We start from the raw sequence: 56,030 nt of genomic DNA, 5'->3' as shown, positions 1-56,030 counted from the left end.
CGATCGAGGCGCTCAAGCGTCTGCACAAGCACTTCAAGCTGGTGGCCACCACCAACTCGCAGATCTGGGCCTTGAACCACATGGCCAAGACCCTCGACGAGCCGTTCGATGTGCGCGTGACCGTTGACGATGTGCGGTTCGAGAAGCCCGATCCGCAGTTTTTCGCCTACACCCGTGGGGTGCTGGCCACGCAGGGCATCGTCTTCGAAGAGATTCTCCACGTTGCGCAGAGCCAGTACCACGACATTGGCGTGGCCATGCGCCTGGGCTACCAGACCTGCTGGATCGAACGTCGCCACGCGCAAAAGGGCAGCGGCGGCACCCTGGAATCCGAGCACACCAAGCCGCACTACCATTTCACCTCGTTGGCGCAACTGGCCGACGCGGTCGAACAGGAACTGGGCTGACAACAGCGGCGCTTGCTCCGAGCGCCGCCTTCTGGTGGAAACCGGCTATGACTGCGAAGAGTTTATGGGCGGCCACCGCCCGACCGGCCCCGGCCCTGCAAGCATTGCAGGGCGAGCGGCAGTGCGACGTGGTGATCGTCGGTGCCGGCTACACCGGGCTGTCTGCGGCTCACCACATTGCCCTGAGCGGCCGCGAGCCGTTGATTCTGGAAGCCAATACCCTGGCCTGGGGCGCCAGTGGCCGTAACGGTGGCGTGGTGTCACCCAAGTTTCGCGTCGGCTTTCCTGCCCTGATGCAGCGCTTCGATCGCGACACCGCTCTGCACATGTACCGCACCGGTTATGCCGCCGTGGACAGCCTGGTGGAAATGATCGACAGCCTGGGCATCGAGGGCGCGCAGTTGCACATGGGTGGGCACATTGCCGCGGCCCACAACGAACTTGCCCTGACCGGACTGCGCAACACCGCTGACTGGATCAGGCGCGAAACCGGCGGCGAGTCGTCGCGCATGATCGACGCGGGCCAGGTGCGGGAAATGACCGGCTCGACCCTTTTTCATGGCGGGCTGCTGACGCCGAAGGCGGGCGGCATTCACCCGCTCAACTATGCCCGGGGCATGGCTCACAGCCTGAACGAGCGCGGCGTGAAGATGTTCATCAACAGCCCGGCGTTGCAGGTTCGCCAGGAAGGCGACCGGGTCATCGTGCAGACGCCCCAGGGGCGGGTCAGTGCCAGACAGGTGGTGTATGCCACCAACGGCTATTCCGACCAGAGCGCCGCGACCGATACTCTGCACCGACGGCTTATTCCCTTTCGCAGCGCAATCATTGCCACTGCACCACTGCCGGCCGACGTATTGGCCACGCTGATGCCCGGCGGCCAGGTCTGTGGCGACACCAAACGCATGCTGCGATGGTTCCGGGTGGTCGGCGACCGGTTGATCTTCGGCGGCCGCGGAGCGTTCGGCAAAGACGATTCGGACAGCGCCTTCGCCACCCTGCAACGCAGCATGGGCGTGGTGTTTCCGGTCCTGCGCGACCAGCCCGTGGCGTTTCGCTGGTCTGGGCTGGTGGCCATGACCCTCGATTACCTGCCCCATGCAGGTCAACTGGACGCGCGCAGCTTCTATGCCATCGGCTACAACGGCGGTGGCGTGGCGATGTCCACCTACATGGGCAAGCAACTGGCAGCCATGACCGCGGGCGAACCGGTGCAACTGGGCCTGCTGGCGGGCGACACGTTCAAGCCCATTCCCCTGCATGCCTTTCGCGCGCCGGGTGTACGCTTGGCCGCAGGTTGGCAACAACTGCTGGACGCCATCGGCCGCTGAGCCGCGAACTTCTTCATTGCCAAGACGAGACCTATGCCCCCGATCCTGCATTATTCACAGCCCGCCATCGAACGCCGTCTACCCGTCGCCGCCTTTGCGTTGCAGGACGACCCCCTGGCGGCCGGCCGTACCGTGCATTTCCATGACCCCCACACGGGCTACGCGGTGGGCGCCTCGACCAGCGTCGGCGCCAATTTGTCGATTGATGATTTTCCCTGGGTCGAACTGGGGATTGTGGAGGCCGGCGAGCTGACCCTGCAGGGCGACGGTTTCGACCTGCGCCTGAAGGCCGGCGATTGTTTCGTGGTGCCTCGTGGTGTGGCGGTGCGCTGGCAGCATCGCGGGCAGTTGCGCCGTCTGTTCATGGCTTTTCCCGGCTTGCCGCCGAGCCGGGACATGCCTCGCACGCCGCTGAAGATCGACTTCGCTCAACCACTGCCGCCCAGCGAGCCGCCGTCGGCAACGGTGCTGCTGACCCCGGCTCCAAAAGCCTGGAGCGCAACGCTGTTCAGCGCGGCCAATTTGCGCATCGGTCTGTGGCAGTGCGAGCCCTATGCACGCAAGCAGGTGCAGCCGGCCTATAGCGAGCTGATGTTCATTCTGGAAGGCGCAGTGACCTTGACGCCCGAGCAGGGCGACGCCTGCACGGTCAGCGCCGGCGAGGTCGTGGTGGTGCCGGCGGGGGCGACCAATGCCTGGTCCAGCGAGCAGACGGTGCGCAAGGTGTTTTGCATATTGAGTTGAGACGGCGTAACGGCCGGACGCGGCATGGGATGTAGGGTGGGCGGACGTGAACATCGGCCTGTAGCAGCGGCGCAAGCCGCGTCCGGGGTCACCGCGGTGCGTGAATCAAACCGCGCGCACCAAACTGCGCAACGGCACGGCGCTCTTGAGCACCGGGCTCTTGATGACGATGTAGCTGAAATACTTGTCGATACCGATGTTCTTGTCGAGGATCGACTCCATCAGCTCCTGGTAGTGCTGGATGCTGCTGCACAGGAACCGCACCAGGTAGTCATACCCGCCGCTGATCAAATGGCATTCGAGCACCTCGTCGATGTTGCGGATGCTCGATTCGAACTTCACGAAATCGGCGCGTTTGTGGTCTGACAGGGTCACCTCGGTGAACACCGTGACGGAGCTGGCGAACTTGGCCAGATTGACGTGCGCTTCATAGCCACTGATGTAGCCCGCCGACTCCAGGCGTTTGACCCGTTGCAGGCAGGGGCTGGGGGACAGGCCAACGGCTTCGGCGAGGCTGACGTTGGTCATGCGCCCGTCCTTCTGCAGCTGCACCAAAATATTGATGTCGATGCGATCCAGTTTCGTTGCAGCATCCATGGGGTGGACCTCGTCAAGTCAAAGCATGAACGTGGGCCTCAGGCGTGCAATGCCGTTTGATGGGCATGGGCGAGGTCCGCAAGGCTGGCGTATTCACAGCGCTTGCCGTCCAGAGCCTGGGGCGAAAGATTCCATGGCTGGCGGTGGTCGCGGTGCAGGGTACACACCGGAAAATCCACACGCAGGTTCCAGGGGTCATCCGTTTCGGTACTGCGCACCGGCAGCAACTGCGAGCGCTCCAGGCCCAGGCGCTGCAGCTCGGTGGCGAGGCTGCTGTGCCAGTCATCGTTGCAAGGTTCGATGACCGCATCGAATGCCACCGGCAAGCGTTGGGTCAGGGCGCCGACATCGATGCCGTGGGGTGGGGCGATCAGTATCAACCGGTAGAACTTGCTCAGGTACTGCAGGGCGCCGGGGGCGTCTTCGAAGATCGGCCAATGGGCCGACGAGCTACCGAAAGCCACACTTTCATCCCAGCCGGGAATCACATGCAATCGGTGCGCCATGCGCTGGTACAGCTGGCCGTGGAACGCACTGGCACTGGGGTTGCCGCCCGCCTGGCCGAGCTCCTGGGCGATGGCGCGGTAGGCCGTCAGCAGTTGCGCGTCACTGCCGGGAGTCTCGCTCTGCACCGACAAGGGTCGCAGGCCTTCGAGAATGCCCCGTTCACGGTCGACCAGGGTGGCATAGGAGAACCCCAGGGCCTTGTACTGTGTGACTTTCATGGATTGCTCCTGAGCGACGGTATGAAGGGCTTCCCTGCAGACTCCTACAGCTTTTCCACCGTAGGAGCGGTCCGTGGCCGCGAAGAGCACGCCGCAGTGTGCCAGGTGTACCGCGGCGCATTCTTCGCGGCCGCTGACCGCTCCTACGTTTGGCCCTGATCCCTGTAGAAGCGGTCCGTGGCCGCGAACAGCGCGCTGCAGTGTGCCAGGTGTACCGCGGCGCATTCTTCGCGGCCGATGACCGCTCCTACGTTTGGCCATGATCCCTGTAGGAGCGGTCCGTGGCCGCGAAGAGCGCGCCGCCCGCCCCGCTCCCACAGTCAGGCCCCGGCTTTTGCCAATGCCTTGTCGAGCATCTGCAAGGCTTCTGCCACCTGCTCGGCGCTGGTCACCAGCGGCGCGAGGAAGCGAACCACGTTGCGATACAGCCCACACTTGATCACCAGCAACCCCGCCTGCCGCGCTTGGTCGATGACCCGCTGGGCCAGATCGGCGTCGGCGCTGTGCCCGGCATCGTCCTTGACCATCTCGATGGCCAGCATGAAGCCCAGGCCTCGCACATCACCGATGCGCGGATAGCGTTGCTGCAGCCCCAGCAAGCCCTCGCGCAACTGCACCGCGCGCTGCTCGCCCTGCGCCAGCAGGTCTTCGTGCTCGAACAGGTCCAGCACCGCCAGCGCCGCCGCACAGGCCACGGCGTTGCCACCGTAGGTGCCGCCCAACCCACCGGGCGTCGGCGCATCCATGATCTCGGCTCGGCCCACCACCCCCGACAGTGGCATGCCACCGGCCAGAGACTTGGCCACCGTGACCAGATCCGGCTGGATACCCGCATGCTGGAAACCGAACATTTTCCCGGTGCGGCCGAATCCAGCCTGGATTTCATCGGCGATCAACACAATGCCATGCTGCGTGCACAGCGCGCGCAGCGCCTGGAGAAACTCGACCGGCGCGGCCAGGAAACCACCGTCGCCCTGCACCGGCTCGATCAGGATCGCCGCGACCCGATCCGGCGCCACGTCGCTGGCAAACAGCTCGTGCAACTGCGCCAGGGCGTCGTCGCTGCTGATGCCGCGATAGGCATTGGGGTAGCTGGCGTGATAGATCTCCGCCGGGAACGGGCCGAAATTCTGTTTGTAGGGCTGGCTCATGCCGGTCAAGGTCACCCCCAACAGGGTGCGTCCGTGGAACCCTCCGCGAAACGAAATCACCGCAGGCCGCTGGGTGTAGCCGCGGGCGATCTTGATCGCGTTTTCCACCGCTTCGGCGCCGGAGGTGAACAGCACGCTCTTGTAGTGCTCGTCCCCGCCGACCAGCACGTTCAGCCGCGCGGCCACGTCGATGTAGGTCTCGTAGGCCGCCACCTGAAAACTGACATGGGACACCTTGCCCACCTGGCTGCGCACCGCCTCGACCACAGCGGGGTGGTTGTGGCCGACATTGAGCACGCCGATGCCGCCGACGAAATCCAGATAGCGCTTGTTGTCCACATCCCACAGCTCGGCACCCTGGGCGCGCGCGGCCACTATCGGGTGCGCGGTGGCGATGCCACGGGGCACGTGTTGTTCGCGCAGGGCCAGCAGGCGTTGATTTTCGGTCAGTGCAGAATTCATCTCGATCTCCGTTAGCGCCGAGCGTGGCGGGTGATGTGATCAGGATAAGGAGTGGCGCAAATCACAAGCACCGAAGTTGTGGGTTTGGCTGGGGTGTTTGCGTTTTTTTTGCGGGTGGGGCGGTAGATTCGGTTGTTTGGGTGGTGGGGTGTCAGTGCTGGCCTCTTCGCGGGCAGAGGGCTCGCCGCCCGCCCCGCTCCCACAAGGGCCTGCACTGAGCTCCTCAAACCCCGGCGCGCGGCACCACGATGGTGTCTTCCGGATGCAGGCGCATCAGCATCGGCGAGCCGATCGGCGGCAGGCTCAGGTTGCCTTCGTGGTGGCTTGGCTGGCGCAGGCTGACGGTGGGCCCACCGTCCAGATCGACGAAGACCTTCAAGCTTTCGCCCTGAAAGACGATGTCGGCGACGCGCCCGCTCAGACGGTTCCATTCAGGGCCGGCGCTGGCGCTGTCCAGCAGCAGCTTTTCCGCTTGCAGCGCCAGGAATACATCGCCCGTAGCGGGCACCGGGCGCGTGGTGCGCAGGGCCGTGGAGCCCAGGGTCAAACCGTTGTTCGCGCTGCGTTGCAGCGGCACCAAGGTGCTTTCGCCGATGAAGCTGGCGACGAAGTCGTCCGAAGGGTGATCGTGCAGGCGGCGTGGCGTGTCGACCTGAACCAGTTGCCCGCCGCGCATGATGGCGATGCGGTCGCTCATGGTCAGCGCTTCACGCTGGTCGTGGGTGACGTAGATCATGGTCGCGCCCAGGCGCTTGTGCAGGGCGCGCAGTTCGATCTGCATGGTTTCGCGCAGCTGCTTGTCCAGCGCCGACAGCGGCTCGTCCATCAAGATCAGCTTGGGTTCGAAAACGATGGCCCGGGCCAGTGCCACGCGCTGGCGCTGGCCGCCGGAAAGCGCGGCAATCGAGCGCTCTTCGTAGCCACTCAGTTCCACCGTCGCCAAGGCCTGTTTGACCCGCTCCCGGCTCTTGCCCGCGCTTTCGCCACGGGCACGCAACGGGAAGGCCACGTTCTCGCCCACGGTCATGTGCGGGAACAGCGCGTAATTCTGAAAGACCACGCCGATTTCGCGCTTGTGCGGCGGCATCAGGGTGACGTTGCGCTCGCCGAACAGGATATTGCCGGAGCTCACCCGTATGAAGCCACCCAGAATGCTCAGCAGGGTGGTCTTGCCCGAACCCGAGGGCCCCAGCAGCGACATGAATTCGCCGGCTTCCACCTTGAGATTGACGTTGTCCAGCGCCTTGAGGCTGCCGTAGTGCTTGCTGACCTGGTTGACGCTGACCGATTCGAAACCTTCAGTGAAATTCATCTGTGGTGCTCCAGGAGATCAAGAATGTCGTTTCGGGAAGATGTCAGGGGTGGCCTCTTCGCGGGCAGAGACCCGCTCCCACAAGACGTGCACACAACCCTGTGGGAGCGGGTCTCTGCGCGCGAATGAGGCCCGCCATGACCCCGCGCCTTCAACCCAACCCACCGATGTGCCAGGCCTTCACTTCGAGAAATTCATCCAGGCCGTACTTGGATCCCTCGCGGCCGGTGCCCGATTGCTTCACGCCGCCGAAGGGCGCCACTTCCATGGAGATGATCCCGGTGTTCAAGCCGACCATGCCGAACTCCAGACGCTCGCCCACGCGCCAGGCGCGGCGCATGTCCTGGGTGAAGTAGTAGGCACCCAGGCCATAGGGCGTGGCATTGGCCAGCGCCAGCGCTTCGTCCTCGGTGTGGAAGCGAAACAGCGGCGCCACGGGGCCGAAGGTTTCCTCGCCGGCCAGCAGCATGTCGGCGTGGGCGTCCAGCAACACCGTGGGCTGCACGTACAGACCATCGTTTTGCGGCAACCCACCAATGGCGACAGTAGCGCCTTTCTCCACGGCATCGCTGATGTGGCGGGCCACCTTGTCCACTGCCGCAGCGTTGATCAACGGGCCGATGGTCACGCCCTCGGCCAGACCGTCGCCAACCTTCAGCTCGGCCACCGCCGCCTTCAGGCGTTCGGCGAAACGTTGGTAGATGCCGTCCTGCACCAGAATGCGGTTGGCACACACGCAGGTCTGCCCGGCGTTGCGGAATTTGCTCTGCATGACGCCGGCAATGGCCAGGTCCAGGTCGGCGTCATCGAACACGATGAACGGTGCGTTGCCGCCCAGCTCCAGGCTCAGGCGCTTGATGGTCGTCGCGCACTGGCTCATCAACAGCTGGCCGACGCGGGTGGAACCGGTGAACGACAGTTTGCGCACGGCCGGGTTGCTGGTCATCTCGCCGCCCACGCCTGCCGGCAGGCCGGTGAGCACGTTGAACACCCCGGCCGGAATGCCTGCGCGTTCGGCCAACACCGCCAGGGCCAGGGCCGACAGCGGGGTCATCTCCGACGGCTTGACCAGTACCGGACAACCGGCGGCCAGGGCCGGTGCGCACTTGCGGGTGATCATGGCGTTGGGGAAATTCCACGGGGTGATCGCCGCGACCACGCCGATCGGCTGCTTGAGTACCAGAATGCGGCGGTCGGCGGCGGGTGAAGGAATGGTGTCGCCATAGATGCGCCGCGCTTCCTCGGCGAACCATTTGACGAAGCTCGCGCCGTAGGCAATTTCACCGCGCGACTCGCCCAGGGGTTTGCCCTGTTCGGCGGTCATGATCAAGGCCAGGTCTTCCTGGTTGTCCAGGATCAGTTGGTACCACTTCTCCAGCAATTTGGCGCGCTCGGCCGCAGGCACTTCGCGCCAGGTGACGAAACAGGCCTCGGCGGCGGCAATGGCGCGCCGGGTTTCGGCCGCCTGCAAGGCCGGTACGTTGGCGATCACGCTGCCATCGGCAGGATTGGTCACGGCAAGGGTGGCGCCGTCATCGGCGCTGATCCACTGGCCATTGGCGTAGGCGCGCTCGACGAGCAGGGAAGGGTCACGCAGTGAATGCTTCAACATGATCAAGGTGCCTTTGCAGTCCGAACGATGGACCTAGTGTAGAAATGTCCACGCAGCGGGCGATGCCGAGATGGGGCACGCGGCGCGGCGTGGATGCTGAATTGCGGTGGAGTGGCGGCAGGCTGTGCTGGGGGGTGTTACCCCTGCTTGTTGCGTCCGGCCACCACCACCAGAATCAGCGACGCCAGAATCAATATCGAACTGATCGCCGCAATCGTCGGGTCGATTTCGTCGCGCAGTGCAGTGAACATGCGCTTGGTCAGGGTCTGGTTGTCACCCCCGGAAATGAACAGCGCTACCACCGTTTCATCCAGCGAAGTGATGAACGCGAACAGGGTTGCCGAGACCACGCTGGGCTTGATCTGCGGCAAGGTCACCGCCATGAACGCGCGAAAGCGGTTCATGCCCAGGCTGCGCGCGACCATCTCCTGCGACATGTCGAAATTGCGCAGCCCGGCGAGCAGGGCGATGATCACGTAGGGCAGGGCCAGCATGATGTGCGCCAGTACCAGGCCGGTCAGCGAGCTGATCAGTCCCACCCGCGCGTAGACGAAGAACACCCCCGCCGCGATCAGGATGATCGGCACCATCATGGGCAGCAGCAACACGATCTGCAGGGTGCGGATGACCTTCAGGCTCGAGTTGTTGATGGCGTAGGCCGCGGCCATGCCGATGGGCAGGCTCACTGCAGTGGTCACTACGGCGGTGATCAGGCTGACCCGCGCCGCCGACATCCATTCGGCGCTGTGGAAGAAGGCTTCATACCAGCGCAGCGACCACTCCTTGGGGGGGAACTGCAGGAAGCGCGCCTCGGAGAACGACATCGGCACCACGATCAGCACCGGGATGATCAGGTACAGCAGAATCGCCGCGACCAGCACGGTGAACAGCACATGCGACAGGCGTAGCTGGCGCAGGTAGGCAAGCGTATTCATCAGCGTGCTCCCAGGATGCGTTCGATGGGGATGAAGCGGTTGATGCCCCAGAAGATCAGGAACACCACGAACAGCAGCACCAGGCCCACCGCACTGGCGGCGCCCCAGGCGTGATAGAGCTCGACGTTGCGCTGTACCAGCATCGACACCAGGATGGTGCGACCGCCGCCCAGCAGTTCAGGGGTGATGAAGAAGCCCAGGCAGATCACGAAAACCAGGATGGAACCGGCCATCACACCCGGCGCCGCCATCGGCAGGAACACCCGGCGAAAGGTGTAGAAGGGTTTGGCGCCCAGGCTTTCGGAGGCCTGCATCAGGTCCTGGGGAATCTTCTTCATCACCGAATACAGCGGCAGCACCATGAACGGCAACATCACGTGCAGAGTGCCGATCACCGTGCCGGTGGTGTTGTGCATCATGTTCAGCGGTTGGTCGATGATGCCCATGTCCAGCAGCGTCTGGTTGACCACCCCGCGCCGCTGCAGCAACACCAGCCAGGCGTAGGAGCGCACCAGCACGCTGGTCCAGAACGGCAGGATCACGCAGATCAGAATCAGGTTGGCCCAGAAGCCCTGCAGGCGCGAGGCTGCGTAGGCTATCGGGAAGCCCATGACGATGGACAGCAGGGTCACGATCAGGCTGATCTTGAACGTCAGGTAGAACGTATCCCAGTAGATGCGTTCTTCGAAGATGCGCGCGTAGTTGGCCAGCGAAAAGCCGTCTTCGGTCTGTACCGACTGGAACGCCAGCCAGCACATCGGCAGGATCAACAGCACTACCACCATGAACAGCGCCGGGGCGAGCAGCAGCAACATCGAGGTGTTCTCTCGACGTTCCTCGCGCGCCAGGGCATCGGCATTGCTTGCAGGCGGCTCGCTGTGGGCGTCAGGCATGGATTTGGCGAGATAGGCGTTGGACATGGAACGATTCCTCACGGCCGAGCGCCGGTGAACCAGCGCAAGCAGCTTGTTGTTGGTCGGTCATGGCGACCCTCAAGGTTCAATGTACCGACTCAGCCAAGAACGAAACGGGCTTAAAAGGCCTGCGCCGGAGTGGTTTGTTTCGTATTGAGGGTGGGCGACAGCAGCAACTGCGTCGGCCCCTTCGCGGGCAGAGACCCGCTCCCACAAAGGCAGTGCTCAAGTGCCCCATTTCAGGAGCAGGCTTCAGACGTACTTCTGTGGGAGCGGGGCTCTGCCCGCGAAGAGGCCCGCCCTGGCACGCCTACTTTTTCTGCACAAAGGCCAGCCAGCGCTCTTCGGCCTTCACCCCCTCCTGCGACGCCCACCACTTGGCCGACAGCAGCGCCTGACGCGAGATGTTTTCAGGCGAAGACGGCAGCTTGGTCGCGCGTTCGGCAGGAATGGTGCCGGTCTTGAACGCCTCGGGGTTCAGCGGGCCGTAGTCGATGATCATCGGCAGCGCCGCCTGCAGCTTGGCGTCGATGGCCTCGTTGACGAACTTCATCGCTGCCGTCCGGTGCGACGTGCCCTTGAGCACGCACAGCGAGTTGGTCTCCAGCACGCCCTGGTTGTAGTCGAAGGCTACCGGCGCACCGTCGGCCTGCACCGCCGTGATGCGACCGTTCCAGGCCTGGATCATGTCCACCTCGCCGTCACTGATCAACTGCGCCGACTGCCCGCCGGAGGTCCACCAGGTGGCAATGTGCGGCTTGATTTCCTCGAGCTTCTTGAAGGCCCGCTCCACGTCCAGCGGGTACAGCTTGTCAGGCGCTACGCCGTCGGCCATCAAGGCAATCTCGAGGGTGGGGCGCGGCAGGTTGCGCAGTGAGCGCTGCCCCGGGAATTTCTTCGTGTCCCAGAAATCCGCCCAGGTCCTGGGCACGTTGTCGCCCTTGAAGGCATCGGTGCGATAGGCCAGCACGGTGGAGTAGCTGATGTAGCCGACGGTGTAGTCGTCCTTGAGCGCCGCCGGAAGCTGCGCAGCGTTCGGCACCAGGGCTGGGTCGAGCTTTTCGAACAGGCCTTCGGCCTCACCGCGCAGGCAATCGCCGGTGGGCAGGTCGACCACGTCCCAACTGACCTTGCCGCTTTCGACCTGGGTCTTGATGATCGGGTAGGCCTTGGGCGAGCTGTCCTGCTTGAGGGTCAGGCCGAGCTTCTTGGCCGCCGGTTCGAGGATGGCCTTGCTCTGTGCCTCCTGGTAGGCACCGCCCTGCGATACGAAGGTGATGTCTTCTGCCCAAGCCTGCCCGAAGGCGCCGACCAGCAGTGCAAGGCTTGCGAACTTGAATGCGCGCAGTGGCGTCGGTGTCATGTACGGGACTCCTGAAGGTTGGCAGGTTGGAGGCGAGCTGGTTGTTGTCGCTCGGTCGTTCTGCTGGACCGCTGCTGTCCAATCTACCGCCAGGGGCTGCGCGCAAGCGGCCACAAATCGGCGCCGTCGAAGCGTTTTATTGCGAAAACACCGAGTGGCGCAGCAGGAACTGTTTTGCCCACAGGAAGCTATCGAGATGAGTGAAGAGCGCGCTCCCCGCGCAGGGATTTTTTGCACTCTGCAGATCAGGCCGGGTCTGCTCTTAACCTGCCCCTACAGAAGGTCTTCGTCATGATCATCGTTCACCACCTGAACAATTCACGCTCGCAACGCATCATCTGGCTGCTGGAAGAGCTCGGCGTGCCTTACGAGATCAAGCGTTATGAACGCGACACCAAGACCAACCTCGCGCCAGCCGAACTCAAGGCCGTCCATCCGTTGGGCAAATCGCCGATGATTCAGGACGGCCCTCACACCATCATCGAGTCCGGCGCCATCGTCGATTACCTGATCCGTCGTCACGGCCAAGGCGCCCTGCAGCCTGACCCGGCCAGTGCCACCTACGACGAGTACGTGCAGTGGCTGCACTTCGCCGAAGGCTCGGCCATGCTGCCGTTGATGCTCAATCTGTACGTCGGCCGTCTGGGCGAAGCCGGCGCGCCGCTGCATCCGCGCATCGAATCCGAACTGGACAACTACCTGGGCTACCTGAATACCGCCCTCAGCCTGACGCCTTACCTGGTGGGTGAAGAACTGACCGGCGCCGACGTGCAGATGAGCTTCGTCGGCGAGTTGGCCAAAGCCCAGGGCAAGCTGGACGCCTACCCGCACCTGGCTGCCTGGGTCGAGCGCCTGCAAGCACGGCCGGCGTATCAAAAAGCACTGGAGCAGGGCGGCGAGTACAAGTTCGCCAAGTGAACACGCGACGCGCCTCAGGCCGGTAGCAGTTTCTTGCAACCGTCCTTGCGCGTCGGGTACTGCGCGCACTTGCGTGCCAGTAGCTTGACCTGTGCGTCGTCCTTGAGCCGTTGGTTGGCGGCCAGCTTCTCGGTGATGAAAAGCTCTTCGGAGCCCAGTGTCTTTTCCGCTTGGGCGATCAGTGCCAAGGCTGCGCGTGGATCGTCGTTGCGCAGATGGTGAGCGATCATCAAGTCGTACAGCTCAGGGCTGGCCAGTGACCAGTCTTTGATCGACTGCAACTCGATCAGCGCTTCGCGGCGTTTGCCCTGCGCCATGTCGACACTGAAGGCGGCTCGGCGGATGCCGGGCTGGTCGCGTACCGCAGACGTCAGCGCCCGGTCGCTGAACAGCTGCGCTTCGCGCAGTTTCTTTTGTTCAAGTGCCACGGTCGCCGCATAGGCGTCCTTGTAGGCTTGCAGCGACGGTGCGACCGCGCCAGAGGCCCGCAATCGCTGCCAGTCATCGGCATTGACCGGCGCACGTCGTTGCCCATCGTACTGGCGTTGCAGGTACTGGCGCAGTTCGGTATCGCGGTCCAGCGGCGACATGTGCGAGCGCTGGAAATACTGGCCTGCGGCAGTGATGCCGGTGGCCAGCCCTTGATTCAAGGTAACTTCCACCTCCTTGACCAAGCGATCGACCTGCAGGTTCTGCAACGACGCCTGCATGGCTTCCTTTCGCTGCGTGGCAAAGCTGCCGAGCAAGGACTTCTGCTTGCCCTGGAAATCGCTCAGGCGCTGCAGGCTGTGGCTGGCGGCGCGCGGAGCATAGCCGGCCTTGATCATCAAGTCGGCGCCCAGCAGATCGGCCTGGTCCTCTTGGCTGCGCCCCCAGGCCGTGCTCCAGATGTTTTCCGAGAAGCTGTTCACCAAGGCCGTATACAGCACCGTATTGCCCACGGTTTTCTGCATGCCCTGCGGGTCCTTGCTGATGAACTTCAAGCTGCCCGAGCTACGGTTCACCCCGGTGTCAGCGATCATGGTCGCGAGCACCACCGAGGTTGCCACGTTGCTCAGCACAGCATTCTGCTGCTGGAACGCTGCCCGTCGATCATGATGGTGCAGCAGTACGTGGCTCATTTCGTGCCCCAGCATCGCCGCGATCTCGTCCTCGCTCTGGACGTTGTCGAGCATGCCCAAGGGGACGAACAGATTGCCGTACGGGTCGGCCGATGGCCCGAAACCGTAGCTGTCGATGACCTTCACCTGCAGAGCGGGCAACTCGCCTGGCCAACCTTTGCCGAGCCTGCCGACGATGCCTTGCAGGTACGTCTGCAAAGGTGGAATGAGCACCACATTGTGCTGGCGAATTTCCCCGGCCGGGACCGCCATGCCGTCATAGCTCAGGCGCTGTGCGCTGACCCGTTGCGGGTCGAGCCTGTAATACTGGCGTACATCCGCCGTGTCCAGATAGCGTCCTTTGACCTGGGATTGGGTAGAAGGCCCTACCAGGTTCATGAATGCAGCATCTGCGCCCTTGAGCGTGCCGCAACCACCGAGCAGCAGGCAGGCCAAGGCGCAAAGGCTGGTGTGCAAGGCCCGGTCCCTCATGATCCGGGCACTCATGGTTTGCTGCAGCCAGAACCGAAGCCGATGGTCGAGGCGTTCCGGGTGTCGGCCTTCTGGCTGATGGGCAGGCTTTCGCAAGGCGTGGTAACGATCTTGCCTTCGCTCAAACGCAGGTCCATGGTGTCCAGCCAGACTTTGCGTCCGCCAAGCTCGACCTGTACCTGATCCAGATTCGGGTGGGTGGCCAACACCTGCAACGGCGGCTTGGGTGCATCCTTCACAGGCAACCTGCCCTGAGATTTGCCATGCTCGTCGAGCAATGTCAGCGGATCGGCTTCATAGGCGTCGACGGTGGTGGCCAACACACTCGGGCTGCACAGCGCTGCCAACAGCAAAAACGTGATTCGGGTCATCCTTGAGTTCCTTCTACAAGTGAAATACGAGCGCGCCTGCGCTGGGCGAAATAACGCACGAGCGATCGCCATCGCCGCTTGGCAAACAGGCTGATCGGCGCTGAAATGATTGAAATCGACAACACGGCAATGGCCAGGACATTGGCCGGGCTGATGTTGTTTTGCCACAGTCCCCAGCACAGCACGGCCAGTGCGGCCTGTACGATGGCCCAACTGAACAGGGGGGCGCGCCACGCTTTGGCGCGACGATGGCGGCGCCGTCGATACCAGGCACGCAGACCGACGATGACGATGACGAAACCCAGTTGCACCAGGTCCAGCCAACTGATCGACAGCCAGAAATAACTGTCCGGATCGCGTTGATACGCATCGTGGTAGGTCACCAGGTTGTCCAGCGCCATGGCGTGCAGGTACACCCCTGGCAGCAGGCCGTGCACCGGCGTTTGGGTAAGGTCGCCGGCCGAGGTGATCTGAGCACCCACCAGCACCAGCTTGTCGCTGAGCAACTGCCGCAAGAGCGCACGGTCCTCGGGCGAATTGGCTTCCAGGGCGCTGGCCTTGAGGGTGAGGGTATAGGCACAAGTGGCCTGGCCACTGTCGCCGAACTTCCAGAAGATCGCCTGCCATAACTGGGCATACCAGGCGTTGCCCGCTACCGAGCATTCCGCCACCGAGGTGGCCAGCGATTGCAGGGGTGGCAGTGTCCTTCCCCAGCGCAGCGCGATGGGTGCGCGTTGCGCTGCCTGGGCTGCATCGACAGGCAGCCCGGTACATTCGCGGTCGCGACAAAACTCGCGGTACAGACCCAGCGCTGGCGTTTCGATCAGCCCCTGCGACGTCTCGACGGCCAACGGGTATCGGTCGCCGACATCGCTCCACTTCACCAGTGCACGACGGCTCATCTGGTCCAGCGCCGCCAAAGCGTTGGCCTGACCGTCGACACCGCGGGTCTCGCCGGTGTTGGCCAACAGAAGCGAGATGCCCTGTTCTCGATAGCGCTCGAAGACATTGACCAGCAGTTGGCTGCCGTTGTCGGCATCATTGAGTGAGTGGTCGTGGCTGTACATCAAGTCCACGAAGACCGCCCGTGGCTTGTAGGCCAACAGACGCCTGAACAGCTGGCTTTGCTGCGCATAGGGCAGGGGCCAGAAGGTGGCGTTGCGCATGAGGTAGGCGTCGTCGATCAGCACGACGACCACCTGCTGCTGCCCAGTGTCCGGGTAGCTGCTGGCGGCGATGCGATTGATCCACTGCGAAGACGCAGCGTCACTGGAGCTGGAAAGCCCGAAGGGGTCCAGCAGTGCGATGCAGCCTATGAACAGGCCGAGCAGCACCTGCCCCAGCCAGAATCGAAAATAGTTAGCCTTCATCCGTGGCCTGATCAGCGAATCCCTGTGTGTCGGCTTTGTAAAGGAATTGGACAGATGATGTCAAGGCGATGGCAGGCTGAGCCGCGTAGCGACGAGTACGCCACCAAGAAGTTTCGCGAGGCCAACCCAGGACCTACCATGCATTCGTCGAGGCCCTGGCTGAAGCGGCCGACTTCGTCTAGACGGAGTTGAGGGCAGAGCAGTCAAGACACGGAAGCGGCAAACGGCTCGATCAGCGGTTGCTGGCGGTGCTCTGCCTGCCATAGATCCCAGTCAGCCTGAATGGCCAGCCAGGTACGTGCTTTGCCGATTCCAGCACGCTCCAGGCGAACGGCCAGGTCCGGGCTGATGGGGGCATGACCGTGCAAGATCCGTGAAAGGGTTTCCCGGGCATAGCCCAAGCGCCGGGCGAACTCCGCGATCTTGATGTCCAGGGCCGGAAGTACATCTTCCAGCAACGCTTCGCCGGGATGAGGAGGGTTGTGCATAGGCATGGCGCAGGCATCCTTAGTGATAGTCGAGGTAATCGAGCAGTTCGACGTTGCCGTCCTCGAAGCGAAAGATCAGCCGCCAGTTGCCGCTCACCGTTACCGACCAATACGTCACGAGATCACCCTTGAGTGGATGTAGCCTCCACCCAGGCATGTCGACATCGCCAGCATCAATGGCGCGCTCCAGAATCGGCAAGATGCGAGCAAGGCGTTTGGCATGATCAGCGCAGATACCCTTGGTTGATCCGGTTTCGAAGAAAGACTTCAGGCCCTTGTGTCGAAAGCTTTTTATCATGCTTATTCCGTGATGTAAACGATCACGCTTCCTGCGTATCGGCATCTCAGAGTAACGACATTGTGAGAGGTCTTCGAACACCCGGCTGTTTCCAAATGTGGTCTGGAGCCAAGCGCCCGGTACGAAAAAGCCCCGTCCATCACTGGCGGGGCCTGGGCCGATCGCGTTGCGATTTACTTCTTCTCGGGCGCCTTGATCTCGTCCGGTACGTCCGAGGACAGCGCCTGGTGGCGGTCCTCGGTCACGCGCTTCTCACGGGCCTTGTCGTGTTCTTCGGCGGCTTCGGCTTTTTCCTCGGCGGCTTGCGCAGGCTTGCCTTCGGCTTGCTTCTGGGCGGCGGCTTCGGTGTGCTCGTTGGCTTTCTGCACATGGTCTTCGGACGTCTTGTCACAGGCCGCCAGGCCCAGGGCGGAAATCATCAGCAGAGCGAGGGAAAGTTTCTTAGGCATGGAGGTGCAACCATTGTTCGGAGTGAACCCCTTTGAAACCGGCGCACGGCGATTGGTTCACCGCCAATCCCGTGCGCGACGCTCTGCCGCAGGCGCTCAGCTCACGTTCAAACGGTCGAGCAGGCTGTACCAGGCCACGCCTGCGCCGATGTAAAAGCGTTGCAGGCCATGCATGGGCAGCTTCTGCAGAGGGCTCACCGGGTAGGCAAATTCGGCACGGCTGTCGCACAGGCTGGCAGCCAGTTGTTGCCCCAGGCTGGTACACAGGGCGATGCCGCGGCCATTGCAACCCAGTGCCAGGGTCAGGCCCGGCGCGGGTTGGTGCACGTGGGGCATGAAGTCCCGGGTGATGGCGATGCGTCCGGCCCAGCGGTACTCGAAATCCAGCTTGCCCAGCTGCGGGAAGAGCAACGCCAGCGAGCGTTCCAGATGGGCAAAATCCTGAGGTGCGTCGGGGTCGCTGAAGGTGCCGCGGCCGCCCATCAGCAACCGTCCGTGGCTGTCCTTGCGAAAGTACAGCAGCAGCCGCTGCGCCGTGGACACGGTCTCCTGCCCGGGCAGAATGCTCTGTGCCGCCGCCCCCTGCAGCGGCCGGGTCGCAACGATGAAACTGTTCGCCGCCAGGACGCTCTGTGCCATGCCCGGCCACAGGCCATCGCTGTAGCCGTTGGTGGCGAGCACCACCTGGGTTGCGTTGATCTGGGCGCCATTTGCCGTCTGCACCTGCCAGCCTGACCCCACTGGCTGCAACCCGGTCACCGGGCTCTGCCCATGGACACTGGCGCCAGCCGCTTGCGCCGCAGTGACCAGCCCGCGGGCATAGGCCAGGGGCTGGATGGCGCCGGCGCGGCCATCCAGCCAACCGCCGGCGAACGCTTGGCTGCCCATGCGCGCAGCGACCTCGCAAGCATCCAGGCGCTGCACCGGCACCCCGCGTTTCTCCCACTGCGCGGCGCGAGCGTGCAGGCCAGCCACACCCTTGTGCGAATAGGACACCTGCATCCAGCCCTTGCGCACCGCTGCACACTCGATGCCGTGGCGCTTGATCAGGTCGAACACCAGGTCGGCCGAGCGCGACACGGTGTCGATCAATGGTTCTGCGACGGCTGCGCCGTACAGCCGCACCAATTCGTCCGGGTCATGCTTCAAAGTCGGGTTGACCTGCCCGCCGTTGCGCCCCGAAGCGCCCCAGCCCGGCTCCCGCGCCTCCAGCACGCACACGCTGACGCCACGCTCGGCCAGGTGCAGCGCAGTGGACAGGCCGGTGTACCCGGCGCCGACGATCACCACATCGTACGTACCCGACTCGCGCAATGGCGGGGTGACCCGCGCAGGCGGCGCGGTCGCCGCCCACAGTGAAGGCACATCGATCATGGCTGGCTCCGGGTGCTGGTGGTCGGGTGCAAGACCCGGCGCAGGAAATCCTGGGTGCGCGGGTGCTGCGGATTGCCCAGCACCTCGTCGGCCGGTCCGGTCTCCACCAGGTAACCGCCGTGCAGGAAGCACACGCGGTCGGCGACTTCGCGGGCAAAGCCCATTTCATGAGTGACGACGATCATGGTCATGCCTTCGTCGGCCAGCGTACGCATCACCTGCAGCACATCGCCCACCAGCTCCGGGTCCAGCGCCGACGTCGGTTCATCGAACAGCATGGCCTCAGGCTTCATCGCCAGTGCGCGGGCGATGGCCACGCGCTGCTGCTGGCCACCGGACAACTGCTCCGGGTAGGCATCGGCCTTTTCCGCCAGGCCGACCTTGTCGAGCAACGCCAGTGCCTCGCTGCGCACCTGCGCGGCCGGTTCGCCCTTGACGTACAACGGCCCCTCCATCACGTTCTCCAGCACCGTGCGATGGGGGAACAGATTGAAGCGCTGGAACACCATGCCCATGCGGCTGCGCAGGGTGTGCACCGTCTTGCTGCCGCGCTGCACGGTTTCACCGAAGGCCTGGATCGAGCCACCTTCATAGGTTTCCAGCGCATTGATGCAGCGCAGCAACGTCGATTTGCCCGAACCCGACGGGCCGATCAGGCACACCACTTCGCCTTTCTGCACCTCGAGATCGACCCCGTGCAACACGCGGTGGTCGCCATAGTTCTTCTGCAACTGGCTGATCTTGATCATGCCTTCTTCCTCCGGCTCAGACGCTGCTCCATGCGCCGCAACCCGTACACCAGCGGCAGGCTCATCAGCAGGTACAGCAAGGCCACCAAGGTGTAGACGGTCATGTTCTGGAAGGTCGACGAGGCAATCAACTGGCCCTGGCGGGTCATCTCGGCCACGGTGATGGTCGACACCAGCGAGGAGTCCTTGAGCATCATCACCAACGTATTGCCGTAGGGCGGCAGCGCGATACGAAACGCCTGCGGCAGAATCACCCGGCGCATCATCATGAACGAACGCATGCCCAGCGCTTCCGACGCTTCGCGCTGGCCCTGGTCGACGGCAATGATGCCGGTCCGAAAGTTTTCCGCCTGGTACGCCGAGTAGGCGATGCCCATGCCGATCACGCCGGCCTGGAAGGCGGTCAGATGAATGCCCATCTCCGGCAGCACGAAATAGATATAGAACAGCTGCACGATGATCGGCAGCCCGCGGATCACGTTGATCACCGTGCTTGCCGCCCACGACAGCGCGCGGATCGGCGACAGCTTGAGCAGCGCCAGCACCAGCCCGAGCACGCTGCTGAGCAGAAAAGACAGCACCGTGATCTGGATGGTCACCCACGCACCCTGAAGCAGAATCGGCAGGAAGTCCTGCGCGTTCTGCAAGAATTCAGCAAGCTTCATGGTCGCTCCTCAGCCTACACGCCCCACTTCTGCACGATGCCCTGCAGCGTGCCGTTGGCCTTGATGGTGTCGATGGCCTTGTTCAGGCGCTCCAGGGTTTCGCTGTCACCCTTGCGCACCACGAAGCACACATCGCCTACTTTGGCCGGCGTGTAATCCGCAGCCAGCTTCACCCCTTTGAAGGTGTTCTGACGAATCTGGTAGGCCACGATCGGCTGGTCGGCCACGGCGGCCTTGATGCGACCCAGGGACAGGTCACGGACCATCTCGGCAATCGAATCGTAGGTGCGTACTTCCTTGAAGATGCCCATTTTGTTGACCAGGTCGTAGAAAGCGGTGCCCGCCTGGGCGCCGATCACTTCACCCTTCAACGCATTGAGGTCGGGGTAGGCGGTGTTGTCGTCGGCACTGACGATCAGGCCTTCGCCGTAGGAATAGACCGGCGTGCTGAAGTCCACCACCTTGGCGCGCTCTTCGGTTTTGAGCATGCCCGCCGAAATGAAGTCCAGCTTGCCCGACGTCAGCGACGGGATCAGCGCCGCGAAATTGGTCTGTTCCATCTGCGTGCCGAAGCCGCCCGCCTCGCCGACTGCCTTGGCGATGTCGACCATCATCCCCTGAATGCTGTTGCTCTTGATGTCCAGAAAGGTGAAGGGCGAGCCCGTGGCGGTTGCACCAACCTTGTACATCGGTGCCTCGGCAGCGTGCACCAGAGAGGCACCGAGCGTCATGCAGATACCGAGCGCGAAACGGCGAAACAGAGGGGAAAGGCTGTTCATCGGGTCACTCCAGAAGGAATCGGAAGGTGGGTACCGCCATGCGGTCCTGAGGAAGGTCGCAAGCTCTGTGCCATTCCAGGTCTTTGCTATCAATTTACGCAGCTGAAAAATCGTTAAACGGAGGTTTCGTATCGATATACGATTTTCAGGTCCGTTATTTGCTGTTGATTAGCTGTCGTCCGGGTTCAATCGCTGGTCATTTCCTTGAGGCCCTCATGTCCGAAGATCGCAACAGCCTGTTCAACCAGTCCCTGGAAAAAGGCCTGGCCGTGCTGCGTACATTCAGCGCCAAGCGCCGCAGCATGAGCCTTGCAGAGATCGCCGAAGCCGCCCACATGACCAAAAGCTCGGCCCAACGCATGGTGTTCACCCTGGAAAGCCTGGGTTACCTTCGGAAACACTCGCGCACTCGGCATTACCAGTTGACCCCACATGTGCTGGAACTGGGCTTCAGCTATCTGGACGCTCACTCGCTGATCGAGGTGGGCAACCCGTTTCTCGCCGAACTCACTCGGCTGACCGGCGAGACCGCCTGCCTGACCGAGCCCACCGGTGTGGAAATGACCTACATCGCGCGCTTCGTCAGCGCCCGCTTCGTACCCGTGCACATGCCCATCGGCAGCCGCGTGCCGATGTACTGCACCGGCTCCGGCCGTGCCTACCTCAGCGCCCTGCCACCCACCGAGGCCCTGGCCCTGGTGCAAAGCAGCGCACGCGTCGCGCACACCCCGCACACCCACACCGACGTGGACGAGATCATGGCCTCGCTGCAAACCGTGCGCGAATGCGGCTACGCGGTGAACACCCAGGAACTGTTCCTCGGCGACATGACCATCGCCGCCCCCGTCATCGGCGGCAACGGCCGCCCCGTGGCCGCCGTCCACGTGGTCGCCCCCACCAGCCGCTGGACCCGCGCCGACGCCGAAAGCCAGCTGGTGCCGGCGTTGATGCAGTGTGTGCAGGTGTTGAGCAATTCGGCGCGGAGTTTGGGGTAGGAGAAAATTGAGGCTCCAGCCTAGTATTGTGATATCGCCAAATTGGCGATACTGAACCTTATACTCATTGGATCGGGATAGTCGCGGTTTAGCTGTCTCACTGGAGGAGTGGAAGCAATGGCATCGATGAAACGCCCCCGCCTGCGGGCTGTGCAGGCACATCCAGGCGCCATACTTGATCTGACGTTTACCAGCGGTCAGCAATTGCGCCTCAACATGCATGACGATTTGAAAAGGTACCCTGGCCTGCGCTCACTGACCAAAGGCAAAGCCTTTGAAGGCGCCGTGATGGGCGACGCAGGTTGGACGGTCGAATGGCCTGCGCTCGATATTCAGATTGGCGCCGACACGCTGTTTCTGGACGCGCTGGCGCAATCGGCGCTGGACGAAAATACGCGCCTCTTCATCCAGTGGCGATTGAAGCACCGTCTTACACTGGATCAGGCTGCCGAGGCTCTAGGCGTTAGCGCTCGCAGCATCAGCCGATACAGCAGTGGCCGAGAGGCAGTGCCGCGGACCTTGGCGCTAGCGTGCCTAGGGTGGGAAACGCTGGATCATCCGGATGCGGCTTGAAGGGTAGGTCTTCTTTCAGGACTTGGGATGTTCAGCTTGTTCTAACGCGATCTCATAGCGCGTACTCCTACCCCCACCTGGCAATCGTTGCAGCAGGCCCTTTTCCAATAGATCGGCGAGATGGCGTGTGGCGGTGGCCTTGCTGACCTTCGCTACCGCTTGATACTGCGCGGCGCTGATCCCTTCTTCGAATCCCTTGGCGCCACCATCGAGCAGGCGATTGATCACTTTCAGCTGCTCCTTCGATAACGGCAGCGCACGGTGCGCCTGCCAGAAGCGCGCCTTGTTCAGCACTCGATCGATGTTCTTGATCGCTGCGGTAATTGCTGCGAGCAACGTCTGAAGAAACCACACCAGCCACGGCGTGACGTCCATGTCGGCTTTCTGCGTTTGTTCCAGAACCGAGTAGTAACCCACCCGGTTGTCCAGAATGCTGGCTGACATCGCGTAGAAACGCACCGCTTGGTGGTCACCCTGGGCAAGCGCCAGGTCGGTGAGCGCGCGGGTCAAACGACCGTTGCCGTCGTCGAAGGGGTGCAGAGTCACGAACCACAGGTGAGCGAGACCCGCGCGCAACAGGGGATCCAGCGTGGTCGACGCCACGTTGAACCAGTCAACGAACGTTTCAAGCTGCTGTTCCAGCCCGTGCCGGGATGGGGCTTCGAAGTGCACCGTTGGCCGATCCAGCCGGCCCGACACCACCTGCATTGGCTCATTGCCACGCAACTCACCCACACGCACCGGCGTGTGCAGCTGACTCGAATCGTCCGCTGGAAACAGCAGCGAATGCCACTGCAGCAAGCGCTCTACGCTCAAAGGTTCAGCGTGATTGCACGTTGCATCGACCATCAATTGCGCCAGACCCTCGCTGCGCGAAGTTCTCTGCGCCTCTTTGGGCTCGTGTACACCCAAGCGACGAGCCAGGGAAGATCGAACCGAACCGGCATTGAGTGCCTCACCCTCGATTGCCGAGGACGTGATGATGTTCTGCAGCAGCGTATCGAGCATGCCCTGTCGGCTGCTCTCATCACCAATGGCGCCAAGCCTGCCCAATAGCCGCCCTTGCTCGCTTGTACATCGACGCAGCAGGTCAGCCAGCTTGTCGGCTTGCCAGGAGAATTGCGGCCATTGAGGTTGCTGCCAGATCCACTGGGGCATGAGCATTCCTCGCCTTGATGAGCCGATTGGGGATCTTATTCGGCTCATATTGTGAGCCGAATGTTGAGTGTATTCGGCTCACGCTGGATATCAAGGACTGTTTCAAGGTGCGTAGTTTGTGATGTATTGCTGTAGTCCATAAACGATCAGTACCTTGGCAATACAGCCTTCTGTAGGTTTATTGCTGAAGTGTTGGAGTTACACGACCGCGGCGAGCGCCTACTCATAGTAAAGATAGCGAATTCAACGCGCCATTTAGAAGGATTGTGCTATTGGCTTGAAAGCTGCGGCGGGCGCTCGATGGGCTCCAGAGCACAGCCAGTATTGGTCCAATGCAGGCTGTTGAAAAGGTCGTGCAGGTTTGAGACTGTCTAGTGTCTGACCGCGAGCGCGACTCTGCTTGAAACGTCCGTTAAAGATTATCATCCCCGCCCAACCTGCAGATCCGGACAGCGGTACAAATCAAGGTGGCATACTTCTGTACCTCCCTGAAGGAGCTGCATTGAAAGCCCCCCGGACCGGTTGGCACGTCAGTCACGGGACCACCCGTATAGTGACGTTTGCACGATGAGTGATGGGTGGCGCAGCAACGGCCCTCGTGAAACGTACCGCTTGGCAATGAGAGTCTATGCACGCCGAACATGTTGATTTATCCCATCCCGTTTTCCTGCCTGTCGCCGAGGAAACCTGTTTACGTCTGCTCGCCGAAGACGGTGCTTCCCAGCTTGAATCTCTGAGCGGTCCGGAGCTGGCTGCCGTGCTCGTCATTCAAAACCTGGCACAGGCCGCTGAAAAAGACTTGAACGCCGCTGGGGCCGAAAGAATATTGGCCAAGTTGATCGGATGGGCCGTGGCCTCTCGACGACCGAGCGGCCTGTTATCCGAAGCACAACGCTTGTTCGACCAAGGCAAGCTGTATTACGGCCTTGAAGCGATCAAACCCCTGAAACTGCGCTTGCTGGAAGACGAAGAGGTCGCCGCCCAGGATTACCTCTTGCCTGGGGGGGAGTGGGATAGCAGCTTCAGTATTCGACACTACCGAGCGAACAACCCCTACCGCGAGCATGTGATTACGCCGCGGCATCGGGAGCGCTGGTTGAGCGACGCGCAAGACAACCTGCTGCGCACCTTCCGCGCCAATCTGAATGAAGATTTGCATGTGCAAGGTTATGCCGGCGTCGGGAAAAGCCATTTGCTGGGCGCACTGCTGGAGTTTCTGCGCCCCGAAACCACCCTCGTACTGGCGCGCACGAAGAGCAAGCTTGAAGTCTTGCGCAAGCACATGGGCGGAGATCGCGACAGAAAAGCCGGTTCTACCTTCCAGGGCTTTGCGCACGCACTGCTGAAGCATTCCAGGTTCAACACGGCAACGGCCCCGGCCAGATTGCCGACGAAGCAGGCACTGGCTCTGGAACTCAACATCCTGGGCCTGCGTCAGTATGACGGGCCGACTACCTTGGGCCTGTGCCTCAAAGTACTGGAAAACTACAGCGCTTCCAGAGACTACAGCTTGAGCGCTGCACATCTTCCGCATTTCCAGCAGGCATTGACCAGTGAGGATGCCAAGGTGTTGCTCGAGTATGCCAGACGCCTATGGCGGTACTTGGACTCGACCCCGGCATGGGCAGGTCATGGGTATTTCGCCACGCTGTTGATGATCAAACGTGCCAGCTTGGCGGACTGCGTGGTACCGGCACGGTTTACCCATGTGCTCATCGATGAAAGTCAGGACATTCCCGCGTCGCTATTGCAGATCATCGAGCGTGGCAAACAAGTGTTGATCACCCTTGGCGACGAGTATCAGCAGATCAAGGGTGCAACTGTGCCGCGCCGTCATGGAGTGCGTCGCAGTGATATCAGCTATTCGTTACGTTCGGGGCGCAACGTGGAGAAGTTGGTCAACCCGCTTATCTCTCGGCACTCGGCCAAGAGCAAAGTGTATTTCGAGGGGGCTCGCAACGCGGACGTACGAGTGGAACATTATCACGAGGGTTTCTTGCCACCTGAAAGCTGTGCGGTGTTGACGGCTTCGCATTGGGACACCATGAAATGGGTCATGCAGCTTCACGACGCCAACTGTGGCTTCAGCTTCCCGAACAAAAAGGCTCAGGACGACCTTCAGCACTTCATGTCCACGGCCATCGCGCTCTACAAGCCTGAATATTACAGCCTTGACCATCATGGCAAAGGCGCACACCCGGATCTTAACGAATTGCTCGACTGGGCTCAGGTGCGCGAAGCCAATCGATACGACAATTCGTTCTCATGGGTAGAAGACGCGCTGGAGAAGGGTTTCAACGTTGCAGACATGACACGGCTGAACCGCTTGCAAGGCCAGCTCGGCAGCAGTTGTGTGCTGATGATGGCCCAGGACGCTGGCGGAATGGAGTTCGATCAGGTGCTACTGACCCCCGAGCTGCTTACCACGGGGGCGTTCAAGGATGCCTACGAATTCGATGAGCGAATTTGCGCAGTGTACGTCGCAATTTCCCGCGCTCGGCACCAGCTGTACATTCCTTACGATGTGGAGGAGTGGGTTGAATACCATAAGGGCCAGGCATTTCGGCAGCTTCACGGTTATTGATGATGCATTTTGAATGCTTGCAAGAAAGCGTCCGGTCTGGCGGTTGGAACGCAGGCACACAACCCGGCAGGTCACAGTAGCCTCGATCCCCATAAACCCGACCACCTGCTTCAAGTCCCCCTTCCCAAGGCCGATAGGAGAACCAATGCAAGCCACGCCCCGCGTGCGCTGTGCCCTCTTCTAGCGAGCCCAGTGATGAACCTTTTCAAACGCTTCAACAACGCCCGCGCAAACAGCCAGGGCGCCGTGAGCCTGAGTTGCACGGCCGGTGAGCTGGACCGTGCCCTGGCCGGTTTGCGCGCGGATCCCGTGCTGGTGACAGGTTTCGTCTCGCCCCACCTGGACATCGACAAGGTCGCGGCCAGCGTCCGTCAGCGCTTTCCCAATGGCACCATCAGCCTGTGCACCACCTCGGGTGAGCTGTGCAACAGCGCTGATGGCCTGTACTGCGCCGCGGGCGAGCATTGGGACCGTATCGTCCTGCAGTGCTTCGAGCGCAGCGTGATTGCCTCGGCGGAAGTGGTCATGGTGCCGCTGGAGTGCGAAGACATTCGCAAAGGCGGCAAACGCATGGAGATGCGCGAGCGCATCGAAAAGCTGGTCAACAACATCAGGCGCGTGCAGGTCAGCACGCCCATCGACCACCGCGACACCCTCGCCTATGTGGTGTTCGACGGGCTGTCGGCGTCCGAATCGTTCTTCATGGAGGCGCTCTACGAGTCCGGTCGTTTTCCATGCCTGTTCGTCGGCGGTTCCGCCGGCGGCAAATCGGACTTCCAGAAAACCCTGATCCACGATGGCAAACGCAGCTACCAGAACCACGCCCAGATCGTTTTCCTGAAGACGGCTCCGGATATCCGGTTCGGTGTGTTCAAAAGTCAGAACTTCGAACCGGTCGGGCTGACGTTCAGCGTGCTCACCGCCTCCGTCGAAGACCGCACCATCGACCAGGTGATCGACAGCAACGGCAACATCATGAGCATGGTGCAGGCCCTGTGCAACGCATTCAAATGCGACAGCCACTCCCTGGAAAAGAACCTGGCCGAGTACTCGTTCGCCATCCGTGTCGGCAGTGAATTGTTCGTGCGCTCCATTGCCCGCATCGACCACGCCCAGCAGATCATCCAACTGTTCTGCGACGTCGCACCGGGCGAAGAGCTGGTCATGGTCAAGCGTACGCCGTTGCGTCAGGCCACGGAAAAAGACTACCGACAGTTCCTGCAAGGCAAGGGCGGCCAGCCGGTCGCCGCCATTCTCAACGACTGCATCTTGCGCAGGCTCAACAACGCCAATGACCTGGGCAGCATGCGCGGGCTCTTTGGCGATGTGCCGGTGGTGGGCTTCTCGACCTTCGGCGAAATCCTCGGCCTGAACCTCAACCAGACCCTGACCGCGATCTTCTTCTTCCACGTCGCCAAAGGCGCCTCGTTCACCGACGAATACGTGGACCGCTTCATCGCTCACTACGGCGAATTCAAAGCGTTCTTCCTGCGCCGCCAACTGAAGAAAATGGTTGGCTTGAATCACGTAGTGGTCAAACAGATCGAAGCCTTCAAACGCAACGACTTCACCAGCGCGCTCGACACCCGCGGCCTGGACAACGGCATCCTTCCCGTCTTCAAAGGCCTCGCGGCCCTCGGTCAGGTGCTCTCTGACGCAGGCGAACAACAGGAGCAGATGGCCACCCAGATCAAGCATTACTCCGGCGAACTGCACCTTTCCATGGACGACCTGGCGGCCACCATCGACCGCCAGAACACCGTGTCCAGCCAGGCCGGCAGCACCGTCGAAGACCTTGCCCGGCAGGCGGACGAAGCGGTCGTGGGCGCACGTGCGCTGGCCAGTTCGAGCCTGCAGATTCAGTCCATCGTGCAGGTGATCCAGCAGATTGCCGGGCAGACCAATTTGCTTGCGCTGAACGCTGCTATCGAAGCAGCTCGCGCTGGCGAACTGGGCAGAGGGTTTGCAGTGGTGGCCGACGAGGTGCGCAAGTTGGCGGAGATCACACGCAAGAATGCGGCGGATATCGGCGTGGATGTGGACTTGCTGTCGAGCGAAATTCAGCGGGTGGCTCAGCAGATCGAAGACCAGTCCACAGGGGTAGGCGCGTTGAGGGAGATGCTGGATACCCTGGAGGCATCGAGCCAGGCCACGGAAGGCACGGCGAGGCGGACCAAGGGGATTGCGGATACGTTGACCGGGCTGACGCGGGGGTAGGGGAGCTTTGCGCAGGTTGGGGATCGGTCATGACGTCGAGTCTGCTCCGGTACTCAAAGCCTGAACCCCTCGACGATATGCTCGGCCAACGCATCGATCATCGGCGACCGGGTATCTGGGTTGCGCAGCAGCATGATGCTCGCCAATGGCAACAAGGGCATGCCCTCGGCTTCGCCGATGATCCGCAGCCCCGGCGTGATCAGGCTCTGCAACTGTGCGGTGACCGCCAGGCCAACGCCGACCGCGGCCATTATCGCCGCGAGGCTGGGGCTGGAGTAGGCGATCCGGTACGGCTTCTGCGCGGCGTCCAGGGCATTGCACGCCCATATCCGGCAAAAACAGTCGGTATTGAACATCGCCAGTGGCACGGGCGTTTGTTCATGGAGAAAAAAGCCCTCGGCTTCGGCCCACACGAAGCGTTCCTGACGCAGCAGCTGGCCGACTTCGCGCCCGGGCTCACGGGTAACGATCGTCAGATCCAAATCCTTGCGTTGCATCAATTGCCGGGAGCTCTCGCAATGGACCTCCACCTGCACCAGCGGAAACGCCTGGGCGAAGCCGGACAAGATCCCCGGCAGAAAGCGCATGGCGTAGTCGTCCGGAGTGCCGATGCGCACGGTGCCGACCATGTGCGGCTCGCGCAGGGTGGTGAACACTTCGCTGTGCAATTTGAGAATGCGGCGCGCGTAACCCAGCAGAATCTGCCCTTCAGCCGTCAGCTTCACCTGCCGGCCATCACGTTCGAACAATTGCCGACACAGCACGTCCTCCTCGAGCCGCTTCATCTGCATGCTCACTGCCGATTGAGTGCGGTTAACCCGCTCGCCGGCCTTGGTGAAACCGCCTTCATCGGCGATGGCCACGAAAGTACGCAGGACTTCCGAGTCGATGCTCTGGTAATGGGACATTGATCAATCTCTGAGATGCACAGCATTCAAAACATTCGTTGGATTGATGTTAAGCCTGAACCGAGAATCAAGCCATCAACCCGGAGGATGAGCAGATGAAAGGTCAAACAATGAATGCCTGTGTTTCGAACGATGGCTGCACCCAGCATAAGTCGTTGGGGCCTCTAGCCAATCTCTGGAAGCGCATCACGCGCTGGTATGAACTAGCTCGGCAACGGCATCAATTGGAGCAGATGAGTGACGCCGGGCTCAAGGACCTGGGCCTGAGCCGGGCGGATATCTATAAAGAGATCGAGCGCCCGTTCTGGGACGATCCGTTCTGCAAGTGATGCAATACCCATCGGTCGTGGGTTGCTCAAACGCAGTTTTTGCTTCAATGTAATGACCAATGTCATTACAGGAGAACGTCCCATGGCTTCCATCAACATACGTATCGACGATGACCTGAAAGCGCGCGCTTACCACGAGCTGGAAAAACTCGGCGTCACCCCATCTGAGCTAATGCGCCAAACCCTGCAGTACGTGGCGGAGCGAGGTCAGCTGCCCTTCAAATCCGTCTTGGTGACCGAGGATGATGAAGCTTTGCTCGAAAAGGTGCGGGAACGGCTGGCGAATCCTCAGCGAGTCAAGGTTTCGCTAAATGACCTATAGTCTCGAGTTCGACGCTCGGGCGCTAAAGGAATGGCACAAGTTGGGATAATCCGCTCGGCCATCGCCAGAGCAAGACAAACGACGCCGTCATCCGTCTTATGGACATGCGAGAGCATTCTCCACCGCGCAGGTGTGCCGGTCGGCTTCTTTGACGTCGACGGCATCCGCTTGCGGGCCTGCCCAACGAGGACCGTCTGAAATCATGATTCGTAAAATAATTGCAGTGTTCACCGCCTGGCTTCTTGGCGCGGCGATGGCCGCTCATGCGCAGCCGGTCACGCTGGACGGTACCGAGCAATGGACCATGCAAAGCGAAGGCGGGCTGGAATACCGCATCATGATCAGCCTTCCCAAGGGTGATGTGCCCTACACCGGCGGTTATCCAGTGATCTATCTGTTGGACGGCAATGCCTATTTCCCGGCGTTTCATGCCGCCAAGCGCGCCCAGGCCAAACTACGCGGAGCCATCCTGGTAGCCATCGGTTATCCGAGTGACACGCCCCTGGACTTCGCCAGGCGCGCGTTCGACCTGACCCCACCTGCGCCCGCCGATCGCAACACACCTCCACAGGGCGGCCAGGATCTGTTTCTCGATTTCATCCAGACGCGCCTGATGCCCAAGGTGTCCGAGCATTTCAAAGTCGACGAAGACCAGCGCAGCCTGGTCGGGCACTCGTTCGGCGGCATGCTGGGCGTGTACGCGATGTTCACTCGGCCCACTCTGTTTCAACACGTTGTCGCGGTCAGCCCCAGCCTGTGGTGGCGCGACCAGTTTCTGCTGGCGCCTGAACGCGCCTTCACCGAACGCGTCCGCGCCGGGCAACTCGACATGACGCAGACCAGCCTGAGTATCGTGATGGCCGAGCGCGATTCGGTTCAGGGCATCCAGGATGCCAGGGCGTTGTATTCACGCCTGCAGCAGTTGTCCGGTACCGGGCTGCGCACCGGCTTTGTGGTCGAACCTGGCGAGGACCACACCTCCATACCCTTTCGCATCCCCAATCAGGTACTGGGTGAATTGATTGGAGCAAGGCGCTATTGAGCAGGCAGGAAAGCGCAGGCAACAACGCCTTCGCAAGCGCAAATGATTCTCTTTGTGATATTTTCCTGCCCTGCCACTCCGCCTTTCAAGGTTCCTTCATGTCCGGCCCAGATCTCAAGGCGCTGTACCTCGCCCACCGCAGCGAAATTCAGGATTACCTGGACCGTCGTTTGCGTTGCAAAGAGACCGCCGCCGATCTGACTCAGGACACGTTCATTCGCCTCTCCGAACAGATGGGCCGAACGCCGATTGCGAATTTCCGCGCTTATCTGTTCTCCAGCGCCCGCAATCTGTTCATCGATCACACCCGGCGCCAGGAACATCGCAAGGGCGAAACCCTTGATCCGCAGACAACCTCAAGCTTCGAGCCGTCCACGCCAACGCTTGAACAAGCGGCAATTGCTCATCAACAACTCAATACGTTGAACGTCGTGATCCAGAACATGCCCGCGCCTTGTCGCGAGGTGTTCCTGATGGTGCGCGTGGAAGGCCTGACCTATGTGGAAATAGGCCAGCGCCTGGGTATTCCTGCCAAAACCGCATATAGCCGCATGGTGCGCGCCCTGGATCTGCTCAAGATCGGTATGTCCGAATGAGCGCCGAACCACCACCAGCGTCCCCTGTGGCGCACGTTGACGACATAAGCCATCAAGCCAGCGCCTGGTTTGCGTTGATGCACGGCGGGTCGCCCACTGCAGCGGAACAGGCGGAGTTGGCCGCGTGGCTGGATGCCGACCCCCGACATGCCGAGGCCTATGCCCAGCTCGAGCACCTGTGGGCCGCGTCCGCGCAGTTGCATTCGCTCAACGCGGCACCGGCCGCTGGGCAACTGTCTCGACGGCGTTTCGTCGGCATGGGCATCGCCGCCAGTGCCGTGGCCGTCAGTGCATGCGCCTCCATGCTGTGGCTCAACGATATGGGCCTGCCGTTCGCCGATGTCCGCAGCGCCGTGGGCGAGCGGCGGACGGTCAGCTTGCCCGATGGGTCCACCGTCGACCTTGCCGGCCACACCGCACTGAATGTGGATTTTTCACCGACCCGGCGGGCCGTAGAACTGCTTCACGGCGAGGCTTACTTCACTGTGCTGCCCGCAACCGCCGGTGAGTTCACGGTCAACAGCCGATCCGGACAGGTGATAGCCGCCGAGGGCGAGTTCTGCTTGTCATGCGATGACGCATCGACACTGCTGACGGTAAGCCGCAAGACGGTCCGTGTGGTAACGGCCAACCAGCAGATCGATCTGGCAGAGGGCCTTTCGCTGCGTTTCAGCAGTGATCGGACCGGCCCCATCCAGCACGCCGAACTGGCCCAAGTTCTCGCCTGGCGCAGTGGGCGATTGGTGTTCTTCGACAAGCCCTTGTTTACGGTCATCGATGAGTTGCAACGCTGGCGAGAAGGCCGAATCTTCATCATGGACAAGCAACTTGCCAGCCGCCGGGTCAGTTTGATCCTCAATCTGAACAAGCCCGAGCAGATGCTCGACGCCATCACCAAAGCCCTGGCGGTCCGTGTGGATCGTTACACGGACCTGATCACTCTGATCTATCCCGCCTGATCCCACAGAAAAATCTTTTACGCACTCTCAGGGAATTGCGTGCGCTCATGCGTCTTAGCCTGACTGATTGGTATTCGCATTTTCGCGCACTTCCTGGGGTACGACCGCAATGGCAAGGCAACTCAACCATGAATCCAGCATCGACAGCCGCTGGCAGCGCAACGCGCTGGGCACCGCATTGGCGTGCACACTGCTCGTCGGCGCACTTCAGGCTCATGGCGCGCAGGTCCATTCGGCGGCGACGTCCGTAGAGCGGCTGTCACTCAATATTTCCGCGCAACCCCTGCGTCAGGCCTTGCTGCAGTTCAGCCAGCAGTCCGGCCAGAACGTGCTGTTGGACGGCAACCTGGACAGTGCCCTGCGCAGCACTGCCGTAGAGGGCCGCTACTCGTCGGAAGAGGCACTGGCGAAGTTGTTGCAGGGCAGTGGCTACACCTTCGCCCGAACCGATGCCATGACCGTTTACCTGGTCCCGGTGCAGAACACGCAGGCCAGCAGCGAAATCCTCCTGGCGCCCACGCAGATCCAGTATCAAACCTCCGGCGACGTCAGCCCAACCCGCGGTTACCGCGCAAACCCGGTGTCCAGCACCACTCGCCTGGGCCTGAGCGACAAGGAAACCCCGCAAGCGATCACCGTGATTACGCGCGAGCAGATGGACGATTTCCAGCTCAACAGCGTGAAGGACGCGCTGCGCAACGCACCGTCGGTGACCGTGGAACAGTTCGAAACCGATCGCACCGCCTTCACCTCACGTGGTTTCAAGATCGAAAACTTCGAGTTCGACGGCATGAGCCTGCCGTTCTCCGGCGGCGTATTGGTCGGCGATCAGGACATGACCGAGTTCGAGCAGGTCGACGTGCTGCACGGCGCCAACGGCTTGATGAGCGGCACCGGCGATCCGTCTGCCACGGTCAACCTGGTGCGCAAACGCCCCACGGACACGTTCCAGGCGCGGGTCGACAGTAGCGTGGGCTCGTGGGACAACCGTCGCTTGAGCTTTGACGTGTCAGGCCCACTCAGCCAAAGCGGAAACGTTCGCGGACGCTTCATCACCTCCCATGACAAAGGCAACTCCTACCTCGATCAGTACGGCCATGAGGTCAACGTCGCAGCAGGCCTGCTGGCTTTCGACCTGTCCGATGCCGACACCCTCACGGTAGGCTTCACCCAGCAGAACAGCTACTCCAATGGCAGCACCTGGGGCGCCTTGCCCATCGCCGACTACCAGGGCAACCGCATTCACTACAGCAGCCGCAGCTCCAGCGTCGGCCAGCCCTGGACTTACTGGGACGTGCATACCCAGCGCGCCTTCGCCGAGCTGACCCACGCGTTCGACAATGGCTGGACCAGCACCCTGACCCTGGCCGGAATGAAGCAGGATTCCGACACCAAGATGTTCTACGCCATCCCCGCCACAGCGGACCAGGTGTACGGCTACATCAACCGTACCACCAGCAAGGAAGAGCAAGTCACCGCCGAGGCGAAACTGTCCGGACCCTTCGCGCTGTTCGGCAGGGAACATGAACTGACCCTGGGCGCCAACTACGGCCGCACCCACCACGACGAGGTCGGGCATTACAAAGATGCATCCGGCAACCAAATGGTGAGCCTGGCCGACGCGCTGTCCGGCAATGTCGTGCAACCGCCGCTGAACTACACCGACGACCTCAATACCCAGCTCTTCACCGACCGACAAAAGAGCCTGTTCGCCGGCGCGCGCTTCAGCGTCATCGATGACCTGCACTGGATTGCCGGCGCGCGCATGCTCAGCGCCGACGGCGATGGCGCCGGATACGGATCGCCCCACGACACCCGGGTGCACGGCAAAGTGACCCCGTACACCGGCCTGGTCTACGACCTCACCCCACAGTGGAGCCTGTACACCAGCTGGACGAAAATCTTCAAACCGCAATACCTGCGCAGCACCAGCGGCGGCTTGATCCTGCCACTCGAAGGCAAAAGCCTGGAAGTGGGTGTCAAAGGCCTCGTGCTCGACGAGCGACTCACCCTCACCGCTGCCGCGTTCAAAACCGATCAGCAAAACGTCGCCGAGCTCACCGGCGAAATCGTCGGTGGCCAGTACCTGTACCGCGGCACTAACGTCAAAAGCCATGGCTTCGAACTGGGCGCGTCGGGCGAAGCGCTACCCGGCCTGGACATAGCGGGCGGCTACACCTTCGTGCAGATCGAAGACGACAACGGCGACGACACCCGCAAGTACATCCCCACCCACACCCTGCGCGGCAGCCTGACCTATCGCCTGCCCGAGATGCCCAGCGTCAAGGTAGGCACCCGTTTCCAATGGCAGAGTGCAACCGAGGTCGACACCAACAGCAACGTGCGCCAAGAGGCTTACGCGCTGGTGGACTTGATGGCCAGCTACGACATCGACGACAACTGGAGCACCTCGCTGAACCTCAACAACGTCACCGATCGCAAGTACTTGCTGTCGCTGTATCAGTCGTCCGGGTCGACCAACTACGGCGCGCCGCGCAATTTGACGGCTTCGGTGACGTGGAAGTATTGAGCGGGCTTGTTCCGGCCAGATGGGCACAGGTTAGCGTAAGGCGATAGTGAGTCGTCGATCATGAATGCTTGAAAAATATGCGGAGCTCAGTGCGGTCGGTCGAAAGTGAGGTAGCTTTCCTCAAGCACCAAACAAGATACTAGGGTGCTTAAGAAATTCTCGTCCACCGACTGAGTGAGCTTTCATGAATCGCCGCAATTTCATCCTGGGCGCCGGCTCTGCCATGCTGATGTTGAAACTGGCCGCCGCTCAGGCCAATGATCCACCGGCCAACAGCGAAACAGTCGAGCTGTGGAGCGGCGTACCGCCAGGCGGAGGCGGACCGTCGGGAGATAACACGCTTACATCCCATGGCTCTCTGAGCAATGTCACCCGCCCATACCTGCAGATCTTCAAACCCGCCACACCCAATGGAAAAGCCGTGATCGTCGCTGCCGGTGGGGGCTACAAACGAATCGAACTCGGCATCGAGGGATGGCCCTTGGCGCAGTGGCTGAACGAGCGCGGGTATACCGCCTATGTGCTGGCCTACCGCTTGCCGAGTGAAGGCTGGAACGACGGCAACATCGTCGCGCTGCAAGATGCACAACGCGCGCTGCGCATCGTTCGCAGCCGAGAAAAGCATGTGACCCTGCTGGGCTTTTCAGCGGGCGGGCATCTGATGGGCATGACCGCGACGCTGGGCGACTCTCAGACGTATGCCGCGCAGGACAGCATCGATTCGATACCCGCCGTCGCTGAGGGGGCGGCGTTGATCTATCCACCCATTACGTTGGAGCGGCCTTATACGTATACCTCGACTCACAAGGTATTGGTGGGGGCAGATGCGTCGGCGGCAGAAGAGGCTAAGTGGTCTGTGCAGAACCGGGTGACTGGCAGCACACCCCCTGAATTCTTGGTGCAGGCGGAGGATGACTCGGTGGTTGATCCCCACAACACGCTGATCATGGCTGCGGCTTGTGAGCAGCGTGGGGTGGCTGTGGAGATGCATCGGTATGCGACAGGCGGGCATGGGTTTGGGTTGGGGAGGGGCGATGCGCCGACCAAGGAATGGCCTGGGCGGTATGAGGAGTGGTTGGGGAGGTTGGGGGTGGGGTGAGGTGATGGAAGCAAGTTTTGCGCGGGTTAAAGCGACGCGCTACGCTCGAGTCTTCGTGGTTCAGCACGTAATCAATCGAGCCGCTTCAAATTCTGATACACAAATGCGTATGACGATAGTTGCGATAAGTCAGCCCTCTAAGTAAGTTCGTTTCTCTCGCACCAAGGACGGTGTGATCAGGCAGGTAAACTCAATGACTGGCGCTAGAGTTCACCTATCTCAAATCGTGAGTACCACATTCGTTCTAAGTGAGGGAGAGCCGATCAATGCGTCACAGCGCTACTGCACTACGCACTAGACCGGGCTGTCTTAGGCTTGTTATCGCGTTTTCAATGCTTCAGATGCTACTTATGAGTATCCGTTCCTGCAGTTAAGTCTATCAACGACTGGGCAAAACATAAATAACTAGGCGGAGCGAACCCTGCAGACGACGCCAGCCGCTTTTGTTCCATCAGATCGTATCTCTTCGAAAGGAATTCATGCCATGGACTTGCATAAAGAATTTGTTAACAGTCGTTTTTTCCACAACGCTCGCATTGACCGTCGTGCTGCCGATGCCTTGGTAGGTATTGCAGCGGGCTTGACTGCCGATGGTATGGTTGACACATGCGAGGCGGTATTCCTCAAACAATGGCTCGAAACACACGTAGCTCATCTGAATGACCCGGTCATCAACCTGCTTTATTCGCGTCTCTCCTGCATGCTCAAGGACAATGTGCTGGATGAAGATGAGTCATTCGAGTTGCTAAATCTGCTGCATGGCTTTGCCGGATTGCCCATCTCGCAGCCCACCGCGGGCCAACCTGCGGCCGTTGCACCTAACGATCTGCCATTTGATGCACCAGCGCCGAATATGGTGTGGGAGGGCCGTGTATTTGTGTTTACAGGTGTCATGGCTTTCGGACCGCGTAAGAACTGTCAGGCTTTGGTGGAGGAGCGCGGTGGAGTGATCGGTTGCGGGGTCAGTAAGAAAGTCCATTACTTGGTAGTGGGAAGCATTGGTAATGAGCAGTGGCGGCACAGTACGTACGGTACAAAGATCATGAAAGCAGTGGAGCTACGCAATGCCGGTGCATCTATTGCCATTGTAGGAGAGGACCATTGGCAGCGGCTGCTGTTAGGTTGAGGGTCGCTGCTTAGCAAGCAGTTCAGGCAGAAGGTAAGGGCGTAGACAAATCAGCCCGGATGCTGACCTAGAAAAATACATACAAGAAAGGCGTCCGCATTGCTGCGTCATTACGGGTACCGCCGCAGTCACTGAGTCTCTTGCAGCTGCCTCACTCTAATGCTTCGAGATCGAGGCTCTTTGGATACCTCCGACGAGATGCCCAACTGTGGAAAGCCCACGTAGTCAAAAAGCCGCATACAACGCCTAACATGGCGGACAACGAAGAGCTTGGGAGGTCAAAAAGGAAAGCGGGACGAGGGCCATAGACCGCTATCAAAAAACCAGCGGCGGCTACAAATAACGGCGAAAAAACCCAAGCGCTCAGTTTCGCAACAATTTTATTTTTTGACTTCCGTCTAGGCTTGGGCCGGGTGAACTGCCCTAGGTTTGTAAATCCTTTGGGAAGGCCAATCAGCGTACCAAGCAGCCGAGGTTTCCGTTCGGTACTAGTGTGCAAAATTTCCACTACCGCACCGTCGTTCGCGTCTAGAAAGTCGAACGTAAGCGGCGCTTGTTTTGATAGCTGGGGGGCCAAGTCGGCCAACCTGAAATTAGTGACCTCACGAGTCTTCTTTAAAACTGCTACTGATAGTATTTCTCCTTCTCCACCGATCTCCAGCCGCAGCGGATCACTGGCAACCAAATTGTCTGCAGTGATGGGGTTTTCGCCATCGTTCCAAATTACGACCACAGTTTTGGTCAGCCTAGGAATGCTGATGCCGTTGTACTGAACGACTATCGCAGGCGGAAGCGTATCTGAAGCGCTGCCCAGCAGATGTTCGCCTACATATACGTAGGCCAACTTAGTGCGCCGACGGGTCCAGACATACGACAAAAACGCAAAAAAGAAGCTTGCGATGGCAATCAAGCCGTTGAGCCAGTTCAGTCCTAACACACGCAGCGCATCGTCAATCCACGGCACAGACGGTCCCTCGTAAGCTGCTACGGCCCAAATTTGCATGCTTGTTACGTGCGTTGTTACGTGCGAGACAAAAACAAAGGGCCTGCATCGCTGCAAGCCCTTGTTTTGTATGGTGCCGGCACCAGGAATCGAACCCGGGACCTACTGATTACAAGTCAGTTGCTCTACCATCTGAGCTATACCGGCAAGTGAGGGCGCTGATTATAGCTATTCGATCGGCCGAGTAAACCCCCCTGCGGCATAATTTCTTCGCCTTTAGCTCTTAACCCGCCAGTGCTTATGCACATTTGGCGTGCCAACCCCAGCAACCGCTCGGCGTTTAGGTCGGTTTGATGACATCGTTCGCAAGCTACTGTTTTCGCAGGCGAAACGGACATGAACGAAAAATGACTGATCTTCAGCCTGGCGTTCAAACGCAGACTCAATGCACTGCGCAACATTTCTACCCACAGAGTTATCCACAGGTTGCGCACGCTTCAGAGGCGTTCGGCGATGATCATCAGATTGCGTGGGGTCAGGGTTTCCGGGCAGAAGGTGCCGACCTGTGCGCTGTACTGGCGCTCTTGCAGGTACAGGGCGCGGTCGAGCACCAGCCACAGTTCCAAGGGCTTGCGAAACAGGCCGCGTAGCAGTTCCAGGTTGCGGACTTGGGCAAGTCGTTGCCAGCCGCGCGCTTCAAGCTTATCGAAATTCACGGCATGCCCAATAGTTACGCTCTGCAGCGCTGCAAGGTCGTGGCAGTAATCGGCAAAGGGTTTGTCCAGCCAGGCGGCGGGCAGGGAGGGGCAGGGCAGGTAGTGGTCGATGCGGCGTTGTTCGCGCTGCAGCAGGTCGAAAGCCAGGCGGCGGGCCATGGAGTGGTCACGCTGGCGGCGCACGCGGGCGCCGGCGGTGACGGTGGCTTCGAGGGGCAGGCCGAGGTCTTCGAGGGTCAGGGAGAGCGCCGAGGGTTCGGCGCATAGTTGGCGATAGGCGCCGTGGGTGCGGTTGTAGCAGCAGGGTGCGAAGGCCAGGTGTTGGCAGCCTGCCTGGGTGGCGCAGTGCATGAGTCGCACGTGCAGGTCGCCGCAGGCATGCAGGGCGACGGGTGTGCTTGAGGCTGGCAGGCGCAGATCGTCGGCCATGACGTCTTGCAGGTGGTGCTGTGCGGGCAAGGCGTGATGGGTGCTGAACTGGGCGCCGCTGGCCACCAGTGCCGGGTCGTGTTCCAGGCAGGTGAGTTGCTGGCCGTTGCGCAGCAGTCGGCGGCCGAGGTGGCCTTTGCCGGCGCACCAGTCCAGCCAGTGGCTGGTGGAGTTGGCGAAGGGCAGGGCAGCGGCGAAGGCTTCGATCTGTTGCCATTTGCGGCCGGGTACATCGACGTTGAGGCGGTGGCGCGCAGTGGGCAAAAAATTGGTCGGCAGCGGACCTACCGCGGCCAGCGCATGCGCCTGCTGGGCTAAAGCGGGAAAGGGCGCCGGGGCGTCCAGTTCCAGCAGCGAGTTATGCACAGCCTCGGCCTCGGCCAGGGTGCGGGTGCGCAGCCAGGTGGCGAGCTCGGGATGTTTCGCTTCCCAAGGTAAGGTCAATTGGGTGAAGGGCTTGGGCCGCCACAGGTCGACGTGGGCAGCCAGAAAGGCGTCCAGCGCGTGAAAGCGCTCACGCAGCTGGTCGCCTTGCAGTGTCAGCGGCCCTGGCACGCGTCCACGCGCAGCCAGCGCTCGAGAAGTTTGAAGCCCTGCACCAGCACGAACGACATGGCCAGGTAGAACATGCCGGCGGCGAAGAAGATTTCCACCGGCAGGTAGGTACGGGCGATGATCGTGCGGGCCATGCCGGTGAGTTCCAGCAGGGTGACGGTGCTGGCCAGCGAGCTGGCCTTGAGCATCAGGATCACTTCGTTGCTGTAGGCCGGCAGGCCGATGCGTGCGGCGCGTGGCAGCATGATGTGCAGCAGGGCTTTGCTGCGGGACATGCCGAGGGCGCGGGCGGCTTCGATTTCGCCCTTGGGTATGGCTTGCAGCGCCCCGCGCAGGATTTCTGCGATATAGGCGGCGGTGTGCAGGGTCATGGTCCCGGCGGCGCACCAGAACGGCCTGCGCAGGTACGGCCACAGGCTGCTCTCGCGCACCGCGTCGAACTGCGCCAGCCCGTAGTACACCAGAAACAGCTGCACCAGCAGCGGAGTGCCGCGAAAGAAGAAAATGTAGGCGTAGGGCAGGCCGCTGATGTACCACTTTTTCGAGGTGCGGGCGATACCCAGCGGGATGGCCAGGATGAGCCCGGCGAGTACCGCGATGGCCACCAGCTCGAGGGTCAGGGTGGCGCCTTGCATCAGGCGCGGCAGCCACTTGATGATCACTTCCCAGTTCATTGCGAGGCCCTCGCGAAGCCGCGCGAGGCGCGTTTCTCCATGAAATGCAGGGCAACCATGGCGACCACGGTGAGGCTCAGGTACATCAGGGCGGCAACCATATAGAAGGTGAACGGTTGTTTGCTGACGGTGACGGCGTTCTGCGCGTTGCGCATGATCTCTTCCAGGCTGATGACGGACACCAGGGCGGTGTCCTTCATCAGAATCAGAAACAGATTACCCAGCCCCGGCAGGGCGATGCGCCACATCTGCGGCAGCACCAGGCGAATGAAGATGCGCGACGTGCTCAGGCCCAGGGCCAGGCCGGCTTCGCGGTGGCCCTTGGGGATGGCCAGGATGGCGCCGCGGAACACTTCAGTGGCGTAGGCGCCGAAGCACAGGCCCAAGGCGATGACGCCGGCGGCGAAGGGGCTGAGTTCCAGGCTGCCGACACCCAGCGCCAGGCCGATGCTGCGCAGGCCGTTGACGGTGCCGAAGTAGATCAGCAACACCCACAGCAGTTCGGGGATGCCGCGTACCAGCGTCGAGTAGAAACCGCCGAGCCATTGCAGGGGGCGGTTGCCGGAGGTTTTCGCCAGGGCACCGGCGAGGCCCAGCAGCAGCCCCAGGCACAGAGCGCTGAGGGCCAGTTTGACGGTCATCAGCGCGCCTGCGGCAAGCGCAGGGCCGAAGCCATAGAGATCGATGTTCATGGGCAGGCTTGTTCAGGGGCGGGCATCGGCCGTGTAGGCCAACGCCCGCCGGGCTGTCAGAGGATGCTGAAAGGGAAGTACTTGTCGTTGATCTTCTTGTAGGTACCGTCGGCAATGATTTCCTGCAGCGCGGCATTCAGCTTGTCGCGCAGGGCATCGCCCTTGCGCACGGCAATGCCGATCTTGTCGCTTTGCTCGACCGCGTCACCCTTGAACTCGAAATTTTTGCCGGCGTCGCTCTTGAGCCAATCGTAGCTGGCGTACTTGTCGGCCAGGATGGCGTCGAGGCGGCCGCTGCTCAGGTCGAGAAAGGCGTTTTCAGAGGTGTCGTACAGCTTGAGGTCGACATCCATGCCGTACTTGTCTTCCAGCCAGGTGCCGGACAGGGTCGCGCGCTGGGCGCCGATGACTTTGCCCTTGAGGCTGTCGCCGTCGGTCTTGAAGTCATCGCCCTTCTTGGCAATGAACTGCAGCTTGTTGCTGTAGTAGGGGTTGGTGAAGTCGACCACTTCCGAGCGCTCGGGGGTGATCGACATCGACGACACCAGGAAGTCGAACTTCTGCGACTGCAGTGCGGGAATGATGCCGTCCCAGTCGGAGGTGACGATTTCGCATTCCACTTCCATCTTGGCGCACAGGGCCTTGCCGATGTCGACGTCGAAGCCCACGACCTGGCCGCTGGTGTCCTTATTGTTGAACGGTGGGTAGGCCGCTTCCACGCCCATTTTCAGTTTTTCGGCAGCCATGGCGGCGCCGTTGACCAGCAGTGTGGCGGCAACCGCCAGGAAGATTTTCTTCATGCTCATATTGTTATTGCTCCGTTAGCGGTTGCTGGACATGAACTGCCTGCAGCGCGCCGACAAGGGGTTGTCGAATACTTGCTCGGGCGTACCCTGCTCTTCCACCAGACCTTGATGCAGAAACACCACCTCGCTGGAGACCTGCCGGGCAAAGCCCATCTCGTGTGTCACCAGCAGCATGGTACGGCCTTCTTCGGCCAGGTTGCGAATAACCGCGAGCACCTCCTGGACCATTTCCGGATCCAGCGCCGAGGTCGGTTCGTCGAACAGAATAACCTTGGGCTGCATGGCCAGGGTGCGGGCAATCGCTGCACGTTGTTGCTGGCCGCCGGAAAGCTCGTTCGGATAGGCGTGGCGCTTGTCGGCGATACCCACCTTGGCCAGCAGCGCCTCAGCCACTTCGATCGCTTCGGCGCGGCTTTGCCCCAGCACGCGGCGCGGTGCCTCGATGATGTTGTCGAGCACGCTCATGTGCGGCCACAGGTTGAAATTCTGGAAGACGAAACCGATCTGGCTGCGCAGCCGGTTGATCTGGCGGCTGTCGGCGGCGATCAGCTCGCCGTTGCGGGCGGCCTTGAGCTTGAGCGCTTCACCGGCCACCAGGATCTCTCCCTGATGGGGGTTTTCCAGCAGGTTGATGCAGCGCAGCAGGGTCGACTTGCCGGAGCCGGACGAACCGAGGATGGAAATCACCGCGCCGTCGTTGGCGACCAGCGATATGCCCTTGAGCACGTCCAGTGCACCGTAGCGCTTGTGCAGGTTACGGATTTCCAGAGCGGGCGTGGCCTGAGCCATGTGCGGTCCTCATATAGGCGGGTGCGGCCTGCCGTCACCGAAGTGAACAGCCAAGCGCAAAGCTAGCATAGCGCGGATGGCGAGGCTGGACTTGCAGCTTGTGTCCGATCTGCCTGGCGCGATGTGCGAAGGCACCGCAGCAGGAACGTCGGACGGGCAGGGCGCGATAAAAAAGGCGCGATGTTGCCAGTTTTGCCCAGTGGAGGAAAGCGCGAATGCGGCTTGAATGTGGCAGCGCGATAAGAGGCAGGTCGCACGAAGTTGCACCTGAGCCATACAGAGCCCATGCAAAAGTTGCGCCTTTAGGTTGCACTGTTTTTGTGCGGAGGTGTTACCGGCGTCGTTTTTTGGTGCGGCATATCGCCCCACGCTGAGTAGTTCGGTAATCCGTCTCAGCCCGCAAAGCAAACCTCAACAGATTCAATCTGTTGGCACGAATGGCCAAGAGGTCCGTTTCAGGGCGGCAGGATATACCTTGGTACAATTTGGCGCAATTTTTGCGTAAAAGATAAGGAACGGGGTGTAGCGGACTTTGCACAAGGCTCGCGATCACCGCCGGACAGAACGCTATTCTTCGCAAAGGTAGTTTTATGAGTACGCAGAATTCCACAGGTCTCGCTCAGGGACTCAAGCCGCGTCATGTAACTATGTTGTCGATCGCCGGTGTCATTGGTGCCGGCCTGTTCGTAGGTTCCGGGCACGCCATCGCCGCTGCCGGCCCTGCCGTGCTGCTGGCCTATGCTGCTGCCGGCAGCCTGGTGGTGCTGGTCATGCGCATGCTCGGTGAAATGGCCGTTGCCTCGCCGGACACTGGGTCGTTTTCCACCTACGCCGACCGTGCCATCGGTCACTGGGCCGGTTTTTCCATCGGCTGGTTGTACTGGTGGTTTTGGGTGCTGGTGATTCCGCTGGAAGCCAACGCCGCCGCCTCGATCCTGCATGCCTGGATTCCCGGCGTGTCGCATTGGGTGTTCGCATTGTTGATCACCCTGGTGCTGACGGTGACCAACCTGTTCAGCGTGAAGAACTACGGCGAATTCGAATTCTGGTTCGCGCTGATCAAGGTGCTGGCAATCATTGCCTTTATCGTCGTTGGCCTGGGCGCCGTGTTCGGCTTCATGCCCAACAGCCAGGTCAGCGGTGTCAGCCACCTTACCGACACCATGGGCTTCATGCCCAACGGGTTGGGTGCCGTCGTCGCCGCCATGCTCACCACCATGTTCTCGTTCATGGGTACCGAGATCGTCACCATCGCCGCCGCCGAATCGAAGAACCCCGGTCAGCAGATCTCCAGGGCCACCAACTCGGTGATCTGGCGGATCTTCCTGTTCTATCTGGTTTCGATTTTCCTGGTGGTGGCCCTGGTGCCGTGGAACGACCCGCGTCTGGCCGAGCTGGGCTCGTATCAGACCGTTCTCGAGCTGATCGGCATTCCCAACGCGAAGCTGATCGTCGACATCGTGGTATTGGTTGCCGTGACCAGCTGCCTGAACTCGGCGCTGTACACCGCGTCGCGCATGCTGTTCTCCCTCAGCAAGCGCGGCGACGCGCCTGCTGCCGCGCAGAAAACCTCGAAGTCCGGTACCCCGTCGGTGGCCGTGCTGATGTCCACCGCGGCCGCGTTCGTGGCCGTGATCGCCAACTACGTCGCCCCAGCGGCGGTGTTCGACTTCCTGCTGGCTACCTCTGGCGCCATCGCGCTGCTGGTGTACCTGGTGATCGCCGTGTCGCAACTGCGCATGCGCCGCAAGCGCGAGTTGGCCGGTGAGAAGATCGACTTCAAGATGTGGCTGTTTCCCGGCCTCACCTACCTGGTCATCCTGTTCATCGTCGCGGTGCTCACCACCATGGCCCTGCGCGAAGACCACCGCGTGGAAATCCTCGCCACCGGTGGCCTGGCCATCGCCGTGGTCGTCGCTGGGCTGATCGTCTCCAGCCGCCGCAAGGCGGGTAACTCANTTGTTGTTTCTGCGACTGCCGCGCCAGGAGCAACCCAGCCCGGTGCACTGCATCAGGAGGGTCGGTTGTCCGGCTGCTTCGCTTTGGCGGTCTGTATCTGGGCGGCTGCAACAGGTTTGAAAAAATCCTGCTTCCACTGAGGCCACTGCGCAACCGTCTGGCGGCACGCAGAGAGATGGTCGAGAAACGCCTGTTTTTTACTGGTCATGTCATTTGTTCTCCAAGTAGCTGGACAGCAGGCTCGCCGCGGTCGATTCCCGGTCTACATAAGACCAGGGGTGCATCTGGGTTCGCAGTTTCGCGTCGCCCTCTTTCCATTCCACGACTTCGCCATCTTCATTCTTGCGAGCGACAGGGTAGCCGCTACCGAGGTTGGTGGAAAACAAATTGAAGAAGCTGCGAGGACCAACCCCTATGAATGGTTCGAAAACGACATTGGTGTGGTTTTTCGTCAGTGAGATCGAATCCGAGTGGAATTCCAACGCCTTGCTTTTCGGATAGGGCTCTACATACACGACTCGTTTGATACCTGCCGCCACGATATGTTTGGCGCAGTTGTGGCAGGGGAACGTCGTACAGTAGAGATCGCTCCCCGCGCAGGAAGTGCCTGAACGGGCACTGGAAAGCAGTGCTTCCATCTCGGCATGCACCACGCGACCGTATTCAGTGATGTCCTTGATTCTGCTTTTCTTGATCAAGGGCGCCAGTTCCTCCTGGTACTGCGCAGGAATCACCGCAAGGATTTCGTCGACGATGAGCTTTTTGTGCGAGGCATTGGAGTCCAGACCGCGCATGTAGTCGCGTCCATCCGGCGTGTCGACGATGCCATGGCTTTCCGGGTCTTTTTCAGGCCAATAGAGCCCGCCGTGTGCCTTGGGCACGTCATTGGCGCCGGTGGCGACGATGCAGCGGTCTTTGGTCAGCACGGCGCCGACCTGGCGCGAGAGATCGGCCGAACGCAGCGATGCGGAAAATGCCATGAACATGGCGTACTCATCGAACGTGGGCGTGATGTAGGGACGCCCGAACAATAGATCGAGGATTCGCCAGGTCTGCTTCTTGAGCGCGTCCGAGTTGCCGTCGTAGTCGATGAAGAAGTCCGAAAGGTGATAGGTGTTGCGCGTGTGCTGCCCATGCTCGTCGCGTTCGTCCGCGTCGCGCTCGATCAGTCGGGAAGCCTGCTGTTCGGTCATCGAGCGATCTTTGACGAGGTACTCGTGACGCCGCGCCGAGTCCGCATGGACACCGACCAGGAAAAAACCATCGGAGTAGATTTTGCGCAGGCGTTCGACCTCGGCAGGACTTTTCAGCGAGTTGATGATGAACGCCCGGCGGCGCATGGGGGCGGACTCGCTGCGCAGCTTGTTGATCTGGGCCGCCGCGCCAAGGGCCAGGATGGCATTGTCCTGGCTGTCCTTGCGCAGCCGGTTGCCTTCTTCCATGTAGCTGCTGATGCGCTCATATTCACTGGTGGTCTGGGCCGGACAGCCAATGCTGGCGATGACATCCGTCGAGATTTTGATGCAGCTGGTTTCATAGCCGAAGATCTTGAGCCTGTCACCGATCAGCTTCGAGACTTCAGGCAGATCAGTGCCGATGGTGCCGACCAGGCCGATGATGAGTTCGGAGTCTGAATAGGTGTCGTCGATGAAGTAGGACGTATCTGATGGGGGAACCTCGGAGAGTTCCGCAACCATCTGCGCTGCACCCAGGGATGGGATGGATGAGCTGCCGTACTGGCTGTCGAGTAGAGGACCGACCATTTCCTGCAGTTTCGCCGCTGCATGCGGCTTGCCCTGGAAGTGGAGGGTTCCGGTAGAGGGGTACCAATTGAGAATGCCCTTGCCCAGGGTCTTGAACTGACATTGATTGTCGTTGATCACCCGCCATTCGCCTGCAGGCAAAATGCTTTCGAGCTGTGATTTGAGCTCTTCGAATGTGCCATCGAAACGCATAGTGACTCCTTGTTCTCACTGCCGATCAATCCGTTGATCGAGGGGGCTCCCGGTGTCTTTCGAGAGGTAAGGCCATACGGGAATCAAGATAGCCCAGAGTCGAGGAAGGTACAGGCGTTACCCGCGTTGATAAGTAACAGCGTATGTAGGCGTAAGCCGCACCCAGGCCGATCGAGTGTCTGCACCGCAGATTGATCTGCAAAAAGATGTGCGTGCCTCGCCCCCAAATCCCGCCCAATAAAAAACCCCTGAATCTTTCGATTCAGGGGTTTCTCGGTATTAGTGGTGCCCAGAGACGGAATCGAACCGCCGACACGGGGATTTTCAATCCCCTGCTCTACCGACTGAGCTATCTGGGCAACGGGGCGCATTAAACTGGTTTTTCGACGGGTCGTCAAGCGTGATGTCGAAAAAAATTTTAATCATTACCGTCGCTTACGATTTTGCTGGGTTATTCGGCGGGTGGTACGTAGCCGTCGGCCTTGGCGTATTCCTCGCCGGACAGGTACTTGTCCATTTCGCCCTGGAGGAATTTGCGGTCTTCGGCGTTCATCATGTTCAGGCGGCGCTCGTTGATCAGCAGCGTCTGGTGTTTCTGCCAGTCGCCCCAGGCTTGCTGGGAGACGTGGTTGTAGATGTCTTCGCCCTTGGCGCCGGGGTAGGGGGGGCGTTCCAGGCCAGGCAGTTCTTCTTTGTACTTGCGGCACAGTACGGTGCGGGTCATTACAGATCTCCTGCGTTCAAGGCGTCGGCTGCGTGTTGCAGCAGCTTCTTCACCGGGGCTGCGAGGCCCAGGCGCGGCGGTGTGGCGAGGTTATACCAGAGCCAGTCGGCCTCGGCCACGTGGTGGGCGGTCTGTTCGACCTGCACCAGCCAGGGGTCGATGGCCAGCTGGAAGTGGCTGAAAGTGTGGGTCAGGGCTGGCAATTGACGGCGTGCGAGCATGTGCAGTGCGTGCTGGTCGGCAAGGTGATCGAGGTCGCTCAGATCATCGAGCTGCGGAAGGCTCCACAGGCCGCCCCACAGGCCCGTTGAGGGCCTGCGGTAGAGCAGGATGGCGCCGTCGCGGTTGGCGAGCAGGGGCATCAGCGTTGCGCGTTGCGGGACGGTCTTGCGCGGCTTGGGCACCGGGTAACGGATTTCCAGGCCGAGCATGTGCGCTTCACAGCTCTTTTCCAGCGGGCACAGCAGGCAGCTGGGCTTGCTGCGGGTGCACAGCGTGGCGCCCAGGTCCATCATTGCCTGGGTGTAGTGGTTCACCCGGGTCTGCGGAGTCAGGCGTTCGGCGGTGGCCCACAGCGCCTTGGCCACCTTCGGCTCGCCTGGATAGCCTTCCTGCGCGGTGTAGCGGGCGAGCACGCGCTTGACGTTGCCGTCGAGGATCGGCGCACGCAGGCCCATGCTGATGCTGGCAATCGCGCCGGCCGTGGACAGGCCGATACCGGGCAGCTCGACCAGTTTCTCGACGTCGCGGGGAAACTCGCCGCCGTGCTCGGTCATCACGATTTTCGCGGTTTTCTGCAGGTTGCGCGCGCGGGTGTAATAGCCCAGCCCGGTCCACAGGTGCAGCACTTCGTCTTCCGGCGCCTCGGCCAGCGCCTGCACCGTGGGCAGCGCGGCCATGAAGCGGTCGAAGTAGTTCAGCACCGTGCTGACCTGGGTTTGCTGCAGCATGATTTCCGACACCCATACCCGGTACGGGTTGATGCCCTGCTGCCAGGGCAGATCATGCCGACCATTGCGGTCGTACCATTCCAGCACGGCGCTGGAAAACTGCTCGGGGCTCATCGGTTGAACAGACCTCGCAATGCGTCTTTGAGTTTTGGATCGACCTTGTCGCCCAGTTTTTCTTCGAGCTTCTCGTCGATCTTGTCGCGGATACGGTCGCCGGCCAGCTTGGCGGCGACCTGGCCCAAGCCGTCACGGTCGATGCGGCAGGCCTTGGCGCCCATCTCCAGCGGGCCGCGGCAGCGCAGCGGCAGCTCGACGCCGACGAAGCGCTCGCCCACCTGGCAGGCCGGGTCGGCGCTGGTGCCTTGTTCGCCGTCGACCACCACACCGATGCGGTAGTCCATGCCCAGCACGCGCAGATCGACGTCGCCGTTGCCCTTCACGGTCAGGCCGGGGATGCGTACGAGCAGGTCCTGGTTGCTGGCCACACCGTTACGGAACACCAGGCTGCCCTTGAGCTCCTTGAACGGCGTGTCCTTGCCGCGCGGTTCGCCGTTGAGCGTTTTGCGGTTGAGCACCGAGATGCCGCGGCAGATCTGCTGCTCGAGGTTGGCGTTGACCAGCACGCCGTCGTTGAGGACGAAGCTGGCGGTACCGTTGAGCGATTCGACCAGGGCCTTCTGGCTGTTGCCTGAACCGCTGAGGTTGCTGTTGAGGTTCAGCAGGCCGCGCAGCGGTGGGTTGGCGTTCTGCGTCTTGATGAAGTTTTCCACCGGCACCTTGTCGATGCGTGTCTGCAATGCCAGCAGCGGCATGTCCGGGCGCACGTCGAGCGTGCCCTGGGTGTTGAAGCTGCCGTTGTAGAGGCCGCCGGCCAGGGTCTGCAGGGTCAGCATACCGCCCTGGCCCTGTGCCTTGAGGGTGGCGTTGTGCACAGGCAGGCCCTTCAGGGTCAGTTGGCCAATGGTCAGGTCGGCCTGCACGTCCAAAGCGCGCAGACGTTCCACGGGCAGCAGGCGGTCATCGCTCCAGGCGCCGCGGGTTGGGGGCTCCGGCAGCGGTGATTCGCCCGAGGCGACTGCGGCCGCTTCGCTGTTCTGCACTTCGGCCTGGCGCGCCGCGCTGGCATTGGCGGCCTTCTCGGTCTTGGCCGGCAGGTAGCGATCGGCGTTGAAGGTGTCGCCCTTGAGCTGCAGGCGCAGGGCCTGGCGGGCAAAATCGTCCACGGCGATGCGGCCGGTGAAGGTGCTGTCGTCCAGTTTCAGCGTCAGGTCTTCCAGACCAAGGCTGTCGCGGGTGCCCTGCAGGCGGCTGACCAGCTCGAACTTGCCGAGGCTGCCCGGTGCCATCGCCGGCAGCGGTTGGCCGATGCCGTCGAAGAACGCGCGCAGGTCGAACTCGGCAATCGACAGGCCGCCGGTGAGCTGAGGGTCGCTGTCCAGATTGCGCACGCGCAGTTCGCCCAGCGCGCGCAGCTGATTGGCGGCCAGCTTGAGGCCGGTCCATTCGGCGACGTTGGCGGACTGGTCGAGCAGCAACTGCCCCTGCGCGCTGAAGGTCACGGTCTTGCCCTGCAGCGGGTCGCCCGAGGCTTCACCGCTCAGGCGCATGTCTTCGAGCTGGTAGCGCTTGAGCACGCGGTCGAAGCGAAGCTCGCCGGCAAGCTCGGTGCGGGCCCGCACGACCGGCTGGTTGGTGCCCAGGAAAGCGGTGAGTTTCAGCGGAATGTCCGCGCCTTCATGGACGGCGCCGGTGCTCAACTGGATGCTTTCGGCGGTGTACATGCGGCCTGTGCGTACGTCATTGTACTGCACGCGGGCGTTGTTCACGGTCAGGCTGTCGATGTCGAGCTTGAGCGGGCGCGAGGGCGCCTGCGGTTTGCCCGGCTCGGTGACTGCCGGTGCATTCGGGTCGGTGGCGTCGGCCGTGGTGACGGGCAGCGGCTTGCCGATGTCTTCCCAGTTGCCGTGGCCGTTGGCATCACGTTCCAGGGACAGGTTCAGGCCTTCGACCCGTACGTCGCTCATCTGCACTTCCTTGCGCAGCAGCGGCAGCACGCGCACGGACAGCCCGAGCATCTGCAGATCGGCGAAGGGTGCCTTGGGGTTGGCAAGGGTGGCCACGCTGGCGTCGTGCAGTTCCAGGCCCAGCCATGGGAACAGGCTCCAGCCGATATCCCCGTTGAGGGTCAGCTCGACGTGAGCCTTGTCCCGTGCCAGTTGGCGAATCTCGTCCTTGTAGTCGTTGGGGTCGAACAGGTGGGTGAGGGCGAAGCCCAGGGCCACCAGAATCAACAACAGACCGAGAATGCACAGGCCGAGGATTTTGCCGAACGCTTTCATGGGCGAGTCCTTTAGTCCGAATTTTGGAAGTTAGCGGGAGAGTATAACGTTGTGCGACTGGCGATGTGGGCGGTCCGTCGGTGCCATTTCACTGGGCGTCGACGGTCGCTTCGTGAAGGTCGCCCAAGCGCTTTGGGCCGTGGGTTTCACCGCTCCATCAGGCGACTGCCGAGCCATTCAGGGGGATTTTGCCAACCACCTGGCAGTTCATCGCGATAAAGGGATAGCAGTTTGCTTCCATTGGTTACATCTAGTGGTAATCTCCGCCCCTTCAACTGTCCGCTGCGACTTTATGTCGCGATTTGCCAAGTGCTGCCGATAAAACAATCGATCGCCAACGCGCGTGAAGAATGTGGGCGCATTTGTGTGCAGACAGCTGAACTACAAAAATCAACGGGGGTTACAAAATGAGCAGTAGTCTTTCGGGCGGCGGCGTGGGTGCCCAGCCAGGATTCCTGTCCAAGGAGCGGATCATCGCCAAGCCTGGCTTCAACCGCTGGCTGGTTCCACCAGCAGCGTTGGCCATTCACTTGTGCATCGGCATGGCGTACGGTTTTTCGGTGTTCTGGCTGCCATTGTCCAAGGCGATCGGTATTACCGCGCCAGTGGCGTGCGCGCCCGACATGAGCTTCTTCAGCCAAGTGTTTTCATCGTCCTGTGATTGGTCGGTGTCGATGCTGAGCTGGATCTACACACTGTTCTTCATCTTCCTGGGCTGCTCGGCAGCCATCTGGGGTGGCTGGCTGGAACACGCCGGGCCGCGCAAGGCCGGTGTGGTTTCGGCACTGTGCTGGTGCGGTGGTCTGGTCATTTCCGCGTTGGGTATCTACACCCACCAGATCTGGCTGATGTGGCTGGGCTCGGGCGTGATCGGTGGTATCGGCCTGGGGCTGGGCTACATTTCCCCGGTATCGACCCTGATCAAATGGTTCCCGGACAAGCGCGGCATGGCTACCGGCATGGCGATCATGGGCTTCGGTGGCGGCGCCATGGTGGGCGCACCGCTGGCAGCGGTACTGATGGGCCATTTCGCCTCGCCTACCAGCGTCGGCGTGTGGCAGAGCTTCCTGGTGATGGCGGCGATCTACTTCGTCTTCATGATCGGCGGCGCATTGTCCTACCGGGTGCCGCCTACCGGTTGGAAGCCTGAAGGCTACGTCGCTCCGGCGAAGAAGGCCAAGGGCATGATCACCAACCGCCACGTACACGTGAACGTGGCCTGGAAGACGCCTCAGTTCGCCCTGGTGTGGCTGGTACTGTGCCTCAACGTTTCCGCAGGTATCGGCATCCTCGGCATGGCTTCGCCGCTGCTGCAGGAAGTGTTCGGCGGCAAGCTGCTGGGCGTGGACCTGGCGTTCAACCAGCTGGACTCGGCGCAACTGGCGCAGATCGCTGCCATCGCGGCGGGCTTCACCGGCTTGCTCAGCCTGTTCAACATCGGTGGACGCTTCTTCTGGGCTTCGTTCTCCGACTACATCGGCCGCAAGGTGACCTACTTCGTGTTCTTCGCCCTGGGCGTGGCACTGTACGCCTCGGTACCGACCCTGGGTCATTCGGGCAGCATCGCGCTGTTCGTGGCAGCCTTCTGCATCGTGCTGTCGATGTACGGCGGCGGCTTCGCCACGGTTCCGGCCTACCTGGCCGACCTGTTCGGCACGCAGATGGTCGGCGCCATCCACGGTCGCCTGTTGACCGCCTGGGCCGTGGCCGGTGTGCTGGGTCCGGTGCTGGTGACCAACCTGCGTGACTACCAACTGGCGCAGGGTGTTCCGCGCGCGGCCGTGTACGACACCACGTTGTACATCCTCTCCGGTTTGCTGGTGCTGGGTTTCATCTGCAACGCGCTGGTGCGTCCGGTGGCCGACAAGTACTTCATGACCGATGCCGAGCTCAAGGCCGAGCAGGCGCTGGGCCATGACAAAGGTGCAGACGGCACGACCGTGCTGGAGTGGAAGGCCAATCCGGCTTCCAAGCCGCTGGCCATCGCTGCCTGGCTGGCCGTGGGCATTCCGTTGGCGTGGGGTGTGTGGGTGACCCTGCAGAAGACGGCGGTGCTGTTTCATTGATGTAGATGCTTGAATCGGCGGTGGCCCGTTCGCGGCCACTGACCGCTCCTACGACATCTCGTAGGAGCGGTCAGTGGCCGCGAAAAGGCCACCGCAGATCATCCTTTCCCCCCTCTTCTGTTCCCGTTTCCCGCCTGCGTGCCTATAATGATCACCTTTTTCGCCCAACGATTTTGCGGAGCTGGTGATGGCCGAACGTATCGCGTTCGTCGAGCGCAACACTCTGGAAACCCAGATCAAAGCCTCGATCAACCTGGATGGCACCGGAAAGGCCCGATTCGATATCGGCGTTCCTTTTCTTGAGCACATGCTTGACCAGATCGCCCGGCACGGGCTGATCGACCTGGACATCGAGTGCAAGGGCGACCTGCACATCGACGACCACCACACCGTGGAGGACGTCGGCATCACCTTGGGCCAGGCATTCGCCAAGGCCATCGGCGACAAGAAAGGCATCTTTCGCTACGGCCACGCCTACGTCCCGCTGGACGAAGCGCTGTCGCGCGTGGTCATCGACTTCTCCGGCCGCCCCGGCCTGCAGATGCACGTACCCTACACCCGCGCCACCGTTGGCGGCTTCGATGTCGACCTGTTCCAGGAGTTCTTCCAGGGCTTCGTCAACCACGCCAATGTCTCCCTGCACATCGACAACCTGCGTGGGCACAACACCCATCACCAGATCGAAACCGTGTTCAAGGCCTTCGGCCGCGCGCTGCGCATGGCCGTCGCGGTCGACGAACGCATGGCTGGGCAGATGCCGTCGACCAAGGGCGTGCTCTGATGCAGACCGTCGCGGTAATCGACTACGGCATGGGCAACCTGCACTCGGTGGCCAAGGCTCTGGAGCATGTCGGTGCCGGCAAGGTGCTGATCACCAGTGACGCCAATGTCATTCGTGAAGCCGACCGCGTGGTCTTTCCCGGTGTCGGCGCCATTCGCGACTGCATGGCTGAAATCCGTCGCCTGGGCTTCGATGCGCTGGTGCGCGAAGTCAGTCAGGACCGTCCTTTCCTGGGTATCTGCGTTGGCATGCAGGCCTTGATGGAGCACAGCGAAGAAAACGCCGGCGTCGACTGCATCGGCGTGTTTCCCGGCAAGGTGCGCTTTTTCGGCAAGGACCTGCATGAAGGTGGCGAGCACCTGAAGGTCCCGCACATGGGCTGGAACGAAGTGCAGCAGGCGGTGGATCACCCGCTGTGGCACGACATTCCCGACCTGGCGCGTTTCTACTTCGTGCACAGCTATTACATCGAGGCCGGCAAGCCGGGCCAGGTGGTGGGGCGCGGCCATTACGGTCGCGACTTCGCCGCGGCACTGGCCGAGGGGTCACGCTTCGCCGTGCAATTCCACCCCGAGAAGAGCCATACCCATGGCCTGCAGCTGCTGCAGAATTTCGCAGCCTGGGATGGACGCTGGTAATGGGCAAGGCCAGCAAGCCGCCCATTCTTACCCTGACGCCGGAGCAGGAGAGCGAAGCGGCCGAGAAGATCAAGCGGTTCATGCGTGACCGCTTCGATCTCGACCTGGGTTCGTTCGAGGCCCTCGAGGTGCTCGAGCTGTTCACCCGCGAAATGGCTCCACACTATTACAACAGGGCGATTTTCGATGTGCAGGCGCACCTCAGCGAGAGGTTCGAAAGCATCGAGAGCGACCTGTGGGCGCTCGAGAAGAACTGACTTCCGAGCATCGCCGTTCACCGACTTCGAAGGTTTTTGCAGATGCTGATTATCCCCGCTATCGATCTTAAAGACGGTGCCTGCGTGCGCCTGCGCCAGGGCCGCATGGAAGATTCCACGGTGTTCTCGGACGATCCGGTGAGCATGGCCGCCAAGTGGGTCGATGGCGGCTGCCGTCGCCTGCACCTGGTCGACCTCAACGGCGCCTTCGAAGGCCAGCCGGTGAATGGCGATGTGGTCACTGCCATTGCCAAGCGCTACCCGCACCTGCCGATCCAGATCGGCGGTGGCATCCGCTCGCTGGAAACCATAGAGCACTACGTCAAGGCCGGCGTGAGCTACGTGATCATCGGCACCAAGGCGGTCAAGCAGCCCGAGTTCGTCGCCGAGGCCTGCCGTGCATTCCCCGGCAAGGTCATCGTCGGCCTGGACGCCAAGGATGGCTTCGTCGCCACCGACGGCTGGGCCGAAGTGAGCACGGTGCAGGTCATCGACCTGGCCAAGCGGTTCGAGGCCGATGGCGTGTCGGCGATCGTCTACACCGACATCGCCAAGGACGGCATGATGCAGGGCTGCAACGTGCCCTTCACCGCTGCTCTGGCGGCCGCGACCAAGATCCCGGTGATCGCCTCCGGCGGTATCCACAACCTGGGCGACATCCGTGCCCTGCTGGATGCCAAGGCGCCGGGCATCATCGGCGCCATCACTGGCCGCGCCATCTACGAAGGCACCCTGGACGTCGCCGAGGCCCAGGCATTCTGCGATTCGTACAACGCGTAACGGCTGGACGCGGCCCCCTGTAGCAGCGGCGCAAGCCGCGTCCGCCAGCAGCTCGCTCCCCATCCAATCGGAGATTCCCCATGGCCCTGGCCAAACGCATCATCCCCTGCCTGGACGTGGACAACGGCCGAGTGGTCAAGGGTGTCAAGTTCGAGAACATCCGCGACGCCGGCGACCCGGTCGAGATCGCCCGGCGCTACGACGAGCAGGGCGCCGACGAGATCACCTTCCTGGACATCACCGCCAGTGTCGATGGCCGTGACACCACCCTGCACACCGTCGAGCGCATGGCCAGCCAGGTGTTCATTCCGCTGACCGTGGGCGGCGGCGTACGCACGGTGGCGGATATCCGCAACCTGCTCAATGCCGGTGCGGACAAGGTTTCGATCAACACGGCTGCGGTGTTCAACCCGGAGTTCGTCGGTGAGGCGGCTTCGCGCTTCGGCTCGCAGTGCATCGTGGTGGCCATCGATGCGAAGAAGGTCTCGGGGCCCGGCGAAGAGCCGCGCTGGGAGATCTTCACCCACGGTGGTCGCAAGCCTACCGGCCTGGACGCCGTGCAATGGGCGCAGAAGATGGAAGGCCTGGGCGCGGGTGAGATCCTGCTGACCAGCATGGACCAGGACGGCATGAAGAACGGCTTCGACCTGGGCGTGACCCGCGCCATCAGCGACGCGTTGGGCATTCCGGTAATCGCCTCCGGCGGGGTGGGCAACCTGCAGCACCTGGCCGATGGCGTGATCCAGGGCGGCGCGAGCGCGGTGCTGGCCGCCAGTATCTTCCACTTCGGCGAGTACACCGTGCCTGAAGCCAAGGCGTTCATGGCCAAGCAAGGCATCGTGGTCCGCTGACCCTGCAGCAGCGGCGCAAGCCGCGTCAGGCGTCACCGCGTTGCGCCAGGTTCACCGCGCTGTCCGCCGACGCGGCTTGCGC

At 61.6% G+C, this 56,030-nt stretch carries 53 protein-coding genes, 2 tRNA genes and 2 pseudogenes (1 of these 57 running past the window's edge); 24 read left to right on the top strand and 33 right to left on the bottom strand.

Annotation, left to right across the window (positions count from 1 at the left end):
* The 3 genes in view from IFT75_RS20935 to IFT75_RS20925 are tightly spaced (at most 47 nt apart) and all read left to right on the top strand, a layout consistent with a single transcriptional unit that may run on beyond the window.
* Window positions 1-407, top strand: the 3' portion of a protein-coding gene (locus IFT75_RS20935; protein WP_192056600.1) for an HAD-IA family hydrolase. 298 nt of this gene lie to the left of the window's left edge; only the last 407 of its 705 coding nucleotides appear in the window; its start codon lies off the left edge, out of view; its stop codon occupies window positions 405-407.
* 47 nt (window positions 408-454) lie between these two features.
* A complete protein-coding gene (locus tag IFT75_RS20930; RefSeq protein WP_192056599.1) occupies window positions 455-1,738 on the top strand; it encodes an NAD(P)/FAD-dependent oxidoreductase in 1,284 nt (427 codons plus the stop codon).
* Between the two features lie 33 nt (window positions 1,739-1,771).
* Window positions 1,772-2,482 carry a cupin domain-containing protein gene (locus tag IFT75_RS20925; protein ID WP_192056598.1) on the top strand — a complete coding sequence of 237 codons (711 nt, stop codon included), beginning with the start codon at window positions 1,772-1,774 and terminating at the stop codon, window positions 2,480-2,482.
* Window positions 2,483-2,587: 105 nt separating this feature from the next.
* On the opposite strand, the gene IFT75_RS20920 is transcribed toward IFT75_RS20925, so the two are convergent.
* The 8 genes from IFT75_RS20920 to IFT75_RS20885 form a co-directional block, all read right to left on the bottom strand.
* Window positions 2,588-3,079 (bottom strand): Lrp/AsnC family transcriptional regulator, encoded by a 492-nt coding sequence (locus IFT75_RS20920; RefSeq protein WP_043191751.1) that lies wholly within the window; start codon window positions 3,077-3,079, stop codon window positions 2,588-2,590.
* 38 nt (window positions 3,080-3,117) lie between these two features.
* The gene (locus IFT75_RS20915) at window positions 3,118-3,804 is read right to left on the bottom strand and encodes a hypothetical protein (RefSeq protein WP_185794848.1); all 687 of its coding nucleotides are present in this window, start codon (window positions 3,802-3,804) and stop codon (window positions 3,118-3,120) included.
* Between the two features lie 320 nt (window positions 3,805-4,124).
* Window positions 4,125-5,417, bottom strand: coding sequence for a 4-aminobutyrate--2-oxoglutarate transaminase (gene gabT, locus IFT75_RS20910; protein WP_192056597.1), 1,293 nt, complete (start codon window positions 5,415-5,417; stop codon window positions 4,125-4,127).
* A 223-nt stretch (window positions 5,418-5,640) separates the two neighbouring features.
* Window positions 5,641-6,729 carry an ABC transporter ATP-binding protein gene (locus IFT75_RS20905; protein ID WP_192056596.1) on the bottom strand — a complete coding sequence of 363 codons (1,089 nt, stop codon included), beginning with the start codon at window positions 6,727-6,729 and terminating at the stop codon, window positions 5,641-5,643.
* A gap of 151 nt (window positions 6,730-6,880) precedes the next feature.
* Window positions 6,881-8,341, bottom strand: a complete 1,461-nt coding sequence (locus IFT75_RS20900) for an NAD-dependent succinate-semialdehyde dehydrogenase (protein WP_192056595.1) — start codon at window positions 8,339-8,341, stop codon at window positions 6,881-6,883.
* A 137-nt stretch (window positions 8,342-8,478) separates the two neighbouring features.
* Complete coding sequence (locus tag IFT75_RS20895) at window positions 8,479-9,276, bottom strand: ABC transporter permease (protein WP_122480602.1); 798 nt, start codon at window positions 9,274-9,276, stop codon at window positions 8,479-8,481.
* On the bottom strand, window positions 9,276-10,196 hold the full coding sequence (locus IFT75_RS20890; RefSeq protein ID WP_122801315.1) for an ABC transporter permease: 921 nt from the start codon (window positions 10,194-10,196) through the stop codon (window positions 9,276-9,278). Before IFT75_RS20890 ends, IFT75_RS20895 begins: the two co-directional genes overlap by 1 nt.
* 304 nt (window positions 10,197-10,500) lie before the next feature.
* Window positions 10,501-11,553: an ABC transporter substrate-binding protein gene (locus tag IFT75_RS20885; protein WP_192056594.1), complete on the bottom strand. Its 1,053-nt coding sequence runs from the start codon at window positions 11,551-11,553 to the stop codon at window positions 10,501-10,503.
* Window positions 11,554-11,844: 291 nt separating this feature from the next.
* Between IFT75_RS20885 and IFT75_RS20880 the strand changes: the two genes are divergently transcribed.
* Window positions 11,845-12,471 carry a glutathione S-transferase family protein gene (locus IFT75_RS20880; protein WP_192056593.1) on the top strand — a complete coding sequence of 209 codons (627 nt, stop codon included), beginning with the start codon at window positions 11,845-11,847 and terminating at the stop codon, window positions 12,469-12,471.
* Window positions 12,472-12,485: 14 nt separating this feature from the next.
* On the opposite strand, the gene IFT75_RS20875 is transcribed toward IFT75_RS20880, so the two are convergent.
* From IFT75_RS20875 to IFT75_RS20830, 10 genes are all read right to left on the bottom strand, one after another.
* Entirely contained in the window at window positions 12,486-14,063 is a 1,578-nt protein-coding gene (locus tag IFT75_RS20875) for a M48 family metallopeptidase (RefSeq protein WP_192056604.1), read from the bottom strand.
* 11 nt (window positions 14,064-14,074) lie between these two features.
* A complete protein-coding gene (locus IFT75_RS20870; protein WP_122801319.1) occupies window positions 14,075-14,434 on the bottom strand; it encodes a hypothetical protein in 360 nt (119 codons plus the stop codon).
* Window positions 14,431-15,804, bottom strand: a complete 1,374-nt coding sequence (locus tag IFT75_RS20865; protein WP_192056592.1) for a CHASE2 domain-containing protein — start codon at window positions 15,802-15,804, stop codon at window positions 14,431-14,433. The genes IFT75_RS20870 and IFT75_RS20865 overlap by 4 nt, the downstream gene beginning before the upstream one ends.
* Window positions 15,805-16,007: 203 nt before the next feature.
* On the bottom strand, window positions 16,008-16,298 hold the full coding sequence (locus IFT75_RS20860; protein WP_122480595.1) for a HigA family addiction module antitoxin: 291 nt from the start codon (window positions 16,296-16,298) through the stop codon (window positions 16,008-16,010).
* Between the two features lie 13 nt (window positions 16,299-16,311).
* Window positions 16,312-16,590, bottom strand: a complete 279-nt coding sequence (locus IFT75_RS20855; RefSeq protein WP_192056590.1) for a type II toxin-antitoxin system RelE/ParE family toxin — start codon at window positions 16,588-16,590, stop codon at window positions 16,312-16,314.
* Between the two features lie 173 nt (window positions 16,591-16,763).
* Window positions 16,764-17,039: a hypothetical protein gene (locus IFT75_RS20850; protein WP_122480593.1), complete on the bottom strand. Its 276-nt coding sequence runs from the start codon at window positions 17,037-17,039 to the stop codon at window positions 16,764-16,766.
* A gap of 96 nt (window positions 17,040-17,135) precedes the next feature.
* A complete protein-coding gene (locus IFT75_RS20845) occupies window positions 17,136-18,404 on the bottom strand; it encodes an NAD(P)/FAD-dependent oxidoreductase (RefSeq protein ID WP_342214394.1) in 1,269 nt (422 codons plus the stop codon).
* Between the two features lie 5 nt (window positions 18,405-18,409).
* On the bottom strand, window positions 18,410-19,162 hold the full coding sequence (locus tag IFT75_RS20840) for an amino acid ABC transporter ATP-binding protein (protein ID WP_122480591.1): 753 nt from the start codon (window positions 19,160-19,162) through the stop codon (window positions 18,410-18,412).
* Entirely contained in the window at window positions 19,159-19,827 is a 669-nt protein-coding gene (gene ehuD / locus IFT75_RS20835; protein WP_122480590.1) for an ectoine/hydroxyectoine ABC transporter permease subunit EhuD, read from the bottom strand. Before ehuD ends, IFT75_RS20840 begins: the two co-directional genes overlap by 4 nt.
* Before the next feature lie 14 nt (window positions 19,828-19,841).
* Window positions 19,842-20,606 carry an ABC transporter substrate-binding protein gene (locus IFT75_RS20830; protein WP_122480589.1) on the bottom strand — a complete coding sequence of 255 codons (765 nt, stop codon included), beginning with the start codon at window positions 20,604-20,606 and terminating at the stop codon, window positions 19,842-19,844.
* Window positions 20,607-20,821: 215 nt separating this feature from the next.
* On the opposite strand from IFT75_RS20830, the gene IFT75_RS20825 reads away from it, so the two are divergent.
* Window positions 20,822-21,601 carry an IclR family transcriptional regulator gene (locus tag IFT75_RS20825; protein ID WP_122480588.1) on the top strand — a complete coding sequence of 260 codons (780 nt, stop codon included), beginning with the start codon at window positions 20,822-20,824 and terminating at the stop codon, window positions 21,599-21,601.
* Window positions 21,602-21,718: 117 nt separating this feature from the next.
* Complete coding sequence (locus IFT75_RS20820) at window positions 21,719-22,174, top strand: DUF2442 domain-containing protein (protein ID WP_185794859.1); 456 nt, start codon at window positions 21,719-21,721, stop codon at window positions 22,172-22,174.
* Between the two features lie 15 nt (window positions 22,175-22,189).
* Here IFT75_RS20820 and IFT75_RS20815 read toward each other — a convergent pair whose 3' ends face one another.
* Complete coding sequence (locus IFT75_RS20815; protein WP_192056586.1) at window positions 22,190-23,338, bottom strand: Fic family protein; 1,149 nt, start codon at window positions 23,336-23,338, stop codon at window positions 22,190-22,192.
* 622 nt (window positions 23,339-23,960) lie between these two features.
* On the opposite strand from IFT75_RS20815, the gene IFT75_RS20810 reads away from it, so the two are divergent.
* From IFT75_RS20810 to IFT75_RS21715, 3 genes and pseudogenes are all read left to right on the top strand, one after another.
* Window positions 23,961-25,916, top strand: coding sequence for a hypothetical protein (locus IFT75_RS20810; RefSeq protein ID WP_192056584.1), 1,956 nt, complete (start codon window positions 23,961-23,963; stop codon window positions 25,914-25,916).
* A gap of 195 nt (window positions 25,917-26,111) precedes the next feature.
* Window positions 26,112-27,266 (top strand): annotated as a pseudogene (locus IFT75_RS21720) (FIST signal transduction protein); the annotation flags it as partial.
* 159 nt (window positions 27,267-27,425) lie between these two features.
* Window positions 27,426-28,133 (top strand): methyl-accepting chemotaxis protein, encoded by a 708-nt coding sequence (locus IFT75_RS21715; RefSeq protein ID WP_446731086.1) that lies wholly within the window; start codon window positions 27,426-27,428, stop codon window positions 28,131-28,133.
* Between the two features lie 53 nt (window positions 28,134-28,186).
* On the opposite strand, the gene IFT75_RS20800 is transcribed toward IFT75_RS21715, so the two are convergent.
* On the bottom strand, window positions 28,187-29,041 hold the full coding sequence (locus IFT75_RS20800) for a LysR family transcriptional regulator (RefSeq protein ID WP_122714447.1): 855 nt from the start codon (window positions 29,039-29,041) through the stop codon (window positions 28,187-28,189).
* A 95-nt stretch (window positions 29,042-29,136) separates the two neighbouring features.
* On the opposite strand from IFT75_RS20800, the gene IFT75_RS20795 reads away from it, so the two are divergent.
* The 8 genes from IFT75_RS20795 to IFT75_RS20760 all read left to right on the top strand — a co-directional run bounded on the left by IFT75_RS20795 (window position 29,137) and on the right by IFT75_RS20760 (window position 37,044).
* Window positions 29,137-29,370 (top strand): DUF1127 domain-containing protein, encoded by a 234-nt coding sequence (locus IFT75_RS20795; RefSeq protein WP_192056581.1) that lies wholly within the window; start codon window positions 29,137-29,139, stop codon window positions 29,368-29,370.
* 82 nt (window positions 29,371-29,452) lie between these two features.
* Window positions 29,453-29,692 carry a type II toxin-antitoxin system RelB/DinJ family antitoxin gene (locus IFT75_RS20790; protein ID WP_122795873.1) on the top strand — a complete coding sequence of 80 codons (240 nt, stop codon included), beginning with the start codon at window positions 29,453-29,455 and terminating at the stop codon, window positions 29,690-29,692.
* Window positions 29,693-29,894: 202 nt separating this feature from the next.
* On the top strand, window positions 29,895-30,734 hold the full coding sequence (locus tag IFT75_RS20785; RefSeq protein ID WP_192056579.1) for an alpha/beta hydrolase: 840 nt from the start codon (window positions 29,895-29,897) through the stop codon (window positions 30,732-30,734).
* Window positions 30,731-31,330, top strand: coding sequence for an RNA polymerase sigma factor (locus IFT75_RS20780; protein ID WP_192056578.1), 600 nt, complete (start codon window positions 30,731-30,733; stop codon window positions 31,328-31,330). Before IFT75_RS20785 ends, IFT75_RS20780 begins: the two co-directional genes overlap by 4 nt.
* Complete coding sequence (locus IFT75_RS20775; protein WP_192056576.1) at window positions 31,327-32,289, top strand: FecR family protein; 963 nt, start codon at window positions 31,327-31,329, stop codon at window positions 32,287-32,289. Before IFT75_RS20780 ends, IFT75_RS20775 begins: the two co-directional genes overlap by 4 nt.
* A gap of 109 nt (window positions 32,290-32,398) precedes the next feature.
* The gene (locus IFT75_RS20770) at window positions 32,399-34,819 is read left to right on the top strand and encodes a TonB-dependent siderophore receptor (protein ID WP_192056574.1); all 2,421 of its coding nucleotides are present in this window, start codon (window positions 32,399-32,401) and stop codon (window positions 34,817-34,819) included.
* Window positions 34,820-35,003: 184 nt separating this feature from the next.
* On the top strand, window positions 35,004-35,918 hold the full coding sequence (locus IFT75_RS20765) for an alpha/beta hydrolase (RefSeq protein ID WP_192056573.1): 915 nt from the start codon (window positions 35,004-35,006) through the stop codon (window positions 35,916-35,918).
* Window positions 35,919-36,402: 484 nt separating this feature from the next.
* Complete coding sequence (locus tag IFT75_RS20760) at window positions 36,403-37,044, top strand: BRCT domain-containing protein (protein WP_192056571.1); 642 nt, start codon at window positions 36,403-36,405, stop codon at window positions 37,042-37,044.
* Between the two features lie 151 nt (window positions 37,045-37,195).
* Here IFT75_RS20760 and IFT75_RS20755 read toward each other — a convergent pair whose 3' ends face one another.
* The 7 genes from IFT75_RS20755 to IFT75_RS20725 form a co-directional block, all read right to left on the bottom strand.
* On the bottom strand, window positions 37,196-38,047 hold the full coding sequence (locus tag IFT75_RS20755; RefSeq protein ID WP_192056570.1) for a hypothetical protein: 852 nt from the start codon (window positions 38,045-38,047) through the stop codon (window positions 37,196-37,198).
* A 71-nt stretch (window positions 38,048-38,118) separates the two neighbouring features.
* Window positions 38,119-38,194: transfer RNA gene (locus tag IFT75_RS20750), tRNA-Thr, on the bottom strand.
* A gap of 290 nt (window positions 38,195-38,484) precedes the next feature.
* The gene (locus tag IFT75_RS20745) at window positions 38,485-39,687 is read right to left on the bottom strand and encodes a methyltransferase (protein ID WP_342214392.1); all 1,203 of its coding nucleotides are present in this window, start codon (window positions 39,685-39,687) and stop codon (window positions 38,485-38,487) included.
* A complete protein-coding gene (locus tag IFT75_RS20740) occupies window positions 39,672-40,361 on the bottom strand; it encodes an ABC transporter permease (protein WP_192056568.1) in 690 nt (229 codons plus the stop codon). Before IFT75_RS20740 ends, IFT75_RS20745 begins: the two co-directional genes overlap by 16 nt.
* Entirely contained in the window at window positions 40,358-41,053 is a 696-nt protein-coding gene (locus IFT75_RS20735) for an ABC transporter permease (RefSeq protein ID WP_122714457.1), read from the bottom strand. Before IFT75_RS20735 ends, IFT75_RS20740 begins: the two co-directional genes overlap by 4 nt.
* Before the next feature lie 56 nt (window positions 41,054-41,109).
* On the bottom strand, window positions 41,110-41,859 hold the full coding sequence (locus tag IFT75_RS20730) for an ABC transporter substrate-binding protein (RefSeq protein WP_122480573.1): 750 nt from the start codon (window positions 41,857-41,859) through the stop codon (window positions 41,110-41,112).
* 15 nt (window positions 41,860-41,874) lie between these two features.
* The gene (locus IFT75_RS20725; RefSeq protein ID WP_192056566.1) at window positions 41,875-42,648 is read right to left on the bottom strand and encodes an ABC transporter ATP-binding protein; all 774 of its coding nucleotides are present in this window, start codon (window positions 42,646-42,648) and stop codon (window positions 41,875-41,877) included.
* Between the two features lie 590 nt (window positions 42,649-43,238).
* Between IFT75_RS20725 and gabP the strand changes: the two are divergent.
* Window positions 43,239-44,606 (top strand): annotated as a pseudogene (gene gabP / locus IFT75_RS20720) (GABA permease); the annotation flags it as partial.
* Between the two features lie 53 nt (window positions 44,607-44,659).
* Here the strand turns inward: gabP and IFT75_RS21335 are convergent.
* From IFT75_RS21335 to IFT75_RS20695, 6 genes are all read right to left on the bottom strand, one after another.
* Window positions 44,660-44,815 carry a hypothetical protein gene (locus IFT75_RS21335; RefSeq protein ID WP_163007701.1) on the bottom strand — a complete coding sequence of 52 codons (156 nt, stop codon included), beginning with the start codon at window positions 44,813-44,815 and terminating at the stop codon, window positions 44,660-44,662.
* Window position 44,816: 1 nt separating this feature from the next.
* Complete coding sequence (locus IFT75_RS20715) at window positions 44,817-46,562, bottom strand: anti-phage dCTP deaminase (protein ID WP_122480570.1); 1,746 nt, start codon at window positions 46,560-46,562, stop codon at window positions 44,817-44,819.
* Between the two features lie 283 nt (window positions 46,563-46,845).
* Window positions 46,846-46,921: transfer RNA gene (locus tag IFT75_RS20710), tRNA-Phe, on the bottom strand.
* 92 nt (window positions 46,922-47,013) lie between these two features.
* Entirely contained in the window at window positions 47,014-47,286 is a 273-nt protein-coding gene (locus IFT75_RS20705) for an oxidative damage protection protein (protein WP_043191657.1), read from the bottom strand.
* Window positions 47,286-48,350, bottom strand: a complete 1,065-nt coding sequence (mutY, locus tag IFT75_RS20700; RefSeq protein ID WP_192056565.1) for an A/G-specific adenine glycosylase — start codon at window positions 48,348-48,350, stop codon at window positions 47,286-47,288. The genes IFT75_RS20705 and mutY overlap by 1 nt, the downstream gene beginning before the upstream one ends.
* The gene (locus IFT75_RS20695) at window positions 48,347-50,575 is read right to left on the bottom strand and encodes an AsmA family protein (protein WP_192056563.1); all 2,229 of its coding nucleotides are present in this window, start codon (window positions 50,573-50,575) and stop codon (window positions 48,347-48,349) included. Before IFT75_RS20695 ends, mutY begins: the two co-directional genes overlap by 4 nt.
* A 407-nt stretch (window positions 50,576-50,982) precedes the next feature.
* Here IFT75_RS20695 and IFT75_RS20690 point away from each other — a divergent pair, with 407 nt between their 5' ends.
* The 6 genes from IFT75_RS20690 (at window position 50,983) to hisF (ending at window position 55,948) form a co-directional block, all read left to right on the top strand.
* A complete protein-coding gene (locus IFT75_RS20690; RefSeq protein ID WP_122480567.1) occupies window positions 50,983-52,641 on the top strand; it encodes an OFA family MFS transporter in 1,659 nt (552 codons plus the stop codon).
* Between the two features lie 187 nt (window positions 52,642-52,828).
* A complete protein-coding gene (gene hisB, locus IFT75_RS20685; protein ID WP_043191647.1) occupies window positions 52,829-53,422 on the top strand; it encodes an imidazoleglycerol-phosphate dehydratase HisB in 594 nt (197 codons plus the stop codon).
* Window positions 53,422-54,060, top strand: coding sequence for an imidazole glycerol phosphate synthase subunit HisH (gene hisH, locus IFT75_RS20680; RefSeq protein ID WP_122795890.1), 639 nt, complete (start codon window positions 53,422-53,424; stop codon window positions 54,058-54,060). Before hisB ends, hisH begins: the two co-directional genes overlap by 1 nt.
* Entirely contained in the window at window positions 54,060-54,317 is a 258-nt protein-coding gene (locus IFT75_RS20675) for a DUF2164 domain-containing protein (protein WP_122480565.1), read from the top strand. Before hisH ends, IFT75_RS20675 begins: the two co-directional genes overlap by 1 nt.
* Window positions 54,318-54,359: 42 nt before the next feature.
* Window positions 54,360-55,097: a 1-(5-phosphoribosyl)-5-[(5-phosphoribosylamino)methylideneamino]imidazole-4-carboxamide isomerase gene (hisA, locus tag IFT75_RS20670; RefSeq protein ID WP_192056561.1), complete on the top strand. Its 738-nt coding sequence runs from the start codon at window positions 54,360-54,362 to the stop codon at window positions 55,095-55,097.
* 80 nt (window positions 55,098-55,177) lie between these two features.
* On the top strand, window positions 55,178-55,948 hold the full coding sequence (gene hisF / locus IFT75_RS20665; protein WP_043191638.1) for an imidazole glycerol phosphate synthase subunit HisF: 771 nt from the start codon (window positions 55,178-55,180) through the stop codon (window positions 55,946-55,948).
* Window positions 55,949-56,030: the final 82 nt, after the last annotated feature.

It is taken from the genome of Pseudomonas sp. CFBP 8758 (assembly GCF_014841725.1).
GTDB classification, from domain to species: domain Bacteria; phylum Pseudomonadota; class Gammaproteobacteria; order Pseudomonadales; family Pseudomonadaceae; genus Aquipseudomonas; species Aquipseudomonas baltica.
This window is presented reverse-complemented; position numbering and strand designations above follow the sequence as displayed.

Bases quoted from the DNA above. Each gene is read 5' to 3' on its own strand.
- IFT75_RS20930 (WP_192056599.1), top strand. From the start codon at position 455: ATGACTGCGAAGAGTTTATGGGCGGCCACCGCCCGACCGGCCCCGGCC.
- IFT75_RS20925 (WP_192056598.1), top strand. From the start codon at position 1,772: ATGCCCCCGATCCTGCATTATTCACAGCCCGCCATCGAACGCCGTCTA.
- IFT75_RS20920 (WP_043191751.1), bottom strand. From the start codon at position 3,079: ATGGATGCTGCAACGAAACTGGATCGCATCGACATCAATATTTTGGTG.
- IFT75_RS20915 (WP_185794848.1), bottom strand. From the start codon at position 3,804: ATGAAAGTCACACAGTACAAGGCCCTGGGGTTCTCCTATGCCACCCTG.
- gabT (WP_192056597.1), bottom strand. From the start codon at position 5,417: ATGAATTCTGCACTGACCGAAAATCAACGCCTGCTGGCCCTGCGCGAA.
- IFT75_RS20905 (WP_192056596.1), bottom strand. From the start codon at position 6,729: ATGAATTTCACTGAAGGTTTCGAATCGGTCAGCGTCAACCAGGTCAGC.
- IFT75_RS20900 (WP_192056595.1), bottom strand. From the start codon at position 8,341: ATGTTGAAGCATTCACTGCGTGACCCTTCCCTGCTCGTCGAGCGCGCC.
- IFT75_RS20895 (WP_122480602.1), bottom strand. From the start codon at position 9,276: ATGAATACGCTTGCCTACCTGCGCCAGCTACGCCTGTCGCATGTGCTG.
- IFT75_RS20890 (WP_122801315.1), bottom strand. From the start codon at position 10,196: ATGTCCAACGCCTATCTCGCCAAATCCATGCCTGACGCCCACAGCGAG.
- IFT75_RS20885 (WP_192056594.1), bottom strand. From the start codon at position 11,553: ATGACACCGACGCCACTGCGCGCATTCAAGTTCGCAAGCCTTGCACTG.
- IFT75_RS20880 (WP_192056593.1), top strand. From the start codon at position 11,845: ATGATCATCGTTCACCACCTGAACAATTCACGCTCGCAACGCATCATC.
- IFT75_RS20875 (WP_192056604.1), bottom strand. From the start codon at position 14,063: ATGAGGGACCGGGCCTTGCACACCAGCCTTTGCGCCTTGGCCTGCCTG.
- IFT75_RS20870 (WP_122801319.1), bottom strand. From the start codon at position 14,434: ATGACCCGAATCACGTTTTTGCTGTTGGCAGCGCTGTGCAGCCCGAGT.
- IFT75_RS20865 (WP_192056592.1), bottom strand. From the start codon at position 15,804: ATGAAGGCTAACTATTTTCGATTCTGGCTGGGGCAGGTGCTGCTCGGC.
- IFT75_RS20860 (WP_122480595.1), bottom strand. From the start codon at position 16,298: ATGCCTATGCACAACCCTCCTCATCCCGGCGAAGCGTTGCTGGAAGAT.
- IFT75_RS20855 (WP_192056590.1), bottom strand. From the start codon at position 16,590: ATGATAAAAAGCTTTCGACACAAGGGCCTGAAGTCTTTCTTCGAAACC.
- IFT75_RS20850 (WP_122480593.1), bottom strand. From the start codon at position 17,039: ATGCCTAAGAAACTTTCCCTCGCTCTGCTGATGATTTCCGCCCTGGGC.
- IFT75_RS20840 (WP_122480591.1), bottom strand. From the start codon at position 19,162: ATGATCAAGATCAGCCAGTTGCAGAAGAACTATGGCGACCACCGCGTG.
- ehuD (WP_122480590.1), bottom strand. From the start codon at position 19,827: ATGAAGCTTGCTGAATTCTTGCAGAACGCGCAGGACTTCCTGCCGATT.
- IFT75_RS20830 (WP_122480589.1), bottom strand. From the start codon at position 20,606: ATGAACAGCCTTTCCCCTCTGTTTCGCCGTTTCGCGCTCGGTATCTGC.
- IFT75_RS20825 (WP_122480588.1), top strand. From the start codon at position 20,822: ATGTCCGAAGATCGCAACAGCCTGTTCAACCAGTCCCTGGAAAAAGGC.
- IFT75_RS20820 (WP_185794859.1), top strand. From the start codon at position 21,719: ATGGCATCGATGAAACGCCCCCGCCTGCGGGCTGTGCAGGCACATCCA.
- IFT75_RS20815 (WP_192056586.1), bottom strand. From the start codon at position 23,338: ATGCTCATGCCCCAGTGGATCTGGCAGCAACCTCAATGGCCGCAATTC.
- IFT75_RS20810 (WP_192056584.1), top strand. From the start codon at position 23,961: ATGCACGCCGAACATGTTGATTTATCCCATCCCGTTTTCCTGCCTGTC.
- IFT75_RS21715 (WP_446731086.1), top strand. From the start codon at position 27,426: ATGGTTGGCTTGAATCACGTAGTGGTCAAACAGATCGAAGCCTTCAAA.
- IFT75_RS20800 (WP_122714447.1), bottom strand. From the start codon at position 29,041: ATGTCCCATTACCAGAGCATCGACTCGGAAGTCCTGCGTACTTTCGTG.
- IFT75_RS20795 (WP_192056581.1), top strand. From the start codon at position 29,137: ATGAAAGGTCAAACAATGAATGCCTGTGTTTCGAACGATGGCTGCACC.
- IFT75_RS20790 (WP_122795873.1), top strand. From the start codon at position 29,453: ATGGCTTCCATCAACATACGTATCGACGATGACCTGAAAGCGCGCGCT.
- IFT75_RS20785 (WP_192056579.1), top strand. From the start codon at position 29,895: ATGATTCGTAAAATAATTGCAGTGTTCACCGCCTGGCTTCTTGGCGCG.
- IFT75_RS20775 (WP_192056576.1), top strand. From the start codon at position 31,327: ATGAGCGCCGAACCACCACCAGCGTCCCCTGTGGCGCACGTTGACGAC.
- IFT75_RS20770 (WP_192056574.1), top strand. From the start codon at position 32,399: ATGGCAAGGCAACTCAACCATGAATCCAGCATCGACAGCCGCTGGCAG.
- IFT75_RS20765 (WP_192056573.1), top strand. From the start codon at position 35,004: ATGAATCGCCGCAATTTCATCCTGGGCGCCGGCTCTGCCATGCTGATG.
- IFT75_RS20760 (WP_192056571.1), top strand. From the start codon at position 36,403: ATGGACTTGCATAAAGAATTTGTTAACAGTCGTTTTTTCCACAACGCT.
- IFT75_RS20755 (WP_192056570.1), bottom strand. From the start codon at position 38,047: ATGCAAATTTGGGCCGTAGCAGCTTACGAGGGACCGTCTGTGCCGTGG.
- IFT75_RS20740 (WP_192056568.1), bottom strand. From the start codon at position 40,361: ATGAACTGGGAAGTGATCATCAAGTGGCTGCCGCGCCTGATGCAAGGC.
- IFT75_RS20735 (WP_122714457.1), bottom strand. From the start codon at position 41,053: ATGAACATCGATCTCTATGGCTTCGGCCCTGCGCTTGCCGCAGGCGCG.
- IFT75_RS20730 (WP_122480573.1), bottom strand. From the start codon at position 41,859: ATGAGCATGAAGAAAATCTTCCTGGCGGTTGCCGCCACACTGCTGGTC.
- IFT75_RS20725 (WP_192056566.1), bottom strand. From the start codon at position 42,648: ATGGCTCAGGCCACGCCCGCTCTGGAAATCCGTAACCTGCACAAGCGC.
- IFT75_RS21335 (WP_163007701.1), bottom strand. From the start codon at position 44,815: ATGACCAGTAAAAAACAGGCGTTTCTCGACCATCTCTCTGCGTGCCGC.
- IFT75_RS20715 (WP_122480570.1), bottom strand. From the start codon at position 46,562: ATGCGTTTCGATGGCACATTCGAAGAGCTCAAATCACAGCTCGAAAGC.
- IFT75_RS20705 (WP_043191657.1), bottom strand. From the start codon at position 47,286: ATGACCCGCACCGTACTGTGCCGCAAGTACAAAGAAGAACTGCCTGGC.
- mutY (WP_192056565.1), bottom strand. From the start codon at position 48,350: ATGAGCCCCGAGCAGTTTTCCAGCGCCGTGCTGGAATGGTACGACCGC.
- IFT75_RS20695 (WP_192056563.1), bottom strand. From the start codon at position 50,575: ATGAAAGCGTTCGGCAAAATCCTCGGCCTGTGCATTCTCGGTCTGTTG.
- IFT75_RS20690 (WP_122480567.1), top strand. From the start codon at position 50,983: ATGAGCAGTAGTCTTTCGGGCGGCGGCGTGGGTGCCCAGCCAGGATTC.
- hisB (WP_043191647.1), top strand. From the start codon at position 52,829: ATGGCCGAACGTATCGCGTTCGTCGAGCGCAACACTCTGGAAACCCAG.
- hisH (WP_122795890.1), top strand. From the start codon at position 53,422: ATGCAGACCGTCGCGGTAATCGACTACGGCATGGGCAACCTGCACTCG.
- IFT75_RS20675 (WP_122480565.1), top strand. From the start codon at position 54,060: ATGGGCAAGGCCAGCAAGCCGCCCATTCTTACCCTGACGCCGGAGCAG.
- hisA (WP_192056561.1), top strand. From the start codon at position 54,360: ATGCTGATTATCCCCGCTATCGATCTTAAAGACGGTGCCTGCGTGCGC.
- hisF (WP_043191638.1), top strand. From the start codon at position 55,178: ATGGCCCTGGCCAAACGCATCATCCCCTGCCTGGACGTGGACAACGGC.